The 55548-nt window shown below is 69.3% G+C and carries 61 protein-coding genes (2 of these 61 only partly in view); 29 read left to right on the top strand and 32 right to left on the bottom strand.

From position 1 onward, the window contains the following. The 7 genes from gyrA to dnaA all read right to left on the bottom strand — a co-directional run. Positions 1–2322, bottom strand: the 5' portion of a protein-coding gene (gene gyrA, locus ACIPKM_RS07210) for a DNA gyrase subunit A (protein WP_070417463.1). Its footprint begins 327 nt before the window's first position; only the first 2322 of its 2649 coding nucleotides appear in the window; its start codon is at positions 2320–2322; the stop codon falls past the left edge of the window. A 117-nt stretch (positions 2323–2439) separates the two neighbouring features. Next, on the bottom strand, positions 2440–4443 hold the full coding sequence (gene gyrB, locus ACIPKM_RS07205; protein WP_070417464.1) for a DNA topoisomerase (ATP-hydrolyzing) subunit B: 2004 nt from the start codon (positions 4441–4443) through the stop codon (positions 2440–2442). A 132-nt stretch (positions 4444–4575) separates the two neighbouring features. After that, complete coding sequence (locus tag ACIPKM_RS07200; protein ID WP_402736462.1) at positions 4576–5076, bottom strand: DUF721 domain-containing protein; 501 nt, start codon at positions 5074–5076, stop codon at positions 4576–4578. Further along, positions 5076–6311, bottom strand: coding sequence for a DNA replication/repair protein RecF (recF, locus tag ACIPKM_RS07195; protein WP_402736461.1), 1236 nt, complete (start codon positions 6309–6311; stop codon positions 5076–5078). Before recF ends, ACIPKM_RS07200 begins: the two co-directional genes overlap by 1 nt. A gap of 30 nt (positions 6312–6341) precedes the next feature. Beyond that, a complete protein-coding gene (gene gnd / locus ACIPKM_RS07190; protein WP_092385584.1) occupies positions 6342–7229 on the bottom strand; it encodes a phosphogluconate dehydrogenase (NAD(+)-dependent, decarboxylating) in 888 nt (295 codons plus the stop codon). Between the two features lie 70 nt (positions 7230–7299). Further along, positions 7300–8445: a DNA polymerase III subunit beta gene (gene dnaN, locus ACIPKM_RS07185; protein ID WP_402736460.1), complete on the bottom strand. Its 1146-nt coding sequence runs from the start codon at positions 8443–8445 to the stop codon at positions 7300–7302. A gap of 473 nt (positions 8446–8918) precedes the next feature. After that, on the bottom strand, positions 8919–10385 hold the full coding sequence (gene dnaA, locus ACIPKM_RS07180) for a chromosomal replication initiator protein DnaA (RefSeq protein WP_070419317.1): 1467 nt from the start codon (positions 10383–10385) through the stop codon (positions 8919–8921). Between the two features lie 504 nt (positions 10386–10889). On the opposite strand from dnaA, the gene rpmH reads away from it, so the two are divergent. From rpmH to ACIPKM_RS07140, 8 genes are all read left to right on the top strand, one after another. Next, complete coding sequence (rpmH, locus tag ACIPKM_RS07175) at positions 10890–11027, top strand: 50S ribosomal protein L34 (RefSeq protein WP_058724833.1); 138 nt, start codon at positions 10890–10892, stop codon at positions 11025–11027. Between the two features lie 39 nt (positions 11028–11066). Then, entirely contained in the window at positions 11067–11429 is a 363-nt protein-coding gene (gene rnpA, locus ACIPKM_RS07170; RefSeq protein ID WP_070417469.1) for a ribonuclease P protein component, read from the top strand. Further along, positions 11426–11806, top strand: a complete 381-nt coding sequence (gene yidD / locus ACIPKM_RS07165; RefSeq protein ID WP_071294227.1) for a membrane protein insertion efficiency factor YidD — start codon at positions 11426–11428, stop codon at positions 11804–11806. The genes rnpA and yidD overlap by 4 nt, the downstream gene beginning before the upstream one ends. A gap of 8 nt (positions 11807–11814) precedes the next feature. Then, a complete protein-coding gene (gene yidC / locus ACIPKM_RS07160) occupies positions 11815–12789 on the top strand; it encodes a membrane protein insertase YidC (protein ID WP_070417471.1) in 975 nt (324 codons plus the stop codon). Further along, positions 12790–13305, top strand: a complete 516-nt coding sequence (locus tag ACIPKM_RS07155; RefSeq protein WP_175473651.1) for a R3H domain-containing nucleic acid-binding protein — start codon at positions 12790–12792, stop codon at positions 13303–13305. After that, on the top strand, positions 13302–13946 hold the full coding sequence (gene rsmG, locus ACIPKM_RS07150; protein ID WP_402736459.1) for a 16S rRNA (guanine(527)-N(7))-methyltransferase RsmG: 645 nt from the start codon (positions 13302–13304) through the stop codon (positions 13944–13946). The genes ACIPKM_RS07155 and rsmG overlap by 4 nt, the downstream gene beginning before the upstream one ends. Positions 13947–14027: 81 nt before the next feature. Further along, positions 14028–14921 carry a ParA family protein gene (locus ACIPKM_RS07145; protein ID WP_402736458.1) on the top strand — a complete coding sequence of 298 codons (894 nt, stop codon included), beginning with the start codon at positions 14028–14030 and terminating at the stop codon, positions 14919–14921. After that, a complete protein-coding gene (locus ACIPKM_RS07140; protein ID WP_402736457.1) occupies positions 14921–15901 on the top strand; it encodes a ParB/RepB/Spo0J family partition protein in 981 nt (326 codons plus the stop codon). The genes ACIPKM_RS07145 and ACIPKM_RS07140 overlap by 1 nt, the downstream gene beginning before the upstream one ends. An 890-nt stretch (positions 15902–16791) precedes the next feature. Here ACIPKM_RS07140 and ACIPKM_RS07135 read toward each other — a convergent pair. The 6 genes from ACIPKM_RS07135 to ACIPKM_RS07110 all read right to left on the bottom strand — a co-directional run bounded on the left by ACIPKM_RS07135 (position 16792) and on the right by ACIPKM_RS07110 (position 25391). Beyond that, complete coding sequence (locus ACIPKM_RS07135) at positions 16792–17340, bottom strand: YdcF family protein (protein ID WP_402736535.1); 549 nt, start codon at positions 17338–17340, stop codon at positions 16792–16794. Between the two features lie 97 nt (positions 17341–17437). Continuing rightward, positions 17438–18400: a D-alanine--D-alanine ligase gene (locus ACIPKM_RS07130; protein ID WP_092385576.1), complete on the bottom strand. Its 963-nt coding sequence runs from the start codon at positions 18398–18400 to the stop codon at positions 17438–17440. Positions 18401–18446: 46 nt separating this feature from the next. Then, positions 18447–19751: a PLP-dependent aminotransferase family protein gene (locus ACIPKM_RS07125; RefSeq protein ID WP_402736456.1), complete on the bottom strand. Its 1305-nt coding sequence runs from the start codon at positions 19749–19751 to the stop codon at positions 18447–18449. A 169-nt stretch (positions 19752–19920) separates the two neighbouring features. Continuing rightward, a complete protein-coding gene (gene trxA, locus ACIPKM_RS07120; protein ID WP_017887828.1) occupies positions 19921–20247 on the bottom strand; it encodes a thioredoxin in 327 nt (108 codons plus the stop codon). A gap of 63 nt (positions 20248–20310) precedes the next feature. Beyond that, on the bottom strand, positions 20311–21309 hold the full coding sequence (gene trxB / locus ACIPKM_RS07115; RefSeq protein WP_070417477.1) for a thioredoxin-disulfide reductase: 999 nt from the start codon (positions 21307–21309) through the stop codon (positions 20311–20313). Between the two features lie 77 nt (positions 21310–21386). Next, on the bottom strand, positions 21387–25391 hold the full coding sequence (locus tag ACIPKM_RS07110; RefSeq protein ID WP_402736455.1) for a DUF6049 family protein: 4005 nt from the start codon (positions 25389–25391) through the stop codon (positions 21387–21389). 124 nt (positions 25392–25515) lie between these two features. On the opposite strand from ACIPKM_RS07110, the gene ACIPKM_RS07105 reads away from it, so the two are divergent. The 7 genes from ACIPKM_RS07105 to ACIPKM_RS07075 all read left to right on the top strand — a co-directional run bounded on the left by ACIPKM_RS07105 (position 25516) and on the right by ACIPKM_RS07075 (position 32170). Then, entirely contained in the window at positions 25516–26952 is a 1437-nt protein-coding gene (locus ACIPKM_RS07105) for a CCA tRNA nucleotidyltransferase (RefSeq protein WP_261645873.1), read from the top strand. A gap of 159 nt (positions 26953–27111) precedes the next feature. Next, positions 27112–27489: a 30S ribosomal protein S6 gene (gene rpsF, locus ACIPKM_RS07100; protein WP_070417479.1), complete on the top strand. Its 378-nt coding sequence runs from the start codon at positions 27112–27114 to the stop codon at positions 27487–27489. Positions 27490–27492: 3 nt separating this feature from the next. After that, on the top strand, positions 27493–28062 hold the full coding sequence (locus tag ACIPKM_RS07095; protein ID WP_070417480.1) for a single-stranded DNA-binding protein: 570 nt from the start codon (positions 27493–27495) through the stop codon (positions 28060–28062). 47 nt (positions 28063–28109) lie between these two features. Next, the gene (rpsR, locus tag ACIPKM_RS07090) at positions 28110–28367 is read left to right on the top strand and encodes a 30S ribosomal protein S18 (RefSeq protein WP_017887834.1); all 258 of its coding nucleotides are present in this window, start codon (positions 28110–28112) and stop codon (positions 28365–28367) included. Positions 28368–28381: 14 nt separating this feature from the next. Then, on the top strand, positions 28382–28834 hold the full coding sequence (rplI, locus tag ACIPKM_RS07085) for a 50S ribosomal protein L9 (RefSeq protein WP_069712629.1): 453 nt from the start codon (positions 28382–28384) through the stop codon (positions 28832–28834). A 558-nt stretch (positions 28835–29392) separates the two neighbouring features. Then, positions 29393–30760: a replicative DNA helicase gene (gene dnaB, locus ACIPKM_RS07080; RefSeq protein ID WP_070417481.1), complete on the top strand. Its 1368-nt coding sequence runs from the start codon at positions 29393–29395 to the stop codon at positions 30758–30760. Positions 30761–31726: 966 nt separating this feature from the next. Further along, positions 31727–32170: a barstar family protein gene (locus ACIPKM_RS07075; RefSeq protein WP_261645874.1), complete on the top strand. Its 444-nt coding sequence runs from the start codon at positions 31727–31729 to the stop codon at positions 32168–32170. Between the two features lie 57 nt (positions 32171–32227). On the opposite strand, the gene ACIPKM_RS07070 is transcribed toward ACIPKM_RS07075, so the two are convergent. From ACIPKM_RS07070 to ACIPKM_RS07055, 4 genes are all read right to left on the bottom strand, one after another. Further along, positions 32228–32623, bottom strand: a complete 396-nt coding sequence (locus tag ACIPKM_RS07070; protein WP_261645875.1) for a hypothetical protein — start codon at positions 32621–32623, stop codon at positions 32228–32230. Between the two features lie 85 nt (positions 32624–32708). Beyond that, entirely contained in the window at positions 32709–33344 is a 636-nt protein-coding gene (locus ACIPKM_RS07065) for a hypothetical protein (RefSeq protein ID WP_261645876.1), read from the bottom strand. Between the two features lie 95 nt (positions 33345–33439). After that, positions 33440–34051, bottom strand: a complete 612-nt coding sequence (locus ACIPKM_RS07060) for a hypothetical protein (protein ID WP_261645877.1) — start codon at positions 34049–34051, stop codon at positions 33440–33442. 475 nt (positions 34052–34526) lie between these two features. Further along, entirely contained in the window at positions 34527–34871 is a 345-nt protein-coding gene (locus tag ACIPKM_RS07055) for a DUF2750 domain-containing protein (protein ID WP_261645878.1), read from the bottom strand. Between the two features lie 274 nt (positions 34872–35145). Here ACIPKM_RS07055 and ACIPKM_RS07050 point away from each other — a divergent pair, with 274 nt between their 5' ends. The 3 genes from ACIPKM_RS07050 to ACIPKM_RS07040 all read left to right on the top strand — a co-directional run bounded on the left by ACIPKM_RS07050 (position 35146) and on the right by ACIPKM_RS07040 (position 36912). Further along, positions 35146–35451: a hypothetical protein gene (locus tag ACIPKM_RS07050; RefSeq protein WP_261645879.1), complete on the top strand. Its 306-nt coding sequence runs from the start codon at positions 35146–35148 to the stop codon at positions 35449–35451. Between the two features lie 33 nt (positions 35452–35484). Then, positions 35485–35769 (top strand): hypothetical protein, encoded by a 285-nt coding sequence (locus tag ACIPKM_RS07045; RefSeq protein WP_402736454.1) that lies wholly within the window; start codon positions 35485–35487, stop codon positions 35767–35769. 858 nt (positions 35770–36627) lie between these two features. Then, complete coding sequence (locus tag ACIPKM_RS07040) at positions 36628–36912, top strand: hypothetical protein (protein ID WP_261645881.1); 285 nt, start codon at positions 36628–36630, stop codon at positions 36910–36912. 335 nt (positions 36913–37247) lie between these two features. Here ACIPKM_RS07040 and ACIPKM_RS07035 read toward each other — a convergent pair whose 3' ends face one another. Continuing rightward, a complete protein-coding gene (locus ACIPKM_RS07035; protein ID WP_402736534.1) occupies positions 37248–37586 on the bottom strand; it encodes an NUDIX domain-containing protein in 339 nt (112 codons plus the stop codon). Between the two features lie 162 nt (positions 37587–37748). Between ACIPKM_RS07035 and ACIPKM_RS07030 the strand changes: the two genes are divergently transcribed. Further along, the gene (locus ACIPKM_RS07030; RefSeq protein ID WP_402736453.1) at positions 37749–38651 is read left to right on the top strand and encodes an alpha/beta hydrolase family protein; all 903 of its coding nucleotides are present in this window, start codon (positions 37749–37751) and stop codon (positions 38649–38651) included. A gap of 40 nt (positions 38652–38691) precedes the next feature. Here the strand turns inward: ACIPKM_RS07030 and ACIPKM_RS07025 are convergent, their stop codons facing one another. Both ACIPKM_RS07025 and ACIPKM_RS07020 read right to left on the bottom strand, forming a co-directional pair. After that, positions 38692–39147 carry an anthrone oxygenase family protein gene (locus ACIPKM_RS07025; protein WP_402736452.1) on the bottom strand — a complete coding sequence of 152 codons (456 nt, stop codon included), beginning with the start codon at positions 39145–39147 and terminating at the stop codon, positions 38692–38694. Positions 39148–39313: 166 nt separating this feature from the next. Next, complete coding sequence (locus ACIPKM_RS07020) at positions 39314–39610, bottom strand: hypothetical protein (protein WP_402736451.1); 297 nt, start codon at positions 39608–39610, stop codon at positions 39314–39316. Positions 39611–39969: 359 nt separating this feature from the next. Between ACIPKM_RS07020 and ACIPKM_RS07015 the strand changes: the two genes are divergently transcribed. Next, on the top strand, positions 39970–40092 hold the full coding sequence (locus tag ACIPKM_RS07015; RefSeq protein ID WP_402736450.1) for a hypothetical protein: 123 nt from the start codon (positions 39970–39972) through the stop codon (positions 40090–40092). A gap of 15 nt (positions 40093–40107) precedes the next feature. On the opposite strand, the gene ACIPKM_RS07010 is transcribed toward ACIPKM_RS07015, so the two are convergent. The 4 genes from ACIPKM_RS07010 to ACIPKM_RS06995 form a co-directional block, all read right to left on the bottom strand. Further along, a complete protein-coding gene (locus ACIPKM_RS07010) occupies positions 40108–41067 on the bottom strand; it encodes an NAD-dependent epimerase/dehydratase family protein (RefSeq protein ID WP_402736449.1) in 960 nt (319 codons plus the stop codon). A gap of 8 nt (positions 41068–41075) precedes the next feature. Continuing rightward, positions 41076–42053 carry an alpha/beta hydrolase fold domain-containing protein gene (locus ACIPKM_RS07005; protein ID WP_402736448.1) on the bottom strand — a complete coding sequence of 326 codons (978 nt, stop codon included), beginning with the start codon at positions 42051–42053 and terminating at the stop codon, positions 41076–41078. Between the two features lie 133 nt (positions 42054–42186). Continuing rightward, the gene (locus tag ACIPKM_RS07000; protein ID WP_402736447.1) at positions 42187–43155 is read right to left on the bottom strand and encodes a hypothetical protein; all 969 of its coding nucleotides are present in this window, start codon (positions 43153–43155) and stop codon (positions 42187–42189) included. Beyond that, on the bottom strand, positions 43152–44702 hold the full coding sequence (locus tag ACIPKM_RS06995) for an MFS transporter (protein ID WP_402736446.1): 1551 nt from the start codon (positions 44700–44702) through the stop codon (positions 43152–43154). Before ACIPKM_RS06995 ends, ACIPKM_RS07000 begins: the two co-directional genes overlap by 4 nt. A gap of 112 nt (positions 44703–44814) precedes the next feature. On the opposite strand from ACIPKM_RS06995, the gene ACIPKM_RS06990 reads away from it, so the two are divergent. Continuing rightward, complete coding sequence (locus ACIPKM_RS06990; RefSeq protein WP_309887319.1) at positions 44815–45246, top strand: VOC family protein; 432 nt, start codon at positions 44815–44817, stop codon at positions 45244–45246. Between the two features lie 6 nt (positions 45247–45252). Here ACIPKM_RS06990 and ACIPKM_RS06985 read toward each other — a convergent pair whose 3' ends face one another. Then, positions 45253–45702, bottom strand: a complete 450-nt coding sequence (locus tag ACIPKM_RS06985) for a MarR family winged helix-turn-helix transcriptional regulator (protein WP_070417516.1) — start codon at positions 45700–45702, stop codon at positions 45253–45255. Between the two features lie 60 nt (positions 45703–45762). On the opposite strand from ACIPKM_RS06985, the gene ACIPKM_RS06980 reads away from it, so the two are divergent. Further along, positions 45763–46131 (top strand): VOC family protein, encoded by a 369-nt coding sequence (locus tag ACIPKM_RS06980; protein WP_402736445.1) that lies wholly within the window; start codon positions 45763–45765, stop codon positions 46129–46131. A 40-nt stretch (positions 46132–46171) separates the two neighbouring features. Continuing rightward, entirely contained in the window at positions 46172–46411 is a 240-nt protein-coding gene (locus tag ACIPKM_RS06975) for a hypothetical protein (RefSeq protein ID WP_071302321.1), read from the top strand. Positions 46412–46430: 19 nt separating this feature from the next. Here the strand turns inward: ACIPKM_RS06975 and ACIPKM_RS06970 are convergent, their stop codons facing one another. Beyond that, entirely contained in the window at positions 46431–47045 is a 615-nt protein-coding gene (locus ACIPKM_RS06970) for a copper resistance protein CopC (RefSeq protein ID WP_402736444.1), read from the bottom strand. A 67-nt stretch (positions 47046–47112) separates the two neighbouring features. Then, positions 47113–47634: a MarR family winged helix-turn-helix transcriptional regulator gene (locus ACIPKM_RS06965; protein ID WP_229084766.1), complete on the bottom strand. Its 522-nt coding sequence runs from the start codon at positions 47632–47634 to the stop codon at positions 47113–47115. Between the two features lie 60 nt (positions 47635–47694). Here ACIPKM_RS06965 and ACIPKM_RS06960 point away from each other — a divergent pair, with 60 nt between their 5' ends. From ACIPKM_RS06960 to ACIPKM_RS06950, 3 genes are all read left to right on the top strand, one after another. After that, a complete protein-coding gene (locus ACIPKM_RS06960) occupies positions 47695–48912 on the top strand; it encodes an FAD-dependent monooxygenase (RefSeq protein ID WP_402736443.1) in 1218 nt (405 codons plus the stop codon). Between the two features lie 95 nt (positions 48913–49007). Beyond that, on the top strand, positions 49008–49538 hold the full coding sequence (locus ACIPKM_RS06955; protein ID WP_402736442.1) for an AAA family ATPase: 531 nt from the start codon (positions 49008–49010) through the stop codon (positions 49536–49538). Continuing rightward, positions 49535–50482, top strand: coding sequence for a helix-turn-helix domain-containing protein (locus ACIPKM_RS06950; protein ID WP_402736441.1), 948 nt, complete (start codon positions 49535–49537; stop codon positions 50480–50482). Before ACIPKM_RS06955 ends, ACIPKM_RS06950 begins: the two co-directional genes overlap by 4 nt. 35 nt (positions 50483–50517) lie before the next feature. On the opposite strand, the gene ACIPKM_RS06945 is transcribed toward ACIPKM_RS06950, so the two are convergent. Then, positions 50518–50904: a MerR family transcriptional regulator gene (locus ACIPKM_RS06945; protein ID WP_070417522.1), complete on the bottom strand. Its 387-nt coding sequence runs from the start codon at positions 50902–50904 to the stop codon at positions 50518–50520. Positions 50905–50990: 86 nt separating this feature from the next. Between ACIPKM_RS06945 and ACIPKM_RS06940 the strand changes: the two genes are divergently transcribed. The 3 genes from ACIPKM_RS06940 to ACIPKM_RS06930 all read left to right on the top strand — a co-directional run bounded on the left by ACIPKM_RS06940 (position 50991) and on the right by ACIPKM_RS06930 (position 53127). Beyond that, the gene (locus ACIPKM_RS06940; RefSeq protein WP_071302325.1) at positions 50991–51692 is read left to right on the top strand and encodes an SDR family oxidoreductase; all 702 of its coding nucleotides are present in this window, start codon (positions 50991–50993) and stop codon (positions 51690–51692) included. Positions 51693–52036: 344 nt separating this feature from the next. Further along, positions 52037–52567 (top strand): hypothetical protein, encoded by a 531-nt coding sequence (locus ACIPKM_RS06935; protein ID WP_402736440.1) that lies wholly within the window; start codon positions 52037–52039, stop codon positions 52565–52567. Further along, the gene (locus ACIPKM_RS06930; protein WP_229084773.1) at positions 52564–53127 is read left to right on the top strand and encodes a DUF6611 family protein; all 564 of its coding nucleotides are present in this window, start codon (positions 52564–52566) and stop codon (positions 53125–53127) included. Before ACIPKM_RS06935 ends, ACIPKM_RS06930 begins: the two co-directional genes overlap by 4 nt. Here ACIPKM_RS06930 and ACIPKM_RS06925 read toward each other — a convergent pair. The 4 genes from ACIPKM_RS06925 to ACIPKM_RS06910 form a co-directional block, all read right to left on the bottom strand. Continuing rightward, entirely contained in the window at positions 53075–53779 is a 705-nt protein-coding gene (locus tag ACIPKM_RS06925; protein WP_402736439.1) for an alpha/beta hydrolase, read from the bottom strand. The two genes, ACIPKM_RS06930 and ACIPKM_RS06925, sit on opposite strands and share 53 nt — an antisense overlap. Continuing rightward, entirely contained in the window at positions 53776–54519 is a 744-nt protein-coding gene (locus ACIPKM_RS06920; RefSeq protein ID WP_402736438.1) for an SDR family NAD(P)-dependent oxidoreductase, read from the bottom strand. The genes ACIPKM_RS06925 and ACIPKM_RS06920 overlap by 4 nt, the downstream gene beginning before the upstream one ends. Before the next feature lie 45 nt (positions 54520–54564). Continuing rightward, positions 54565–55212 carry an SDR family oxidoreductase gene (locus ACIPKM_RS06915; protein WP_070417526.1) on the bottom strand — a complete coding sequence of 216 codons (648 nt, stop codon included), beginning with the start codon at positions 55210–55212 and terminating at the stop codon, positions 54565–54567. A gap of 122 nt (positions 55213–55334) precedes the next feature. After that, positions 55335–55548, bottom strand: the 3' portion of a protein-coding gene (locus ACIPKM_RS06910; RefSeq protein ID WP_402736437.1) for an ABC transporter permease. The gene runs 548 nt beyond the window's last position; 214 of the gene's 762 nt are visible here — the last part of the coding sequence; its start codon lies beyond the right edge, outside the window; its stop codon occupies positions 55335–55337.

Genomic DNA, 55548 nt, shown 5'->3' with positions numbered 1-55548 from the left:
CCGGTCAGCGGCCAGCTTGGCCACCTTGATGCCGAGACCGCCACGGCCCTGCACGCGGTACTGGTCGACCGACGTGCGCTTGGCGTAGCCGCCCTCGGTCATGACCCACACGTAGCCGTCGTCCGAGACGACCCGGGCTGCGAGCAGCGAGTCGTCGTCGCGGAAGGACATGCCCTTCACGCCGGAGGTCGATCGACCCATCGGGCGCAGGGTGTCGTTCGTCGCGGTGAAGCGCAGCGACATGCCGTGCTTCGACACGAGCAGGAGGTCGTCGTGCTCGTCGACGAGGAGTGCCTGCACCAGGGTGTCGCCGTCGCGCAGGTTGATCGCGATGATGCCACCGGTGCGGTTCGTGTCGTACTCGGTGAGCGGGGTCTTCTTCACGAGACCGTGCGCCGTGGCGAGCACGAGGTACTGCGCCGCCTCGTAGTCGCGGATGTCGAGCACCTGCTGGATCTGCTCGTCCGGCTGCATGGCGAGCAGGTTCGCGACGTGCTGACCCTTGGCGTCGCGGCTGGCCTCCTGCAGCTCGTAGGCCTTGGCGCGGTAGACCCGCCCCTTGTCTGTGAGGAAGAGGAGCCAGTGGTGCGTCGTCGTCACGAAGAAGTGCTCGACGATGTCGTCGGCGCGCAGCTGCGCACCCTTGACCCCACGGCCGCCGCGGTGCTGCGACCGGTAGTTGTCGCTGCGCGTCCGCTTGACGTACCCGCCGCGGGTGATGGTGACGACCATCTCCTCTTCGGGGATGAGGTCCTCGATGGACATGTCGCCGTCGAAGCCGAGCAGGATCTCGCTGCGGCGGTCGTCGCCGAACCGCTCGACGATCTCCTCGAGCTCGTCGCCGATGATCGTGCGCTGACGGGTCTCCGACGCCAGGATGTCCTGGAAGTCGGCGATCTTGCGCTCGAGCTCCTCGGCCTCGTCGTGGATCTTCTGCCGCTCGAGGGCGGCGAGACGACGGAGCTGGAGCTCGAGGATCGCGCGCGCCTGGATCTCGTCGACGGACAGCAGGTCCATCAGGCCGGTGCGGGCCTCTTCGACGTCGGGCGACCGGCGGATGAGCGCGATGACCTCGTCGAGGGCGTCGAGCGCGGCCAAGTAACCACGGAGGATGTGGGCGCGCTTCTCGGCCTCGCGCAGCCGGAACTGGGTGCGGCGGACGATGACGTCGATCTGGTGGTCGACCCACGCCGAGATGAACCCGTCGAGCGCGAGGGTGCGGGGCACGCCGTCGACGATCGCGAGCATGTTCGCGCCGAAGTTCTCCTGCAGCTGCGTGTGCTTGTACAGGTTGTTGAGGACGACCTTGGCGACGGCGTCGCGCTTGAGCACGATGACGAGACGCTGACCGGTACGACCCGAGGTCTCGTCGCGGATGTCCGCGATGCCGGCGAGCTTGCCGTCCTTCACACCCTCGGCGATGCGGATCGCGAGGTTGTCGGGGTTCACCTGGTACGGGAGCTCGGTGACGACGAGGCAGGTGCGACCCTGGATCTCCTCGACGTTGACGACCGCACGCATCGTGATCGAGCCACGACCGGTGCGGTAGGCGTCCTGGATGCCCTTCGTGCCGAGGATCTGCGCCCCGGTCGGGAAGTCCGGGCCCTTGATCCGCTGCATGAGCGCGCCGAGGAGCTCTTCACGCGTGGCGTCGGGGTGCTCGAGCGCCCACTTGGCGCCCGCAGCGACCTCGCGCAGGTTGTGCGGCGGGATGTTCGTCGCCATGCCGACCGCGATGCCGACGGACCCGTTGACCAGCAGGTTCGGGAAGCGTGCCGGCAGGATCGCGGGCTCCTGCGTGCGACCGTCGTAGTTGTCCTGGAAGTCGACGGTGTCCTCGTCGATGTCCCGGACCATCTCCATGGCGAGCGGTGCCATCTTGGTCTCGGTGTACCGCGGGGCAGCGGCACCGTCGTTGCCCGGGGACCCGAAGTTGCCCTGGCCGAGCGCGAGCGGGTACCGGAGCGACCACGGCTGCACCAGGCGGACGAGGGCGTCGTAGATCGCGCTGTCGCCGTGCGGGTGGAACTGCCCCATGACGTCGCCGACGACGCGCGAGCACTTCGAGAAGGCCCGGTCGGGACGGTAGCCGCCGTCGAACATCGCGTAGATCACGCGGCGGTGCACCGGCTTCAGTCCGTCACGGACCTCGGGCAGGGCACGACCGACGATGACGCTCATCGCGTAGTCGAGGTACGAGCGCTGCATCTCGAGCTGCAGGTCGACCTGCGAGATGCGGTCACCGGAGACGACGATGTCCCCGCTGTCGCCGTGGACGATCTCGGGCTGCTCGTCGGCGCCGTTCTCGTTGTCGTCAGCCATGTGGCTTCGTTCCCTTTCTGGACAGCCTGGAGGCTGTGGTTCCGTCAGTCGCGCCGGGCGCGACCACAGGTGGTCAGGACTGGTCCGCGCGACTCACGCCGCGCCTCCGGGCCAGGATCAGATGTCCAAGAACCGGACGTCCTTCGCGTTCTGCTGGATGAACTGGCGACGGGACTCGACGTCCTCACCCATCAGCGTCGCGAAGACGCTGTCCACCGCGGCGGCGTCCTCGAGCGTGACCTGCAGGAGCGTCCGGGTGTCCGGGTTCATCGTGGTGTCCCACAGCTCCTTGTAGTCCATCTCGCCGAGACCCTTGTAGCGCTGGATCCCGTTGTCCTTCGGGATGCGCTTGCCGGCGGCGAGGCCGGCCTGCATCAGGGCGTCGCGCTCCCGGTCGCTGAACACGTACTCGTGCGCCGAGTTCGACCACTTCAGGCGGTAGAGCGGCGGCTGCGCGAGGTACACGTAGCCGCGCTCGATGAGCGGCCGCATGTAGCGGAACAGCAGGGTGAGGAGCAGGGTCGTGATGTGCTGGCCGTCGACGTCGGCATCGGCCATCAGCACGATCTTGTGGTACCGGGCCTTGTCCGGGTCGAAGTCCTCGCCGATGCCGGCGCCGAACGCCGTGATCATCGACTGGATCTCCTGGTTGGCCAGGGCACGGTCGAGGCGGGCCTTCTCGACGTTGAGGATCTTGCCGCGGAGCGGCAGGATCGCCTGCGTCATCGGGTTGCGACCCTGCACGGCGGAACCACCGGCCGAGTCACCCTCGACCATGAAGATCTCGGAGACCGTCGGGTCCTTCGACTGGCAGTCCTTGAGCTTGCCGGGCATGCCGCCCGACTCGAGGAGGCCCTTGCGTCGGGTGGTCTCGCGTGCCTTGCGTGCGGCGAGACGGGCCTGCGAGGCCTGGATCGCCTTGCGCACGACGTCGCGGGCCTGCGTCGGGTTGCTCTCGAACCAGTGGGTGAGCTCGGTGCCGACGACGCGCTGGACGAAGCCCTTCGCCTCGGTGTTGCCGAGCTTGGTCTTCGTCTGCCCCTCGAACTGCGGTTCGCCGAGCTTCACGGAGATGACGGCCGTCAGTCCTTCGCGGATGTCGTCACCCGTGAGGTTGTCGTCCTTCTCCTTGATGATCTTCGCCTCGCGCGCGTACTTGTTGACCAGGTACGTCAGCGCCGCGCGGAAGCCCTCTTCGTGGGTGCCGCCCTCGTGCGTGTTGATCGTGTTCGCGAAGGTGTGGACGCTCTCCTGGTAGGAGGTGTTCCACTGCATCGCGACCTCGAGCGCGATCTTGCGCTCCGGGTCCTCGGCCTCGAAGCCGATGACGTCCGGGTGCACCAGGTCGGCCTTCTTCTGGGCGTTGAGGTACTCGACGTAGTCGGCGAGCCCGCGCTCGTAGAGGAAGGAGTCGTGCCGTGCCTCTTCACCCTCGGCCGGGGTGCGCTCGTCGGTCAGGGTGATCCGCAGGCCCTTGTTGAGGAAGGCCATCTGCTGGAAGCGCGTGCGCAGGGTCTCGTAGTCGAAGACGACGGTCTCGAAGATGTCGGCGTTCGGCCAGAAGGTGATCGTGGTGCCGTGGCCGTCGTCTTCCTCGTCCTTCGACAGGGGCGCGACCGGGACGCCGTCGGTGTAGCTCTGGCGCCAGACGTGGCCCTGCTGGCGGACCTCGACGTCCAGCTCTGAGCTCAGCGCGTTGACGACCGACGAACCGACGCCGTGCAGACCACCGGACACCGCGTACGCGCCGCCGCCGAACTTGCCGCCGGCGTGCAGGACGGTGAGCACGACCTGGACGGTCGAGACGCCCTCGGCAGCGTGGATCCCGACGGGGATGCCACGGCCGTTGTCGACCACACGGACGCCGCCGTCTTCGCGGATGGTGACGTTGATCGTGTCGCAGTAGCCCGCGAGTGCTTCGTCGACGGAGTTGTCGACGATCTCCTGCACGAGGTGGTGCAGACCGCGGGGACCCGTCGACCCGATGTACATGCCCGGACGCTTCCGGACGGCTTCGAGTCCCTCGAGCACCTGGATCTGGTCTGCGCCGTACGCTGGATCGCTCTGCGGGGTCGCCTCGCCGGACGAGTTCTGTCGGTCGTCGTCAGATCCGGATGTCATTCGAAGGTGCTCCTGCCTGCGCGCGGAACACCCGCGCACTGCACCTCTCAGTCTACCGCAGGACCCCCTCCTCCGAGGGCGGATTCCGGCCGTGGACGGCCTTTTTTCGTCCTCCCGGACGATTTCGTCGCCCTACCCGTAAGTGTCGCGGGGACCGCGCCCCTGAACCGTCCTGGGACCGCGTTTCCAGGTGGGGGCGTCGGGGCCCGAAACCCGGATCGACTGCACCCCCGCCTCGGGGTGCCGCTCGGCGATGGTCGTCGTGACGGTGCTGCGCATCAGTCGGAGCTGGGTCGCCCAGGCCGTCGAGTCGCAGCGGATGACGAGTGCACCGTCGTCGATCGTCATGGGTCGGGAGTGCTTCGCGAGTTCCTCGCCCACCACGGCGGGCCAGTCCACGAAGAGCTCGGACCGGGCGAGGGGCTCGGTCCAGCCCAGTTCCTGCGCGAGCGAGCCGACGACGTCGCCGAGTCCGGCGGGCTCGCGACCGCGACCGTAGGGCACGGAGTCGGGGTCGAGTCCCTTCATGCGGCGCCGGCGCGCGTCGACGCCGCGCTTCGAGGGGTCGCCGAAGACGGCGCGGAGGTGCCGGTAGACCCGCGAGGGCTCGGTGGGTCTCGACGGTTTCGGCATCAGACGTCGGCCTCCGCCGGGTGGGCTCCCGGGTTCTCGGTCGGACTGGAGGCGCGGCTCGGCTCCGCCTCGTCGGTCACGATCGTGCCCGCTTCGATCCGGACCGTGTGCGCGGCAAGCTGCTCGGGCACGTCACCGAACACCGCCGCGGTGATGAGCACCTGCTCGTAGTCGGCGACCGCCCCGGCCAGGCGTTCCCGGCGGGACTCGTCGAGCTCGGCGAACACGTCGTCGAGGATGATGATCGGATCGCCCAGGCTCGACTCCGCGCGGAGGATCGACGCACTGGCCAGCTGCACGGCGAGCGCGAACGACCACGACTCTCCGTGACTGGCGTAGCCGCGGGCCGGTAACCCGTTCAGCTGGAAGAGGACGTCGTCGCGGTGCGGACCGACGAGCGTCAGGCCGCGGTCGAGCTCGTCGCGTCGACGCCGTTCGAGTGCTGCTCGGAACGCATCGGCAGCCGCGGTGACGGTGACCGGCTCGTCGGGTGTCCCGAGGACGGGATCCGTTGCGGCCGCGTCCTCCGGGTCGCCGCCGCGGACGCTCAGGACTCCGGTGATCGACGCCTCGTGCCGTTCGCCGGCGACGGTCGCGTAGGCCTCGGCCACGAACGGGGCGAGCCGCCGGGTGAGGTGGTCACGGGCGGCGATGATCTCGGCGCCGAACGCCACGAGACGCTCGTCCCAGACGTCGAGCGTCGCGAGCGAACCCGCCTTCGCACCGGTCGCCCGGGCCGACTTCAACAAGGTGTTGCGCTGCCGGAGCGTCCGGTCGTAGTCGGCGAGGACGCCCTGCATGCGCGGGGCGATCTGCCCGAGGAGCTCGTCGAGCATCCGGCGTCGGCCGGCCGGTTCGCCCCGGACCAGCGCGAGGTCCTCGGGAGCGAAGAGGACGCTCGTGCAGTAGCGCGGGAGCTCGCGGGGCTTGATGGCCGAGCGGTTCACCTGCGCCCGGTTCGAGCCGGTGCGGTTGATCTGGACCTCGGCGAGGATGCTGCGGTCCTCGTGCGCGAGCCGAGCGCGGACGATCGCCGCGTCGCAGCCCTGCCGCACGAGTGCCGCGTCCGTCGGGACCCGGTGCGATCCGAGGGTGGAGAGGTAGCCGATCGCCTCGACGAGGTTGGTCTTGCCCTGTCCGTTCCGGCCGACGAACAGGTTCGGCCCGCGTGCGAGGTCGACCTCGGCCTCCCGGTAGTTCCGGAAGTCCGTGAGTTGCAGGTGGTCGACGTGCACGCGGGCCGTGGCCGGGTTGCCCCGGTTGGACTACGCCTTCTTGACGGCGTGGCCGCCGAACTGGTTGCGGAGCGCCGCGACGGCCTTCATCGTCGGGGACTCGCTGCCCTGACGCGAGACGAAGCGGGCGAACATCGCCGCGGAGAGCGCGGGCATCGGCACCGCGAGCTCGATCGCCTCTTCGAGGGTCCAACGACCCTCGCCCGAGTCGTCGACGTAGCCCTCGAGCTCGTCGAGCTTCGGGTCCTCGTTGATCGCGAGGACGAGGAGGTCGAGCAGCCAGGAGCGGACGACCGTGCCGCGCTGCCATCCGGCGAAGACCGCCGGGACGTCGTGGACGATGTCCTTCGCCTCGAGGAGCTCGTAGCCCTCGCCGTAGGCCTGCATGATCGCGTACTCGATGCCGTTGTGGACCATCTTCGCGTAGTGACCAGCGCCGACGCCGCCGGCGTGCGAGAAGCCCTCTTCGCGCGGGCCCTCGGGACGGAGCGCGTCGAAGACCGGCATGGCGAACTCGACGTCCTCGGGGGCGCCGCCCACCATGAGGCCGTAGCCGTTCTCCTTGCCCCAGACACCGCCGGAGACGCCGGCGTCCATGTAGCGGATGCCCTTCGCGTCGAGCTGCTTGGCGTGCACCTCGTCGTCGAGCCACTTCGAGTTGCCGCCGTCGATCACGAGGTCGCCCTCGCTCAGGACGTTCGACAGGTCGGTGATCACGTCGTCGGTGATCTTGCCGTGCGGGACCATGACCCACACGAGCTTCTTGCCCTCGGGGAGCGCCGCGGCGAGTGCGCCGAGGTCGGCGACGTCCGAGACGGCGGGGTTCGCGTCGTAGCCGGTGACCTCGATGCCTGCGTTGCGGAGACGGGCACGCATGTTGTTGCCCATGCGACCGAGGCCGACAAGACCGATGTGCATGATTTCCTCTTCTGTTCGTCGTCGCGCTGATGCAGGGGTGGCGCGTCAGCGCAGTGTTCGGCTGTTGCGCTTACCGCAGCAGGAGATTGGGCTGCAGCAGGTACCGGTATCCGTCCGCGGCCGGGGCCTCTTGCGAGGTCTGGCCGGTGATGAGCACCGGGCCCGGCTTGTTGGGGTTCTCCGTCTTGGTGAAGGAGATCCGGACGAACTCGGAGTGCACCGCGTTCAACCCGTCCAGGAGGAAGGCGGGCTTCAGCGAGACCACCGTTTCCTCACCGGTCAGCAACGCACTGATCGACTCTGACGCCTGCGCTTGTTCGGAACCGATCGCTTCGAGCGTGAGCCCGTCGACCGTGAAGGAGAACCGGAGAGCGGCTTCGCGCTCCAGGACGAGGGAGACCCGTCGGACCGCCTCGACCAGTTCCGCGGTGTTGATCACCGCGTGGTCCTGGACGGTCTCGGGGAAGAGCCGGCGCACCGGCGGGTAGTTGCCCTTGATGAGCAGCGAGGTGACGGTCTTGTCGTCCGCGTGGAACGCGATGAGCTCGCGGTCGGACGAGCCGCTGATCGACACCGAGACGGTGGACGCCGAGCCGAACGTGCGGCCCACCTCTTGCAGGGTGCGGGCCGGGACGAGCGCGTGTAGCGGCTCGGACCCGACGCGGCCGGAGTCCCACGCGATGGTGCGGACGGCGACGCGGTAGCGGTCCGTCGCGATCAGCGAGAGGTCGTTGTCGCCGACCTCGAGCTGGACACCGGTGATCACCGGGGTGACGTCGTCGCGGCTGGCGGCGACGGCGACCTGGGACACGGCTTCGGAGAAGGCGTCCCCGGGGATCACGCCGGTCTGCTCGCCGATCTCGGGGAGCGTCGGGTACTCCTCGACCGGCATGGACAGCAGCGTGAAGTGCGCCGAACCGCAGGTGACCGAGATCTTCGAGTCCTCGGTGGTGAAGGTGACCGGGGCGTTCGGCAGGCGGCTCGCGATGTCGTTGAGGAGCCGGCCGGAGACGAGCACCGTGCCGGGGTCGTCTATCTGCGCGGCGATGGACGTCTGCGCCGAGACCTCGTAGTCGAACGACGAGAGCGTGAGTCGATCGCCGTCGGCGTGGATGAGGACGCCCGAGAGGATCGGGAGGGTCGTGCGCTGTGGGAGGAGCTTCACCGCGAAGGAGACGGCTTCGGAGAAGACGTCCCGGTTGACCTCGAACTTCACAGCTGGAACCCCTGTCGATCGGTTGGACTGTCCGGCCGCCCCATTGTGGCACAGCCCGGCGAGGCCCGGATTTCTTGTCATCCCGCCGTCCACAAGGTTGGCCCGCTGAGATCAATCGTTAACCAGGAGTAATGGTGTTAACGCCTGTGCACACTGTGGATAACCCTGTTAACACCGCTTGTCCACAGGGAACTACACACGTGTGAGTTGTGAGTGGTGTGTGGGCGGCGTCTGGATGAATGAATCTCATCTATCCACTTCCATCCCCAGTCTCCACAGGTGGCCCCTCCGCTGTGAACAACCGACCGGCGTGTCCTCCACAGTTATCCACAGGCTTTCCACACTGTGTGAAGTCCGGCGCATGGAACCGTCTCAGATGGTGGATGCGCGCGGAAGCAGGCCGATCTGACGGTCGTCAGCCGCGCCTCCAGGGCCGTACCAGATGTGCGCAGCGCGACGCAACGCGACGTGCGTCAGCGGTAGCGGCGGTCCTGCTTGATGCGGCTGGTCAGCTCCGTGACCTGGTTGTAGATCGAGCGACGCTCCTTCATGAGCTCCGCGATCTTCTTGTTGGCGTACATCACCGTGGTGTGGTCCCGGTTGCCGAAGAGCTGTCCGATCTTCGGCAGCGACAGGCTCGTCATCTCACGGCAGAGGTACATCGCGATCTGCCGTGCCGTGGCGATCGCCTGCGAGCGGGAGGACCCGTAGAGGTCGTCGACGGAGAGCTTGAAGTACTCCGCGGTGTGGTTGATGATGTCCGTCGGCGCGATCACGTTGTCGTCGTCGAGCGTGATGAGGTCCTTGAGGACCGTCTGCACCAGGGCCATGTCGACGGCCGTCCGGTTGAGGCTCGCGAACGCCGTGACGCGGATCAGGGTGCCCTCGAGTTCGCGGATGTTGCTCGACACCTTCGACGCGATGAACTCGAGGATGTCGTCGGGCACCTGCAGGTGGTCGGACTGCGCCTTCTTGCGGAGGATCGCGATGCGGGTCTCGAGGTCCGGCGCCTGGACGTCGGTGATGAGGCCCCACTCGAAGCGGGAGCGCATCCGGTCCTCGAACCCGGTCAGGTGCTTCGGCGCGACGTCCGACGTGATGACGACCTGCTTGTTGTGGTCGTGCAGCGTGTTGAAGGTGTGGAAGAACGCCTCTTGCGTGGAGTCCTTGCCCTGCAGGAACTGGATGTCGTCGATCAGCAGGATGTCGATGTCGCGGTACCGCTGCTGGAACTGGTTCGACCGGTTGTTCGCGATCGAGTTGATGAAGTCGTTCGTGAACTCCTCGCTGGACACGTACCGCACCCGGATCCCCGGGTAGAGGCTCTCGGCGTAGTGGCCGATCGCGTGCAGGAGGTGGGTCTTGCCGAGGCCCGAGTCGCCGTAGATGAAGAGCGGGTTGTAGGCCTTCGCCGGCGCCTCGGCCACCGCGACCGCCGCCGCGTGGGCGAAGCGGTTCGACGAGCCGATGACGAAGTTGTCGAAGTTGTACTTGGGGTTGAGCCGAGACTCGGGGCGACCGCTGGTCCCCGGGGAGTCGATCTGGCTCGGGACGAACGGCGCCTCGATGTACTGGCGGGGGGCCGCACTCTGCTCGACGGCTTCCTGCACCGGCTCGGCGTACTCGGGGACGTTGCTCGTGACCTGCGTGTCGACCCGCGGCTCGGACGCCATGTCCGGGTTCACCGTGATGGCGAAGTTCGCGACCGTGTCGTCACCGATGCGGGAGACGGCCTCGGTGATCGGGATGCGGATCCGCTGCTCGAGCATGCCGCGGGTGAGGTCGTTCGGCACCTCGAGGTAGAGGGTGCCGGCGAGCACGCCCTTCGGCTCGACCAGGTTGAGGAAGCCGTGCAGCTGCGGGGTGATGCGGTCGTCCTCCGAGAGGAGTCCGAGGACGGATGACCAGAGGTCCTCGACGGGGTCGGCCGGCATCGTCATGTCGCGCTCGTCTCCTGATGTCGTGTCGTGCTCGTCGCTGGTGCTCGTCTGCACTGGGTGTCCACCGCCGCCGGACGGACCGGCGCAGCGTCGACCGCCGGATCGTTCCTGGCGAGTCGTCGTGAGTCCGGGTGGCATCGTCGACGTCCCGGACACGTGTCGTCCCGCATGGTGGTCCACAGGGTTGTCCACAGTCTTGTCCACGATCGGCGCGAGCCGCACGACGAGGGGAATCCCCCGTCGTACCGGGCCGCTGGCCGGTCGATCACCCCACTGTAAAGGACTCGAGCGCGTCGTACCGAACGCACGTTTTCCCCAATGTGGATAATGAACGTGCGCACCGCTCCCGCGGTCGGGTCGACGACGGCGTTTGACCTGCTCGCCCCTGTCACGTACCGTTAACCAGTTGACTGCGGCCGTTCGGTCGCGCCCATCTGCGTCGTTCGGCACCGAGCGACTACACATACGTGACGGCTCGCCGCGAGCAGCCGTGTGGAGAACATCATGAGCAAGCGCACCTTCCAGCCGAACAACCGCCGCCGCGCCAAGAAGCACGGCTTCCGCGCCCGCATGCGCACCCGTGCCGGCCGCGCCATCCTGGCCGCACGTCGCGCCAAGGGCCGCACCGAGCTCAGCGCCTGATCAGGCTCCCCGCCTGATCTCGTCCTCCGGTACCGACTCGTGTTGGCCCGCGCCAACCGGATCGTCCGAGGTGACGACTACCGGTCCGTCGTGCGTCGTGGTCGCAGAAGCGCCACGGCGCACGCCGTCGTATCGGTGGTCCGTCGCACCTCGGACGACCCGTCGAGCGGTACCGGTCCGACCCGGTTCGGGTTCATCGTCGCGAAGACGGTGGGCAACGCCGTGACCCGGAACCTGGTCAGGCGTCGCCTCAAGGCGATCGCGCACGGACTGCTCGCCGACATCCCCGTCGGCTACGACGTGGTGGTCCGCGCACTGCCAGCCGCTGCGCAGGCCGGATGGCCTACCCTGCTCGAAGACGTCTCGCGCTCCTGTGCGCGTGGTGTGGAGAAGGCAGCATGAACCGCAACCTGTGGACCCGGCTCGCCTGGGCCGTCGCGTTGCTCCCGCGCAACGTGTGCGTCATCGTGCTGCGCGCCTACCGTGCCGTGATCTCACCGCTCTACGGCAACGTCTGTCGGTACCACCCCTCGTGCTCCCGGTACGCGCTCGAGGCGATCCAGCAGTACGGCGTCGTCCGCGGATCCGCCATGGGTGCATGGCGCATCGCACGGTGCAACCCCTGGGCAGCCGGGGGCATCGACGACGTCCGTGCACGGCGTCGCCCCTACGACGTCAACCGGTTCGGGTTCGTGCTCGCACCGACCCAGCCGCAGCCGCAGCCCACGGGTGGTTCCACCCTGCCGGTCCTGCTCCCCCAGCGCACTCGAAAGGCGTGACAGTCCCCATGGACCTCGGATTCATCGGAACGATCCTCTGGCCGCTCAAGTGGGTGGTCTCGGCCATCCTCGTGGGCTTCCACTGGATCTTCGAGAGCATCGGCATGGACCCCGGAGCCGGCATCACCTGGGTGCTCTCCATCATCTTCCTGACCTTCGTGGTGCGCGCCGCGCTCATCCCGATCTTCGTGCGCCAGATCAAGTCGCAGCGCCGCATGCTCGAGGTGGCGCCGCAGCTCAAGAAGATCCAAGAGAAGTACAAGGGCAAGAAGGACCAGTTCTCGCGTGAGGCCATGAGCCGCGAGACCATGGCGCTGTACAAGGAGACCGGGACGAACCCGCTGAGCTCCTGCCTGCCGCTGCTGATCCAGATGCCGATCTTCTTCTCGCTGTACTCGGTGCTGCACGAGGCGCAGATCAACAAGACGGGCATCGGCCTGCTCACGAACGACCTCGCCGCGTCGTTCGGCAACGCATCGCTCTTCGGCGCTCCCCTGCACGAGACGTTCACGAACGCCTCCGGCTGGGAGGTCCGGGTCATCGCCGGCGTCATGATCGTCGTGATGACCGCCTCGCAGTTCATCACCCAGCTGCAGCTCGTCGCGAAGAACATGTCGCCGGAGACCAAGGAGTCTCCGATGTACCGCCAGCAGAAGATGATGCTGTACATCCTCCCGCTGGTCTTCGTCATCTCCGGTCTGTCGTTCCCCCTCGGCGTCATGTTCTACTGGCTCGCCTCGAACGTCTGGACGATGGCGCAGCAGTACTTCGTCATCCGCAGCATGCCGACCCCCGGCTCCGAGGCCGCACTCGCTCGTGAGGCACGTCTCGCGAAGAAGGCGCAGCGTCGCGGTGCGGCCACCCCGGTCCTCGCCGAGGCCGGCGCCGGGGCCGGTGCCGCCGAGATCGAGGCCGTCCGTGTGACGACCCAGCGGCAGCAGCCGGTCGGCAAGAACCGTGCCAAGAAGAACGGGAAGAAGTAAGTGACCGAGCAGGACACCGCGGACGCCGTGGACACCACCGTCGACACCTCGACCGCGACCGTCGACGACGACGCCCGCGACGAAGCCGACATCGCGGCGGACTACATCGAGGAACTCCTCGACATCTGCGACCTCGACGGTGACATCGAGATCGAGGAGCGTGCGGGCCGCGTGTACCTGTCCGTCACGGACGAGGGCGACGCGCTCCGCGTGCTGTCGAAGCCGGACACCGTCTCGGCCCTGCAGGAGCTCACGCGCATCGCCGTCCAGGCCGAGACCGGCGAGTTCAGCAGGCTGATCCTCGACGTCGGCGGCTCGCGCGATGCCCGTGCGTCCGAACTGCAGCGGCTCGTCGACACCGCCATCGAGCGCATCGAGGCGGGCTCGACCACGGCTGCACTCCCCGCGATGTCGTCGTACGAGCGCAAGCTGGTCCACGACCTGGTTGCCGAGAAGGGCTTCCACTCGGAGTCCGAGGGTGAGGGTCGGGACCGCCACACGGTCGTCACCCGATGACCGAGACCGCGCCTCCCGTCCTCGAGACGGAGCCGGCGGCCGCTGCGACGCTCTTCGGCGATAGCCTCGACCTGGCGCGCTCCTTCACGAACGAGCTTGCTCGACGCGGTGAGGAGCTCGGCCTGATCGGCCCGCTCGAACTGCCGCGCTTGTGGACGCGACATATCCTCAATTCTGCGGTGCTCGCTCCACTCCTGGAGGAACGGGGCCGGGTCGCCGACGTCGGTTCCGGTGCTGGACTCCCCGGCCTGGTGCTCGCGATCGCCCGGCCGGACGTGCACCTCACGCTCATCGAACCGATGGAACGGCGAGTGGATTGGTTGACGTCAGAGGCCTCGCGCCTCGGCCTCGACAACGTCGAGGTCGTCCGTGCCCGTGCTGAGGACGTCGCCGACGACATCGTTGTCGACCAGGTGACTGCGCGGGCCGTCAGCGCATTGACGAAGCTGATCCCCCTGACCGTGCCCCTGGTTCGATCCGGTGGCCAGCTCATCCTCATGAAGGGCGCCCGCGTCGAGGACGAGATGGAGAAGGCCCGAAAGGTCATCCTCCGGAAGCGTCTGGCCGATGTCGAGGTGCTCGAGCTCGGAGTCGGTGTGGTCGAGGAGACCACGCGCGTCTTCCGGGCTACAGTTGACTGACGCTGCGGCTCGGGCCGGTTCGACCGGCCACCAGTGGCTCCGCGTTCCACGTGAAACACCGAACCGGGGAAGAGGCACTCGTTGAGTTCATCGACCGATTACGACGCGTCGACACCGCTCGCCCGTGAGATCGCTGATCTGAACCGTCGTCGCCGTGCGATCGCGACGCAGCAGTTCCCGCTGCCGCCGAAGACGCGTGTCTTCACGGTGTCGAACCAGAAGGGTGGCGTCGGCAAGACCACCACCACGGTCAACCTCGCCGCTGCGTTGGCGCACGGTGGAGCGCGCGTGCTGGTGATCGACCTCGACCCACAGGGCAACGCGTCCACGGCCCTCGGTGTCAACCACCAGGCCGAGGTCCCGAGCATCTACGACGTCATCGTCGACGAGGCACCGATTGCCGACACGGTCCAGCGCTCCCCCGAGTCGGACACACTCTGGTGCGTACCGGCGACGATCCACCTCGCCGGCGCCGAGATCGAACTGGTGTCGCTCGTTGCCCGCGAACAGCGCCTGCGGACTGCGCTGGACCAGTACCTCGAGTCGCTGGACGAGCCGTACCACTACGTCTTCATCGACTGCCCGCCGTCGCTCGGACTGCTCACGATCAACGCGTTCGTCGCAGCGCGCGAGGTCCTCATCCCGATCCAGTGCGAGTACTACGCGCTCGAAGGGTTGACTCAGCTGCTCCGGAACATCGAGCTCATCGAGCGGCACCTGAACCCGAACCTCGCCGTGTCGACCATCCTCTTGACGATGTACGACAGCCGGACGAACCTCTCCAACCAGGTCGCAGCAGACGTGCGGGAGCACTTCGGCGAACAGGTACTCGAGGCCGTGATCCCCCGATCCGTCCGCGTCAGCGAAGCCCCGAGCTACGGGCAGAGCGTCGTTGCGTACGACGTCAACTCAACCGGCTCGCTCTCCTACCTGGAGGCGGCAGCCGAGATCGCAGCACGAGGAGCGCAGCACTGATGGCACCGAAGCGAACTGGACTCGGACGGGGCATCGGCGCCCTCATCCCGACGGCGTCGGAGCAGCAGGACCGTCCCGTCGACGTGTTCTTCCCGACCGGCGGATCGCCGGCGTCCGCGCCGCTCGTTGACGGTGCGACCGCGGAGGAGCTCGTCGCGGTTCCCGGCGCGCGCCTGGCGAACCTGAACCCCCTCGACGTCGTGCCGAACGCGCAGCAGCCGCGCAAGGAGTTCCGCGAAGAGGAACTGCAGGAACTCGTCCACTCGATCCGCGAGATCGGTGTCCTGCAGCCGATCGTCGTGCGCCCGATCGCCGGCGCCGCTGGGACCGAGCCGCAGTACGAGCTGATCATGGGTGAGCGCCGACTCCGGGCCACCAAGGAGCTCGGGCTGAGCACCATCCCGGCCATCGTCAAGGACACTCCCGACGATGCGATGCTCCGCGATGCCCTGCTCGAGAACCTCCACCGTTCGAACCTCAACCCGCTCGAAGAGGCTTCGGCGTACCAGCAGCTCCTGGCGGACTTCGGGATCACGCAGGAGCAGCTCGCCCAGCGGATCGGCCGTTCGCGTCCGCAGATCACCAACACGATCCGACTGCTGCGCCTCCCCTCCCCCGTTCAGCGGCGTGTGGCAGCGGGCGTGCTTTCGGCTGGACACGCACGTGCGATCCTCGCTGCGCCTGATGCCGAGGCCATGGAGTACCTCGCCGAGAAGATCGTCAACGAGGACCTGTCCGTCCGGGCCGCCGAGTCGATCGCGCAGCAGCTCGCGGCGAAGACTCCGGTGAAGCCCAAGGCGGAGCCGTCCAAGCGGCAGGTGCACTTCAACGACCTCGCGGAGCGGCTCGGGGATCGCTTGAACACGCGGGTCAAGATCGCTGTCGGGGCGCGGAAGAGCTCGGTGACGATCGACTTCGCGAACGGGGATGACCTCAAGCGGATCCTCGGGGAGCTCGGTATCGAGGACATCGCGGGCTGACGTTCGGCCGTCTCCTGCCGCGGAGGTCTCTGTACGGCGCTGTGCGGCCGGCTGCCGGCTCGACGGCGTCGCCGGGTCCGCGGTCCTGACGGCGGGTCTACTGGGCCCTGAGTGAGCCTGCTGTGGCCTCTCGTGTACCCCGTTGTTCGTGACCTGATCGTGCAGGCAGCGTTTCACGTGGAACATCGAGTCGAAGCGCCGAGGGTGGTTCGTGTGGGCCAGCAGACGCCGTTCTGTCCGATCGTGGCGCCGTGTTCGCGCCCACCGGAGCCGTCAGATCGAGCGCTCTCACCCCTGCACGGCGCAGGCAGAAGCGGCCAGCCGTCGAAACCAGCGGCTCGCGTCTCCCCGCCGTGCGGTCATCCGGTTCATGTACTCGCGGTGGGGCAGTTGAGCGGCTGCGGCGCCTGTCGAATCCGGCCGTGAGCCGATCTGCACGTTCGCACGCGTATGGGTGGCGGAACATGAGGCGGGATGTCGGATGACCCGCACGTCATGAGGCGAAGTTGATCCCCGGGGTTCCTTCGCGGCAACGGTGCGAGCCGCGACGGGCGGGCGCTGGGGCCGGGCCGCTCCCCCGTTGGACGATGAGCTGCGAATGATCTCCTCGGCGCTTGGCATGGATCCCTCGGTCTGCGAGCCGCTGCGAAGAGCTCCTGCTCGAGTGCGATGAGATGGGCGCGGGCCAACTGATGGCTCCGTCGAGATCCTGCGTCACGGCCCCACGCAGGGATCCCGCACCCGTCCCGGGATGCATGGAAGTGAGGGCTGCGGCTCCGAACCGGCTCGCTCTGTGTGCGGCCCTCCGGCGGCGAGTGTGGACCGCGGACAGGTCGAGACCGGCGTCTTGCGCGCGGGCTTGGGCGAATGTTCCACGTGGAACGGGTGGATCAGGCCGGAGGTTTCACGTGGAACACGGCACGAAGCTTCCACAGCCCGACGGCAGCGAACACCGGCTTCAGCAGGATCATCTCTCCGAACCGGTAGTCGTCGGCAGCCGCGAGCCGCCCAACGAGCTCCGGTCGCTGACGCCCGAGGTAGACACGCGACTTCTCAGCGTGGAGCCCGTTCGACGCGAAGGCGACCCATTCCGCCGACTCAATCCACGGGAATGCGTTCCGGACGTTCTCCCACGTCGAACGACTGTCCAGCTCGATCGATACCGGGCCATCCCACCCGAGGAACCTCTCGATGTAGTCCCGCAGAAGCACTGCCTCCGCGACCGTCCCGCGCACGGCTCCCCCACTGCAGAGGATCCGAGCGGGAGCGCCGGCTGCGCGAGCCGAGCGTGCTGTGCGGACAGCGATCCGAGCCCGCCACCGATTCACGACGTTGATGCGACGACCCCGATTGCCGAACCCCAGGACGACGACGAGCCCCGCGGAACCCTCCGTCGGCCGTGGAAGCTGTCCAGCCCGACGTGCGGCCCGGCAGTGCACGGCTTCGCCTGCGGCCAGCGTCACGAGGCCCACGGCCGCCAGGACGGCGGCGAGGGATGTTCCACGTGGAACGTGTCGGCATCCCACGACCGCGGCGTCAGGCCCGGTGGTCGCGGATCGCCTGCTCCGCGAGCTCGGCGTAGGTCCACCCCAGGTCGAAGCCCGACGCGGAGAGGGCCTGCGGCACGAGAGAGGTCTCGGTGAGCCCGGGAAGGACGTTCGCCTCGAGGAACCAGGGCGTCCCAGCGGCGTCGACGATGAGGTCGACGCGCGAGATGTGTCGCAGACCGAGGGCCTCGTGGGCTGCCACGGCGGCGGCGGACGCAGCCGCCGCGAACTCCTCGGACAGGCGGGCCGGCGTGTAGAAGGTGGTCTCGCCGGCGTTGTACCGAGCCTCGAACCCGTAGATGCCGCTGCGCGGGACGATCTCGACGGCGGAGAGCGCCACCGGACCGTCGCCGGTGTCGATGATGCCGACCGCGACCTCGGTCCCACGGATGAGCTGCTCGACCACGACGTCGTCGCAGTACGTGTACGCGGTGACCATCGCGCGCGGCAGGTCGTTCACGTCGTCGACGAGTGTGACGCCCTGGGCGCTCCCACCTCGGGCAGGTTTGACGGCGAGTGGGACCGGGTGCTCGACAGCGATGCTCTCGAGGACGCCGACCGCGCCGAGCTCCCGGAAGACGTCGTGCGAGAGCGTGACCGAGCGCGGGGTCCGGACGCCCGCCCGCGCGACCAGCGCCGAAGCGGTGGGCTTGTCCCATGCCAGCCGGGCTGACGTCGAACGTGAGCCGACGAACGGGATGTCCAGCGCCTCCAGGATGCCCCGCAGGGCGCCGTCCTCACCGGACGCGCCGTGCAGAGCCGGCCACACGACGTCCGGGCGGCTCTCCCGCAGGGTCGGCAGCAACGAAGCGTCTGCGTCGCGGAGGTCCACCTGCCAGCCGTACCCGGTCAGCGAGTCGGCCACACGGCGACCGGACCGCAGGGAGACGTCACGCTCGTGCGAGATCCCTCCCGCGACGACGACGACGTGACGGCGGGTGAGCTCGGCCATGCGGATGGACCTCCGGTACTGCGGGTGGAACGGTGAAAAGTGCTGATCAGGAGATGTTCGGCGGCGGAGCGCTCACCGACGATGCCGGTCGGACGACCGCGTTGGGCCGCGTCGCGGACCCGAAGGTCTCGACCAGCTCGAGCTCGTCGTTGACGACGTTCGCGAGCCGCTTCACGCCGACGCGGATCTGCTCCGGCGTCGGGTAGCAGAACGACAGGCGGATGTGACCGCCGCCGCGACCGTCGGCGTAGAAGGCCGTCCCCGGGGTGTAGGCGACGAGCTCCTTGACCGCCCGCGGCAGCATCCCCTTGGAGTCGAGCGACTCGGGCAGGGTCAGCCAGACGAAGAACCCACCGTTCGGCTTCGTCCAGGACAGGTCCGGCAGGAACTCCCCCAGCGCGGACAGCATGGCGTCACGACGCTCGGCGTAGAGGCCCCGGAAGGTGTCGACCTGACCCTTCCAGTCCGCGGCGTCGAGGTAGGCGTTCACGACGTACTGGCCGAAGGAGTTCGGCGAGAGGACGGCCGACTCGTTGGCGAGGACGAGCTTCTCGCGGATGGCGTGGGGTGCGAGCGCCCAGCCGACGCGGAAGCCTGGCGCGAGCGTCTTGGAGAACGAGCCGAGGTATACCACGCCCTCTTCGTCGATCGACCGGATCGCCTGCGGCGACGGCTCGTCGAACCAGAGGAGGCCGTAGGGGTTGTCCTCGAGCACGAGGATGTTGTTCGACCGGCAGATGTCGAGGATCTCGATGCGACGCTCACGGCTGAGGGTCACACCGGCGGGGTTGTGGAAGTTCGGGATCGTGTAGAGGAACTTGATCCGCTTGCCCTGGGTCCGCAGGTTCGCGATCGCTTCGCGCAGCGCTTCGGGGACGAGACCGTTCTCGTCGGTGGTGACGTGCACGGTCTCGGCCTGGTACGACCGGAAGACCCCGATCGCGCCGACGTAGGACGGCGACTCGGCGAGCACGACGTCACCCGGGTCGATGAAGAGTCGGGTGACGAGGTCCAGCGCGTGCTGCGAACCGGTGGTGACGACGACGTCCTCGGCGCTGGCCCGGATGCCCTCGAGGCTCATCACGTCGACGATGTGCTCGCGCAGGGACCGCAGGCCCTGTCCCCCGCCGTACTGGAGCGCCATGGCGGCGTCCTCGGCCATCACACGGTCGAGGGAGCCCGTGACGAGCTCACGCGGCAGCGCGGAGACGTACGGCATGCCGCCGGCGAGCGAGACCACCTCGGGCCGCGACGCGACGGCGAACAGGGCTCGGACCTCGGAGGCGCTCAGCCCGGCGGTGCGCTGGGCGTAGGAGTCGTACCAGGGGTCGAGGCTGTTGCCGTTCGTCATCTTGGCTCCGTTCCAGCGGGACCTGCCCGCCACTCACATTCCCGCCACACTACGACATCGACCCCGGAAACCCGGGCCCCGCGACGGGGCCGATCCTGAACCAGTGGCCCGGGGGACGCGAGCGGCCCCGCACCCGGTGGGGTGCGGGGCCGCTCGGTGGCGCAGGTGCCTACGCGAGGAACTCTGCGAGGTCGGCCTCGAGCGCCGGCTTCGGCTTCGCGCCGATGACGGTCTTGACGACCTCGCCGCCCTTGAAGACCTTCATCGCCGGGATCGAGGTGATCTGGTAGTTCATGGCCGACTGGGGGTTGTCGTCCACGTTGAGCTTCACGATCTCGATCTTGCCGGCGTGCTCTTCGGCGATCTGGTCGAGGATCGGCGAGACCGCGCGACACGGGCCGCACCACTCGGCCCAGAAGTCGACGAGGATCGTCTTGTCGGACTTGAGGACCTCGTCCGAGAAGGTGGCGTCGGTGACTGCCTTGGCGTTGGACATGTGTGCTCCTTCGAGAAGTCGATCAGTGGGTGCAACGCCCGGGGCGCTGCGGTATTCCGTGGATCAGGCGTGGGCGGCTTCGACGTCGACCGTGACGGGCGACTCCGGGGTGACGCCCTCGGCGGGGCCGGTCAGCGCGTCGTCGAGCTCGGCGAGGTACTTCTCCGCGTCGAGCGCCGCGACGGTGCCGGAGCCGGCAGCCGTGATCGCCTGGCGGTAGGTCGGGTCGATGACGTCACCGGCGGCGAACACGCCGGGCAGGTTCGTCTTCGAGGAGCGACCCTGGACCGCGATCGTGCCCTCGGGAGCGATGTCGATCTGGCCGTGGATCAGGTGCGTGCGCGGGTCGTTGCCGATCGCGATGAAGAGGCCGTCGAGGGCCAGCTCGCTCTCGGTGCCGTCCACCGTGTCGCGCAGCGTGACGCCGGTCACCGCGGAGTCACCCGTGATGCCGGTGACCTCCTTGTTCCACGCGAACTCGATCTTCGGGTCGTTCATCGCCCGGTCCTGCATGATCTTCGACGCGCGCAGGGTGTCCTTGCGGTGGATGACCGTCACCTTGTCGGCGAAGCGGGTGAGGAACGTCGCCTCTTCCATCGCGGAGTCGCCACCGCCGACGACGGCGATGTTCTTCTGGCGGAAGAAGAAGCCGTCGCAGGTCGCGCACCAGCTGACGCCGTGGCCGGACAGCCGCTCTTCGTCGGCGAGGCCGAGGTGGCGGTACGCCGAACCGGTCGCGTAGATGACCGCGAGGGCCTCGTACGTCTCCCCGGAGCCGACCGTGACCTTCTTGACGTCACCGGTGAGGTCGACCGACACGGCGTCGTCGTACAGGACCTCGGCGCCGAACTTCTCGGCCTGTTCCTGCATCTTGATCATGAGGTCCGGGCCCTGGATCCCCTCGGGGAAGCCCGGGAAGTTCTCGACCTCGGTCGTCTTCGTGAGCTCGCCGCCGGTCTCGACGCTGGAGGCGACGATCAGGGGCTTGAGCTCCGCGCGTGCCGCGTAGATGCCGGCGGTGAACCCGGCCGGGCCGGAACCGATGATGATGAGCTGGCGCATGCCTCGCTGCCCTTCCGTAGATAGCTGACCGGGTCAACACATGCTACCGGCGTGGCATTCCGCATCACCCGGGAGCGTCAGCGACCGAGCCGCTTCCGCAGGATGTCGACGGCGCCCCTGATCTCGCCGTTCTTCGCGACGACGAGCGCTCCGAAGTAGACGAGCACCATCACGGCGCCGGTGAGGGCGATGGTGATCAGTGCGCCGGAGACGTCGGACATCGCGAACCCGTCGGCCGAGAAGCCGCCGAAGAAGTTGACGACGACGAGCCCCACGACGCCGGAGATGAGCGCGGCGATGACGAACTGCACGTGCGACCGGGTGACGATCGGCCCCTCGATGCCGTTCAGACGCTTGCGGACGAGGACGAGCGCGATGATCGTCTGCACGGTCCCCGCGACGGTCGTGCACACCGCGATCGAGACGCCGATCACGTTGCCGGGGAAGGTCGCGACGGCGAGGGCGCCGATGACGAAGAGCACCGACTGGACGCACTGCATCAGGAACGGCGTCCGGTGGTCGTGCAGGGCCCAGAACACCCGCTGGATGATGAAGAGCATGCTGAACAGCACGAGACCCGGCATGTAGGCCCACAGGACCTCGGCCATCGCCTGGGTGTGGTCGAACCGGTTCTCCCAGATCCGAGCGAACGGCATCGCGAGCACGATGAGCGCGACGCTCGCGAACACGGTGAACAGGCCGACGATCCGCAGCGAGAGCGAGAGGTTCCGGCGCACTGCTCCGAGGTCGCCGCGTTCGGCGTCGTGGCTCATCCGCGTGAAGTACGCCGTCGCGATGGAGACCGCGATGATCGAGTGCGGGAGCATGAACAGCAGCCACGTCGTGCCGAGGGTGGCGATGCCGGCGCCCCCGGCGAGCGATGCGACGCGCGACTGCACGATGCCGGCGAGCTGCGTCACGAGGATCATCGCGAAGAGCCATCCGGCGGCCGTCCCGGTGGAGCGCAGCCCCACCCCGCGCCAGCGGAAGTCCGGTCGGAAGGTCAGTCCGGCACGCCGCCAGAAGAACGGCAGGAAAGCGGCCTGCGCGAACACGCCCAGCGACGCGCTGCCGGCGAGGACGGCGATCTTGATCGCCGTCCACCCCTCTGTGGAGGAGTTGACGTCGCGACCGCCGAACAGCGCGATGAAGACGATCAGTCCAGCGATGGCGATGACGTTGTTGAGCAGCGGCGCCCAGGTGAAGGGCCCGAACACCTGCTTCGCGTTGAGGACCTCGCCGAGGAGCGAGTACATCGCGTAGAAGAGGATCTGCGGCAGGCACCAGAACGCGAAGGCGACGGCCAGGTCCGTCTGCGCGTCGGTGAAGCCCTTGCTGTCGCCGGACGCCTGCTGGCTGTACACGGAGACGAGGAACGGTGCGAGGAGCGTCGCGACGATCGCGATGACGATGAACACCGACGCGCCGAGCGTCACGATCTTGTTGACGTAGGCCACGCCGCCGTCGGTGTGCTGCTTCATCGAGCGGACGATCTGCGGGATGAGCACGGCGGACAGCAGGCCGCCGGCGATGAGCGCGTAGATGTTGTTCGGCAGCTGGTTCGAGATGCCGAAGGCGTTCGCGGCGTCGGAGCCGGTGTTGCCGATCGCGAAGGCGAGGACGAAGGTCTTCGCGAAGCCGAGGATGCGCGACAGCATGGTGCCGGCAGCGAGCATCGCACTGGCACGGCCGAGACTGCGCTCGGAGGCCGGCTCCGCGTCGACGGACGGCTCGGGCTGGGTGGCGCTGATGGTCGGCTCCTCGGGGTCGGCTGTCGGTGCGTCGCGCACCGCGGTGTCGGACTGGAGGAACGGTGCCCGCCCGTCGTGCGGCGATGCGGCGGGCACGGGGTCCCCACCGACCACCGGCTGGACCTCGAGCAGCCGGTTCGGGTCCTCGTCTTCGTCCTCGTCGACGTCGCCGTTCCGGCGACGGCGACGCTTCCGGATGCTCCGGAAGATGCCGAACCCGAAGATCGCGACGAGCGCCACCGCCGCGGCCGCGGTGATCACGGTCTCCCACTGCGCCTGGACGTTCAGCTCCACGGTGGCCGGGGTCGCGATCTTCACCCCGGTCGGACTCGTGAGGGAGAGGGTCAGGTTGACCTTGCCGTTCGCGACCGACTGGACCGGCACCGTCGTGCGGGTGGAGGAGTCCGGCTGGATCTTCACCTCGATGTCGTTCCGCACCACCCGCAGCGCGGAGTTGGACGGCTGCACGGACAACAGCACCGTGACCGGGAAGTCGGAGCGGTTCCGGATGGAGATCGGCAGCGAGGACCGGTCGCCGAGCAGGGTGAGGCTGCTCGAGTCGGGGATGCTGATCTGCGAGGTCTTGCCCGCCCAGTTCGCGACCTGGGCGTCGACGGCGGTCGCGAGGCCGTCCGTGTCGGTCCGCCAGGCGTTCGACGCCAGGGCGAGCAGCCGGAGTCGGGCGGGCGCGGTCAGGTCGGTCGGGGTGTCCAGCGCGGACGCGAACCCGGCGAGGTCCTGTTCGCCGTCCACCAGTCGCTGCAGCTGGTCGATGCGGGCGTCGCCGTTCGTCCCGGCGGACAGCGTGAGGGAGCCGGCCGTGGCGGACGCCGCGGTGGAGAGGTCCGCCGGGGCGACCCAGGCGGTGTCCTCGAGCGCGTCGAGGGCCTGGCTCAGCCGTGCGGAGTTCGTCGGCCAGTCGCGACCGAGGGTCAGCAGGATCGGCGCCTCGGCCGTGCCCGCCCGGGCGGAGGTGGCGAGCGTCGCGGTGAGCTCGGACATGGCCGTCGACCACTCCTGCTGGCTCGACGCGGTCGCGGCGGTGCGGAGCAGGGCGGACATCGACTGGTCGGACACGAGGACGTGTTGCCCGGCGATCTGCTCGGACGCGGCGATCGTCGTGTCCGCGCCGGCCGACGTGTTGCCGCTCGACACGATCGTCGTCTTCGAGCCGGCCTTCGCGAGCGCCGGCAGGTCCGCCGCGGTGACGGTGCCGTCCGACGGCCAGGCGATCCCGTCCATCGAGTAGGGGAAGTCGAGCAGGGAATCGGTGGTGGGCAGCGTAGCGGGTGCCTCGTCGTCCGTCCCGGGGTCGGCGGTGGCGTCGTCGGTCGGTGACGTCGAGGCGGAGGGGTCGGCCGTCGGGCTCTGCGGATCCGACGTCGGGGTCGGGGTCGGGGTGGACGCGCCGGGGAAGTTCTGCTGCTTGATCTCCTGGTCGAGGGAGATCGGCGAGAGGACCCCGTCGGCCCCCGCTTGTCGGAGGCCGGTGACGTCGGCGTCGGCGTACGGGAGCGCGAAGGTCTCGTTGCGGAGTGACTCGAGCCGGTCCAGCCACGCGGTCGCCGACGACGGTGCGTTCTCACCGAGGATCCGGATGGACGCGATGATCCGCGGGTCGATCGCGACGGCGACGTTGTGGTCCTCGGCCGCGTCGAGCTGCTGGGTGAGCGTGCCGTCGACGGCGGTCGCGGACGCCAGGACCCCGGCCGTCAGGACGCCCTGGTTCGTCGCCGGGACGGTGATGGGCATCGCGACCGAGACGCTCACCGGGGTCTGGTCCGTCTCGGGGTACCAGGTGATCGCCGACCGCGCCACGGCGTAGGTGTCACCCGCCGTGTACTCGGCGGCGATGCGTCGCGCGCCGAACGACGAGTACCCGCCGAGGGCGACGTTGCCCGAGACGATCTTCACCGAGCCGAGCGTGACGGATCGGTGTGCCGGGACCGCCGGGACGTCCACGGAGTCCATCGGGGCGCCGAGGTAACCGGTCGTGCTGGTGTCGGCGAGCCAGTCGGAGAGGACGTCGCGTGTGCTCACGGAGCGGAAGATGTCGAGCTCCGCGGTGCCGGCGGGGACGTCCGCGTCGGTGTCGTTCGTGACCGTGACGGAGAGCTCGAGGTCCTCGTCGCGCTGGACGATCCCGCGGTTCGCCGGAGCGATCGTGATCGTCGTCCGGCCCTGCTCGGCAGCCGCGGGGTGTGCAGTGTGCGTCGTGGTTGTGGAGGCCGTCGTGGCGAGAGCACCGTCGGCCGCAGCGGGCGCGACGACGAGGCCGAGCGCGACGAGGGCCGACGCGGCGGCGGCGAGCGTGGTGCGGAAGATCTGCATGCGGGAGGGGCCACGGGGTCGGTTCGGGCCGTCCACGAGTGTATGAGGCCCGACCATGAACGCTCCCGTGCGCGCGCACGTTGTGGAGAACTCAGGCCTGCGATCTGGGAGGATGAGGACCGTCATGCAGTCCGTTGCCCAGGCCGTCGAGCGACTCGACGCACTCGCCGCCACCGAGCCCGTCGCCATCCTCGCTCGGGCCTTCGCCGACGCCGGACACGAACTGGCCCTCGTCGGCGGGCCCGTCCGCGACGCCTTCCTCGGGCGAGCGGTCACCGACCTCGACTTCACCACCGACGCCCGTCCGGACGACATCCTGCGGATCGTCGGACCGATCGCGAGCAACACCTGGGACGTCGGTCGGCAGTTCGGCACCATCGCCGCGCGGGTGGCCGGCGAGCAGGTCGAGATCACCACCTACCGCAGCGACGTCTACGACGGCGAGACCCGCAAGCCCGAGGTCGCGTTCGGCGACACCATCGAGGACGACCTGCTCCGCCGCGACTTCACCGTCAACGCGATGGCGCTCCGGTTGCCCGCACGAGAGCTCGTCGACGTGCACGGCGGCGTCGAGGACCTCCTCGCCGAGCGCCTGCACACGCCCCAGGCCGCCCGGGTCTCCTTCCGCGACGACCCCCTGCGGATGATGCGCGCCGCCCGGTTCACCGCGCAGCTCGGCTTCACGGTCTCGGACGAGGTGCGCGAGGCCATGACGGACCTGGTCGACTCGATCGACATCGTCTCCGCCGAGCGGGTCCGCGACGAACTGGTCAAGCTCCTGAACACGGACGAACCGGTGGACGGCGTGCGTCTGCTCGTCGACACCGGGCTGGCCGAGCGGTTCCTCCCCGAACTGCCGGCGATGCGGCTCGAGATCGACGAGCACCACCACCACAAGGACGTCTACGAGCACTCCCTCACGGTCCTGACGCAGGCGATCGGCTACGAGGCCGAGCGGCACCCCGGCGACGCCCCCGACACCGTGCTCCGACTCGCCGCGCTCCTGCACGACATCGGGAAGCCGGCGACCCGCAAGCTCGAGCCCGGCGGCGCCGTGAGCTTCCACCACCACGACCTCGTCGGCTCGAAGCTCGCGAAGAAGCGGCTCCGTGCCCTGCGCTTCGACAACGACACCATCGCCGCCGTCAGCCGCCTGATCGAGCTGCACCTCCGCTTCTTCGGCTACACGGACGGCGCGTGGACCGACTCCGCCGTCCGTCGCTACGTCCGGGACGCCGGCGACCAGCTCGAACGCCTGCACGAGCTCACCCGCTCCGACGTCACCACCCGGAACCGCCGCAAGGCCGACCGGCTCGCCTTCGCGTACGACGACCTCGAGGACCGGATCCGGGAACTCTCCGAGCAGGAGAAGCTCGACTCGATCCGGCCGGACCTCTCCGGTGACGACATCATGCGCATCCTCGACATCCCGCCGGGGCGTGCCGTGGGCGAGGCCTACCGCTTCCTCCTCGAGGTGCGGATGGACGAGGGCCCCCTCGGGTCCGACGATGCCGAAGCGCGCCTGCGCGACTGGTGGGCCGCCCGCGACGCGACCGCCTGACGGACGCGATCGGTTCTGCACAGCCGGTGGCGCGCCTCCAGGCCGTCCGCTAAGCTTGCCGGGTTGTCCGCACGCACTCTGCGTGGCAGGACACATGCATCAACCCTCCTGCCCCGAGAACTGCTCGGGGCCGCTGAGACCAGAGGAGGTGGGTTCCGCATGCACCAGTACGAACTGATGGCGATCCTCGACCCCGAGATCGACGAGCGCACCGTCGCTCCCAGCCTGGACAAGTTCCTCGCTGTGATCCGCAACGACGGTGGCACCGTCGACAACGTGGACGTCTGGGGCCGTCGTCGTCTCGCCTACGAGATCGCGAAGAAGTCCGAGGGCATCTACGCCGTCGTGGACTTCACGTCCACCCCCGAGGCCGCCAAGGAGCTGGACCGTCAGCTCGGCCTCTCCGAGGCCGTGCTCCGCACGAAGGTCCTCCGCGCCGAAGAGGGCATCGCGCAGGTCGCCGCCCAGAAGCAGCGCGACGAGGCCCGCGCGGCCCGCAAGGCCGCCAACGCAACCGCGACCGCGAGCGCCGAGTAACCCGTGGCCGGCGAAACCGTCATCACGGTGGTGGGCAACCTCACCGCGGACCCGGAGCTGCGGTACACGCAGAACGGGCTCGCCGTGGCGAACTTCACCATCGCGTCGACTCCTCGCACGTTCGACCGTCAGGCGAACGAGTGGAAGGACGGCGACGCGCTGTTCCTCCGTGCGAGCGTCTGGCGCGAGTTCGCCGAGCACGTGGCGGGCTCGCTGACGAAGGGCTCGCGCGTCATCGCGCAGGGTCGTCTCCGTCAGCGCTCGTACCAGGACCGTGAGGGCCAGCAGCGCACGAGCATCGAGCTCGAGGTCGACGAGATCGGCCCGTCGCTCCGCTACGCGACCGCGCAGATCACCCGTGCTGCGGGTGGCTCCGGCGGCGGTCGTGGCCAGGTCGGTGGCGGCAACGCCCCGGCGGGCAACGGCGGCAACGGCGGCGGCTGGAACAACAACGGCGGCGGTCAGTCGGACGCGCCCTGGTCCCCCCAGGGTGGCCAGCAGGGCGGCAACGCACAGTCGAACGACGTGTGGAGCACCCCGGGCGGCACGTACGACGACGAGACCCCGTTCTGATCCTCCGCGGTTCAACGGACACAACTTCCACTTCTTAAGGACAAACAATGGCTGGAAAGAGCACCGGCGATCGCCGGAAGCCTCGCGGTAAGGGCGGCAAGAACGCCGCTCCCGCGAAGTCGATCAAGGTCGGCGTCATCGACTACAAGGACGTCGCGACCCTTCGCAAGTTCATCTCGGAGCGTGGCAAGATCCGCGCCCGTCGCATCACCGGCGTCTCCGTCCAGGAGCAGCGCCTCATCGCCCGTGCCGTGAAGAACGCCCGTGAGATGGCGCTCCTCCCCTACGCCGGCTCCGGCCGCTGATCGGAGGTCGACACATGTCGAAGCTCATCCTCACCCACGAGGTCTCCGGCCTCGGTTCCGCCGGTGACGTCGTCGACGTCAAGAACGGCTACGCCCGCAACTACCTGATCCCGCAGGGCTTCGCTGTCGCGTGGTCCAAGGGCGGCGAGAAGCAGGTCGAGTCGATCCGTGCGGCACGTGCCGCTCGCGAGCTCGCCACCATCGAAGAGGCACAGGACCTCAAGATGAAGCTCGAGAACGCGACCATCAAGCTGACCGTCAAGGCCGGCAAGGACGGTCGTCTGTTCGGCTCCGTCCGTCCGGGCGACGTCGCTGACGCCGTCCAGGCGCAGGGCGTCGGCTCGCTCGACAAGCGCAAGGTCGAGGTCCCCGCGACCATCAAGACCGTCGGTGACCACGAGGCCACCGTGCGTCTGCGCGAGGACATCACTGCCGTGATCTCGCTCCAGGTCGTCGCCGCCAAGTAACACTGGCTGCGGTCTTCCGCTCACGACGGGCGGGTCTCCTCCGGGAGGCCCGCCCGTCGTCGCGTTCCGGGATCGTCGGTGGCGGTTCCGACCCAGGAGGCGCGGCTCGTCCCGCGCTGACCGGTTACTTCTCAGACAGGGTCGCGCTTGCTGGGAACGGCTTGGGAAAGTTGTCCTCAGGTTTCTGTTTGTCAACTGTTTTTACACAGGCGAAACGGTCGGATCGGCAACCTTCAATGCGTACTTGAACCCCACTTCTCCACACATGGTGTGGAACACGAAAACCCAGGTCAGGCGGTCGAAAGTGTGTTCCCCAGACCACTTGTCCACACCCCTGTCCACAGTTGTCCACACAGCATCCCGGCGTGTTCCGCAGGCTCTCCACAGAGTTATCCACAGGGCCGTTTGCTGGGGATAACTCTGTCCCCGTAGCTTGGCCCAGCGACTCGGCGATGTCGGTCGCCCGGGGTAGAACAGGGACGGTCGGTTCGTCACGGCCGCCGTCGGCGGACCCGTCGCGGCCACTGGACGAGCCGTCACTGAACAAGAGGAGCAAGTGTGTCGATCGCGCATCTCGAACCCGCGCCGCAGGACTACGCGGATCGTGGTGGCGCGGAACGCACTCCCCCGCACGACATGCTCGCCGAGCAGTCGACGATCGGCGGCATGCTCCTGTCGAAGGACGCCGTGGCCGACGTCATCGAGACCGCCCGTGGCGTGGACTTCTACATCCCCAAGCACGAGGTCATCTTCGACGCGATCCTGTCGCTCTACTCGCACGGTGAGCCGACCGACGTCATCGCCGTCACCGACGAGCTGACGAAGACGGGTCTGCTGTCCCGCGCCGGCGGCGCCGAGTACCTGCACAGCGTCACGAGCATGGTGCCCACCGCGGCGAACGCCGGGTACTACGCGGCGATCGTGGCGGAGAAGGCCGTCCTGCGCCGCCTGGTCGACGCGGGCACCCGCATCGTGCAGATGGGCTACGCGTCCGAGGGTGAGGTCACCGACCTCGTGAACAGCGCCCAGGCCGAGGTCTACAACGTCGCCGGTGGTGTCCAGACCGAGGACTACGTCCCCCTCACCGACGCCATCTCCGCCGCCCTCGACGAGATCGAGGCCGCGAAGGGGCGCGACGGGCAGATGACCGGTGTCCCGACCGGCTTCGCCCAGCTCGACGGCCTCACCAACGGCTTCCACCCCGGCCAGCTCATCATCATCGCCGCCCGCCCGGCGCTCGGGAAGTCGACGCTCGCGCTCGACCTCTGCCGCGCGGCCGCCATCAAGCACAACGAGACCGCCGCCTTCTTCTCGCTCGAGATGGGTCGCGCCGAGATCGCGATGCGTCTCCTCTCCGCCGAGTCCAGCGTGCCGCTGCAGAACATGCGCAAGGGCACCGTCGACTCCCGCGACTGGACGACGATCGCGCAGACCCGTGGGCGGATCAACGACGCGCCGTTCTTCATCGACGACTCCCCCAACATGACGCTCGTGGAGATCCGGGCGAAGTGCCGGCGTCTCAAGCAGCAGCACAACCTCCGCATGGTCGTCATCGACTACCTGCAGCTCATGACCTCCGGCAAGAAGGTCGAGTCCCGCCAGCAAGAGGTCTCCGAGTTCTCGCGTGCGCTGAAGCTCATGGCGAAGGAGCTCCAGGTCCCCGTCGTCGCGCTGTCGCAGCTGAACCGTGGTCCCGAGCAGCGTGCCGACAAGAAGCCCCAGATCTCCGACCTGCGTGAGTCCGGGTCGATCGAGCAGGACGCCGACATGGTCATCCTGCTGCACCGTGAGTCGGCGTACGAGAAGGACAACCCGCGGCAGGGTGAGGCGGACCTCATCGTGGCGAAGCACCGCAACGGGCCGACTGACACGATCACGGTGGCGTTCCACGGGATGTTCTCGAGGTTCGTGGACATGCCGCAGTAGGGCCTTCTTGTCGCTGCGCTTACAACTTGTGTCCTCCGCACACAACTTGTCGCCATGCGCGCGGGCGGGGGCGACGGTCCGTCGCTCACCCCGGGACCCGGGAGCGCGCGCGAAGCGTCCGCATGACGCACCTCCGCCGAGAAGGATCGCGGACCACCTATCTGAGACAAGAGCTCCCGACAGGTCGCGCTAGCAGGCACCTCAGCAACGAACCGCCCTCGCCTACGGCAAGTACCTCCGCATCCTCGGCGTCGCCGAGTCCGGTCGACGACCGGCTAGCGGACAGGATGATTGTGCGATCTCGCTTCCTGGCGCTGGCTAAGTTCGTCTCATGAAGAGGTCGAATTTCTGGCGACGGGCGAGCGTTGCAACGGCCTCCCTTGTGCTGGGTTTGATTTGCGTACTGACGCCGGTACGGACTGTGACTACGACGCACGGGTTCCCGACCTGGATCATCGGCATCGTCCTTCTAATCGGCGGCGTGGGCCTGTGGGCCGACGCGCTGATCGGCCGATCACGAGATCGCGATTGAGTCGCTCGATTGCCTACGTCACGGCTCGCTGCTCAGGGTCTGTCAGCTTCCGAGCTTGGCGTCGCTTTCGTGGGTCGGATGTCTCTGTCTATCACCGCCAGCGCCGCCCGCACCGTCTCGGTAGCCGATCGGACGCATGCACATCCGGCCTAGGACGCTCACGCTTCTGATCGTTCTCGCGGCTTGCGGAGTTGGCCTCTTCGTAGTGCCCCCGGGGGTGCCAACAAAGAATTCTCGGGGCAGTACTCATCGTCGTGGCGTGCGCGGTGCTGATCGTCTCCGGGCGAGCTGGCCGGTCGGACCGCTGACCGCGGACCGCTGATTCATCGACTGTCCGCTGGCCGATCCCTATCAGAGACGCTGATGGGTAGCGACGGCTCTTGCGAGATCGGTCGCGGCCGTACTCTGACCTCCTCGCGTACTACGGTTTGAACGTGCCCGCGTTCTCCACCGACGACATCCTCGGCAACAGGCTGGACTTTGAGATTGCCCGCGACGGATTCGTCCGCAGGCTGCGAGACGATGCTGCGTTGCGCAATGCCGAGACGTGGCTTCGGCGCGAGGGCTATCGGGTCATCGAGCTGGACGCCGGGGCTTGGCAAGAAGGCAAGCAGATGCACATCGCCTTCGCGACGGCCCTTCAGTTCCCCAGCCACTTCGGGAAGAACCTGGACGCGCTCAACGACTGCATGTCAGACGTAGCCGAGGCGGACTACGGGTGGGATGCGACCGAGACAGGCCTCGTCCTGATCCTCTCCGGCTTCGAGCGTTTCACTCAGCGACTCCCACGGATAGCCGACGATGTGCAGCACATTCTGAGGAGGCAGGGACGCTACGCAGCACTCTTCGGGAACCGGCTCCTCACGATCTTGTCCTGAAGAGGATCCGCTGCCGGGCTGGTCGGGCGATGCAATTCGATCCGAGTGACTGTTGTTCTAGTCGGTGGCTTTGCTGGCGGCGATGGCGGTGAAGACGCTGACGATCAAGAAGGCGATCGCGACCAGGATCGCAACGATGCCTTGTGCGTTGCCGTTGAGCAGGACTGCTCCGCCCAACCAACCGAGCCCTACAGCGACCACGGCGACGGCGGCTGCCCAGACAGCAACGGCGATGTTGCCGTGTGCCTGGTGACGGAGACGGGTCGCGTTTCGAATGTTCGCGATGGTCGAGATGACGGCGCTGATGGTGAGGATGAGGAACGCCACGATGACCACGTCGGAGGCGCGCGTGGCGAGCTCGAAGTACGCCAGGAACACGGCAATAACCGCCGCACCGATCAGCGGGCGGATCGGATGCGTCGGTGTTGTGGTCTGAGCGTCGGTGACGGCCATCGGGGTTCCTTTGTCGGCGATAGGTGTGTGGAAATGCTACTGGCGGATCAGGGGGCGACAGCGACTCATCGCCCCCTGATCAGTCTCAGTAGTTCGTCGTGAACGCCTTCGAGGAGTTCACGTGGAGCGACATGTAGAGATCCTCCGACTGATGCCCGGTGTTCCCGACATAGTGCGCGTGGGCGGTCGCCACCGCATCCTTTGAGCCGTCCTGCTTCTTACGCTTGATGGCGAGGGACTTGCTGTCGACGGACCCCCAGAACGCGTTGACGTAGAGCGAGCTGCTCGGTGCCGAGTCGATCTGCGCGCCGCCGGTATAGCGCTCGTACGTGGCCTTGAAGGATAGCTCGTAGCTTGCGGTCTGGAGGTAAACGGTGCAACCAGACATCACCACGTAGCCGCCGCCGTTCGACTCCTTGCAACCCTTGATGGCGCGCGGCGCGATCGATCCCGATGCCGCCGGCGCCGCTTGCTCGGTCCCGGAAACGCTGATCGAGCCATCAGCGAAGGTCGAAACGACCTCATCTGCGGTAGCAGTCGTGATGGTGCGCGACGACACCGGGATCGCTCCGGACTTCGCAGAGTCGAGAGTCTGACCGTGCGAGAGCTTGTCGACGAGGGCGTCCTGGGTCGTGGTGGGGACGCCGTACTCGGTCAGGAAGCTCCGTGTGTACGCCTCATCGTCGCTGGTGGCCGCGTGAGCAGGAACGGCGAGGGTCACACTGAGGCATGCTGCGGCTGCGACAGCAGTTGCGAATGTTGCGACTCGGCGGGTTCGGGTGCTGTTCATGATTGTGGTCTCCTTCGTCATCGAGCTCACCAGCCCGTCGTCCATGCCTTGTCGCCGCCGACCTTGACGTACATCGTCCCCGTGTAACTGCCCGCGGATCCGCTGAACTGAGTCGAGCCGCGCGCGTACGCAGGCCCAGCAGAAGTCTCGGTCTTGCGCTGGATGGAAATCTTCGGCGTCGCCGCCTGACCACCACGAGCGAACTGATACGGCGTCGTGATCTCGTTGATGGTGTCGCCGGTCCCGGAGACCAGCGTGTAGGTGAGGTGCATCCCGACCGTCAGAACACCGTCGGAGGCCTCCGCGGCGCAGTCGTGGTAGGTCGTGCTGTAGTGCGACGTGGTCTTCTTCGCGCAGTTCCCGACCGCCTTGGTCGAGAACCCACCGGAGGTCGAAGTCGTCGGCCGCTCGACCGTGGTGACGGAGATTGAGCCGTCTGGGAACGTTGTGATCGTCTTCAGCTCGTTCGCCGTGCCCACCTCCCGCGAACCGACCGGGCTTGCTCCACGCATGGAGTCCAAGAGCGTTCCGCCGTCGTACTTCTGCTGAAGGGCCTCGGCGGTGGCGGTGCTGACGCCGTTGTCGGTGAAGAACTCCTCGAGCGTCGCGGGTTCCCCTGCAGACGCGGTCGCGCTCATCGTGGTTCCGAAGATAAGTGGCGCGGCGACAGCGACCGCCGCAACGACACCCAGCCCGACCCGATGCCTGATTGGTACTAGCAAACTGCCCCCTTGTTCGATCGACCGAAGTTGTCGATGGAACGACCTTGGCTTCCGCTCAGGCTGTCGCGGGAGTCGGCCAAAAAGAGGACTGGTGCACTACGCAACATTCAGGAATCGTGGCGAGATTGCATCTGGTCGTGCCACCGAATCCGGCTCACACCGCCTCCAGTTCGATGACCACCTTGAAATCCCAGGTCAGCGGCCCGCTCCGACCGTGGCGTAAGCGCGTCGCTGACGGGCGAGCGGATACTCCGGGCGATCGTTACGCGGCTGTAATTGTGCGCGCGCACAGCAAAGCCCCCCAAATCTGTGGAGATGAATAGGGTGCTGCACTGGCCAGACAGTGGCAGCCGCATGGGCTACGAGCAATCGGGACTGCTGCAGAGGATCGTCAGGCGGACAGTCGGACAGCGACCTCATCGGGGGTCAGGTCATAACCGGTCGCACCCGCTCCAGACCAGTTGACGCCGGCAAGGAGGCCGTCCCGTTGCAGCCCCGGAAGCCAACGAGACGCAAAGTGCTCGCGCGAGATCTCCAACGGCCGGAATCCCTCGTACGCGCGAACAGTACGGATGATGCGCTCGGCACGCGATCGTCGCGACCAGAAGGGCATCACTCGTCGGCCGCTCGATCCCATCGGAGCGGCGACACCGCCATCGTCCTCGATCACCCAGACCGGGCCTTCGCTTCCGAGTTCGTCAAAGAACGCTTGTGCCTGTGCTGCGCTCGTGCTCACACGGAGAACCTAGCTCGACAACCGTCGCACACGCGGATCGGTCGGTGACGTAGTTCGACTACGTGCCGAACAGACCAAGAGAGGCTGCGACTGCCAGACCACACCCGGCGAGTACCGCCACCGCGCCCCCGACGACCGCGGCCAACCGTTCACCCTTATTCATCCCCATGTCCCGAGCCTAGAAGTGTCCGATAGCCGATCGGTTCGCGGGGCAAGCAGTCTGGCGATTTTGGACGTCGCCTACGTGGGACTGAGGGCGAGCTAGCATCTCGTCGTGGCTGAAGCGATCCTCCTCGCGGCGAGCGTCGTGATCCTGGTGGGGACCGTCGCGCTCTTCCTATGGCGTGTGCGGAATCCAACGTGGGTGCGTGACGCACGGCTCACTCAGAACGCCAGTCCCGTGATCAGCCTGGTGATGCTCGTTCTCGGTGCACTCCTAGTCGCGCTCGTCTTCGCGTTCGGGATCGGCTTCATCGCCACGGGACGCAGCCTCATCGGATGGGCAATGATCTGTGCTGCTGGGAGCGGGCTCGCTCATGTGAGCGTCACCGTCTGGATCCGACGGCAGCCGCTTCCGTAGATGTGTCCAGCGCCGTGGGTCCGGAAGGATCGGTTGACGGACACGTTGGTTCTGCTCCTCACGGCGCTCCCGTTTCTGCTGACGGGCGACGCGCGGCCCCAGCGTGATCAGAATCGTTCGGGCAACGGCAACGGCAACGGCAACGGCAACGGCAACGGCAACGGCGACGGCGACGGCGACGGCGGTCGCAGCGAGCAGCGGTGGCCAAGGCATGAGCGCGTGGATGCCGCCAGGACCGCCAGCACGATCAGGGCCGCCGTACGCGAGCCGATGGTTCACGCCATCCAGATCCCGTACCGACGCATCATTGCCCCATAGCTGACTCGGCACTCACTACTGGGTTGGGGGATTCTGGTTTCGAGGGAGTTCCTCGACCCTGGCTCGGAGCGTCTCGATGGTGCTGACGTGGTTGACGAGCCGGGTGATGAGGGGTTTGAACTCGCCCGTCACGGACCGGGTCCAGGCGGCGGGGTTCTCCCGTTGTTTAGGGGGGGAGTGGTTTCCACCCCACACCGCCATCGACGAGGGGGAGAGGCCAGACGGCGTGGAGGAGTTCGTTGCGGGTGTGAGCGTCCGTACGGGCGGCTGCGACCTCTGATCGGAGAGCGTGAATGAGCTTCGGAGGTGCTGACCGTCGAGCGGGTATGCCCGCTCGTGCGATCTGGTCGAGCTCGTCGAGGACAGCGCCAGCGGGACGTCCGGCCCACGTACTCTGCGGGTCGGTTCCGACGGTCGAGAGCAGCCCGTGAAGTTTGCTCTCCACGAGTGCGGACAGGAGCGCGACGCGGGCGATCGCTGCGGCGAACTCGTCGGGGATGGGGCCGCCGAACATCGTGTCTGGGACACCCCACCGATCGGCTCCTGTGTTCATGGGGTCACCTTGCCACGCCTCGTAGGAGCTCGGTGGCTCACGCGTCATGGTGGACAGTTGTAAGACAGGGCAGACGCGGCACCCGAGTGCGAAGCGGACGGCGTCCTCGGCAACTACAGCAGCGCTGGTGCCGGTGTCCGGTAGTCGATCGGTTTCCGGAACGCGATCACGACACGAGCGAAGCTGCTCACACCGGGGCTTGTCGACGTCGCTGCGCCGCGACGAAGTGCTGGGCGATCGGCACGAGATGCAAACATCCTCTGCCGGCCGCTTGGTTCGTCGCGGTCTCCGACTAGATTCAGATGGTGTCCGACTCCTCCTCGCCGTACGGAGACCGCCGTCCAGCGCCGCCCAACAAGGGTCAGGCTGCGCCATGGCGTGGCGTCGCACTGAGTCTGCTCGTCATCGCACTCGTCTTGTTCCTCGGCGCGGCCGTCGCGGTCGTGGTCGCAGTTGCCCGAATATGGATAACGCTCTCGCAAGATACGGGCCTGGACATTGCCGTAGGGCTGATCATCATCGTGTTCGTGGCGTTGGTCCTCTCTGGTTACGCCACAGCGACCGCAGCCAATAGAAGGCGTCACAACTGACGCTTAGCGGATCGCGCTGGTCGGACTGATTACGCCGAGCACGCCGCCGTAGCCGGTGACTCAACGAACCACCGGGCCCGAGTGGCTCAGCCCGGTAGGACGTCACCACTCGAACGCTACCGGCGCAGCATGACGTTCGGTAGCCGATCGCTCAGCGAGCGACTAGAGGCTGATGAACTCCGTCGCCCACGCGACGATCACGCCCACGCCGGCGAACACTGCCACAAGGGCTCCGACGATGACCGTGAGCTGCTGGTCCTTGTTCATCCCCATGCTCGGAGCATATGAGATCCGCCCGCTGCAGCGGTCCTTGGCCGTCTCGACGGCCGATCGGCTCACGAGACGGATCGGGGCGGCTTTTGCGCGCTCAAGACGAGGTGTACTGCCTGTCGCGCTTCGTCAGGAACAAGCCGTTCCTCGTCGAGTGACGTTGCGGCGATCCAGCTCGGGTCGTACTCGTTACCTGCCGACGCACGGCGCAGCTCAGGTCCTCCGAGCGACACCTCCGTGGAGGTCACTCGCACCGCAAAGTAGGCGGCGGGCACGTCGCCGTCCACGGGAACGTCGAGCAGATCGCCCACGTCGCCTTCGAGCCCGGTCTCTTCGCGGAGTTCACGGAAGCAGGCCTCGCGCAGGTTCTCGCCCTCTTCGACGCCGCCTCCGGGAGCACGCAGTAGCTCCGACCGTCCTTGCGTCTCTTGATCACCAGCACCTGCTCATCGAGCACGACGACTGCGGCTGATCGAATACGCATGATCTCAGTTCAGCATCCACCACCTCGGTCCGGCAGGCGTCACGACGTCCGATCGGCCTCTGAGCGCTGGTAGCGTCCAGAGATGGCGCAAGCGATCGGCGGTCCGGCTCGATCGAAGATCCGCGAGCTGCTCGCGATCCCGGCGCCGGAGTCGATCCACCCGACGGCGGTCCGCCGTTCGCCGCTCTGCCACGAGGGCTCGGTGTGGAGCGAGCGCATCGAGCTCGACACCCTCGACGGCGACACGATCCCGTGCCTCCTCCTCACGCCGGATGATCCCGCCGGCGTGGACGTCATCGCCGTTCACCAACACGCGGGGGCGTTCACTGTCGGCAAGAGCGAGCCGGCGGGGCTGACGGGCGACCCGGCACTCGCCTACGGTGCAGCGCTCGCGACTGCCGGAGCGCGGGTGATCCTGCCGGACCTCGTCGGGTTCGAGGAGCGACGACGCGACTGGACCGACGACCCCGCCGCGGACGAACGGCTCGACGCGTTGTTCCGGGTGTCGAACGGCAGCGGCCTGCAGGCGAAGCACACGCGCGACATCGCCACGGTGACGAGCTGGATGCAGGACACGGGTGCGGTCGGCACCGACCTCGGGATCATCGGGCACTCACTCGGCGGTCAGGTCGCGCTGTTCTCCCTCGCAGTCGACCCCCGCCTGACGGGGGGCGTCGTGAGCTGCGGCATCGGGACGCTGGCCTCGTTCGAGTCGGAACGCATTCGCCACAATCCCGCGTGGTTCGTTCCGGAGCTCACCGCGGCCGGCGACGTTCCGCTGGTCGCCTCCGCCGTCGATCAGCCGGTCTTCGTCGCCGCCGGACGTGACGACGGCCTCTTCCCGCTCCACGGCGTGCAGCAGGTCCTCGAAGCGTTCCGTCCAGGCATCCTGACCGCCGAGGTGTTCGACGGCGGACACGCGATGCCGGCACACGTCTTGGACGCGGCCGTCCGGCATCTCCTCCGAGAGCGGGCCGCTGGCTGACCCCCTCGCCCCGTCCGGCCGCTGATCGACCGGCCCTCCGTCACGCCCCCATCTGCACGACTCCGATCGCGGACAGCACGAACGCCACGATCGCCGCGCTCGACCGGAGGACGTCGATCCGCTCCCACCGCACCACGACCCGCTTCCAGTCCGCCGGCGGGTCGAGCGGATCCCAGTCGTTGACCCCGATGTTGATCGGGACCGTACCGAGGAACGACGCGAGGACGAACACCCCGAGCGCCGCTGCGGCTGCCACTCGGCACCTGAGACCGTCGCCCGCGCCGGCGACGACCAGGACCGAGAGGGTGGCGAGCACCGCCGGCACCATCAGCATCGGCACGACGACCTTGAGCGACTTGACGAGCGCGATCCGCGTGCGGAGGTGGGCATCGTCGGGCAGGGAGGCCATCGCCGGATGGACGCCCCATCGCACGATGAACTCCTCGGCGGCGAGGAGACCGACGAGGACGAGCTGCACGACCAGGATCACGTTCACGGACCGCAGCCTCGTCCGTGCCGCTCACACCACGCTGACGTGGCGCTCACACAGGTTCGACAGAACCGTCACCGGTGCCTGGGAGCCGCGATGGCGCGCATTCGACCACGAAACGGAACAGGAGCGACCCCGCTGCCAGCGGGGTCGCTCCTGTTGACCGTGGCTCTTACGACTGTGCGACGCAGACCTGCTTGACGCTCGTGACGTGGCCCGTCGAAGCACCGATCTGGAACGTGTACGTGTGGTACCCGGAGTTGTAGCTGTACGAACCGCTCTTCGTGACCACGCGGATCAGGTTCGTTCCGGCCGAATTGCGGTCTGGTGAACCGAAGATGTGGACTTCACCCGTGCTCGTCCAGTTCAACTGGGCGGTCTTGCTCCCGCACCCGATGGTCAGGAGTGACCCGATCTTCTCGGCGTGTGCCGGACCCCCGGTGAACAGGGTGGCGGTGACGAAGGCCACGGCGACCAGCAGGAGAGCGCCGAATCGCTTTCGACCGGTAAAGGTTGACGTCGTTTCTCGGGAGATTTGGCTGGTGATGTTCATGTTGCCTCATTCACTTCCGCTCGGGGATTCCCCGAAATGCCTTCGGGATCCCGTTCGGACGCTAACACCGGCGAGATGCGGTCGACAGTCCGCTGTTCTGTGGACTGCAATCCCCGGAGCATTGCGTATAGGGTCTCCGCCACAGCCGCAGCAGTGTTCCTCGGGCACGCTGGAGCGGCACCGCTGACGATCGGGGGACCGTGCAACAACGCTGTGACCAGTGCCGACTGCCCATCCAAGGCGAACCGGTCCGGACGGCCACCCGGACGCTGTGCGTGGCGTGCGGGACGACCTTCCTCGGGCTGGCTGCCGGAACGATGGCCGGCAACGGCGACGTCGGGCAGTCGATCGCGACGGCGGGCTGGTTCGAGCGACTGCGCCGACGCAAGCTGGACTGAGCACCGCGATCGAGGTCAGCGCACCGCTGCGAGCACCGCCGCCTCCTCGTCCACCCCGAGCCCGGCCCGCCGCGGCCGCTCCACCCCACGCGCCCGCTCGTCGTCGAGCACCCCGGCGAGGGTCTCCGTCAGCGGACGACTCCGACCCCCGGCATCGCGGAACGCCCGCGCAGACCGGTGCATCAGCGCCGCATCGGAGTGCGGGAGCCAGAGCGGCAGCGACCTCGGCCCCGCCCAGTACTGCACGTCGTGGGTGAGCAGCACGTCGTCCTCGACCTCGACGAGCTCGCCGTCGAACCCCGTGGCCCCGACGACCAGGCGGAAGAAGTCCCGCATCGGCACGACCTCGCCGACGGCGTTCACGATGCCGGTGTGACCCGTCCGCCAAGCACGTCCGACCCACGCGGCCAGGTCCGCGACGTCGATGACCTGCACGGAGCGCCCTTCCGACGTGGGGACCAGCACAGCTCCGGGTCGACTGAGTCGGGCGGGCCAGTACCCGAACCGGTCGCTCGGGTCGCCCGGGCCGACGATGAGGCCGGGTCGGGCGACCAGGAGCCGCGACCCGAGTCGGTCGGCGCTGCTCCGCTCGGCGGCGACCTTGGCGTCCGCGTACTGCGTCAGGTCGACGGGTTCGACGACCTCGGCGGTCTCGTCCGCGCCCGGTTCGTCGTTCCGGGCGTAGACCGAGGTGGTCGAGACGAGCGTCCAGTGCGCGGCGGAGTCCGCGAGCGCGTCGAGCGCGGGACGGACGAGGTCCGGATCGGACGAGAGTTCGACCACCTCGTCCCACGCGCCACGCACGGGTTCGTAGGCACCGTCCGCACGACGATCGGTGCGGACGAGTCGGGCGCCGTGCGGGACGTCACCCGTCGCACCGCGTGCGAGGCAGGTGACCTCGACGCCGTCCTCGAGGAGGTCCCGGACGATCGCACGTCCGAGCCATCCGGTCCCACCCAGCACCAGTGCCCGCATGGACCCATTCAACCGTGGTCGACACCGAGCGTCCGGCTCGTCCACCCCGCCAGCGCGGCGGTCGCCGTCCTCGAGATCGTGGCGTCGGGGAGCATGCTCGTGAAGCCGTGGAAGGCTCCCGGCCACACGTGCAGCTCGGCGTCGACGCCCGCCGCCCAGAGTCCGCTCGCGAAGGCCACGGTCTCGTCGCGGAAGACCTCGGCGCTGCCGCAGTCGACGTAGGTGCGCGGGAGTCCGGCGAGGTCCGTCGCCCGCGCGGGAGCGGCGTACACGGACACGTCGTCGGTGGCGCGTCGGCTGCCGAGGTAGGCGTCCCAGCCGAACCGGGTCAGCTGGCGGTCGGCGACGCCGACACCGTCGATCTGCACGGTGGAGACGGTCTCGTCGCGGTCGTCGAGCATCGGCGACACGAGGATCTGGGCCAGCAGCGACGGCCCGCGTCGATCGCGGGCGAGCAGGGCCGTGCCCGCTGCGAGGCCACCCCCGGCGCTCTGCCCGGCGATGACGATGCGGTCCGGGTCGATGCCGAGCACCTCGGCGTGCTCGGACACCCACACGAGCCCGGCGTAACAGTCCTCGACCGGGAACGGGTCCGGGTACTCGGGCGCGAGGCGGTAGTCCACGCTGACGAGCACGACGTCGTGGACGAGCAGCCAGTCGTCGTAGGAGTCGAGGTTCCCGAGGTGGTGGCCGAACACCATGCCGCCCCCGTGGATCGTGTACACGCCCGTGGTCGCGCCGGTGCGACCGATGCGCTGGATCACCGCGAGGTCGATCGGGTCGCCGCGGTGACCGGGCACGGTGATGCGTCGCCGCTCGTACCCGCGGGCGTGCAGCCGTGCATCGAGTTCGGCCTCGGTGACGTCGAGCTGCCGCATGTGCGGCAACACCTCGGGCGTGATGGTGACGGGACCGCGCGCTGCGAGGGCGTCGAGGAACGGCACGAGTTCGGGGTCGAACGGCGGGCGGGTGGTGACTTCGGACACGGGTGCACTCCTTCGATGAAGAAGTGGCGACCCCCGTGAGCCGCGTGTGAGTACCCGGCAGCCGATGGGGCGCGGGCCTTTTCCCTCTGCGCCCGACGATAGCGCATCCTCGACGGGCGCCCACCCACGCCGATCAGGTCGGTCGGTGCTGCTCCGCGTACCGACGCGCACGACCGATCCGCCGGACCGAGAGCGGGATCGCCCAGGCGAGCACGACGACCATCGCGACCAGGAAGACCACGGGCAGCAGCCCCAGGTCGCCGCGGACCGCGGACGACACGAACTGGAACGCGATGGCGACGTACAGCAGGCCCGTGAACACCAGCTGGAACTGCAGGGCGAGCGGGACGATCCGGGCGTACCGGACCGCTCCCGCGCGGTCGGCCTCGTCGAGGGGGAGCTCCTTGCCCCGCAGCACCACCTTCGCGTACCGCTGCAGGCGGCCGAGGTCCCGCCCACCGCTGTCTCGGAGCGCGCGGTTCAGCGGGAGCGCCACGACGATCGCGGCCATCGCCGTCGCGGTGAAGGTCAACTGGCCCCCGAGCAGGACGACCTGGAGGAGCGCGCCGCCCCGGTCCGAGAAGGCCGCAAGGAGCGTCACCCCGATCGTGCAGACCACCGCAGCGATGACGAAGGTCGTCGCGATCGAGCGGATCGCGCGTCGGACCAGCCCGACGCCGGGGACGTCGTCGCTCAGGTCGCTGATGGGCGCCTCGGTGCGGCGGAACAGCGCACCGAGCGGGCGGGCGACGGCGAGGAGCACCCCGGCCCCGACGACGAGCAGCACCGGCACCCAGACGGGCGCCTGCGCCGACAGCGCCGCGAGCACGAAGACCACGGCGGCCACGACGTCGACGGCGGCGACGACCGCCGAGACCCGGAACTGGGAGCGCTGGCTCTCGGGGGACGAGCGGTGGTCGTAGTAGCCGGCGAAGGCCCCGACGAGGACCGGTCCCATGACGACGAGCGGCGTGCAGACGGCCGCGGCGACGAGCCACCCGTGCGCCGCGCTCCCGAGCTCGAGCGCCACGAGCAGCCCGCCACCGAGGGACAGCGCCGTCGCGACGACGATCGTCGCGACGTACAGCAGGACCCGGATCACACCGTCGCCTCGGTCCCCCGGATCCGCCCGACGACGACGTCGACGATCCCCGCGAGCAACGCCGCCGCGACGAACCCGAGCGCCACGCCCAGTCCGAGCGGCAACCCCTGCGCGTAGTCGCCCTTCGAGCTCGCGAGCGCCGAGTAGAAGACGCTGCCGACGGCGGCGATCCCGATCGCGGACCCGACGCGCGCACCGACCTGGATGAGCCCACCGGCCGAGCCACCCTGCTCCACCGGCACCTCGGACAGCGTGAGCGTCTGGTTCGGCGAGATCGTCAGTCCGGAGCCGACACCGGCGACGAGGAGCGGTACGACGAGCCACCACCCGAGGTCGGACCCGTAGTGGTTCGCGACGACCCAGATGACCCCACCGAGGCCGATCAGGACCAGTACGGTCCCGACGACGATGAGCTGTCGGCCGAACCGCGAGACGACGCGACCGCCGATGGTCGACGCGACCCCGGACCCGATCGCGAACGGCACGGACGACAGGCCGGCGAGCAGCGCGGAGTACCGGAGGCCCGACTGCAGGGCCAGCGTCAGGACGAAGAACAGCGGCGTGAACCCGGCGAAGTACAGCGTCGCGAGCCCGACACCGAGCGAGAACGACCGGCGGCGGAACAGCCCGAGGTCGATGACGGGCTCCTTCGACCGCGCGTACCGCCGCTCCCACAGCGCGAACAGCGCGCCGAGCACGACGGCGGCGACCACGAGCCACCACTTCGCCGTGCCCTTCCACTCCTGCGACTGCACGAACGGCAGCAGCAGGGCGACCACCGCGGCGCCGAGCAGGACGATCCCGACCGGGTCGAAGTCGTGCTTCCGGCCGCGTTCCACCCGGCTCGCCGCCGGCAGGTAGCGGAAGGCCAGGAGGATCGTGACGAGTCCCACGGGCAGGTTCACGAAGAAGACGAACCGCCAGCCGTTCTCGGTGCCGAAGGCCGTGATGAGCAGACCACCGACGAGGGGGCCGATCGCCGTGGCGATGCCGACCGTGGCGCCGAACAGCCCGAAGGCGGTGCCGCGCTCCTTCCCGCGGAACAGCTGCTGGATGAGCGCCGTCACCTGGGGTGTGAGCAGACCACCGGCGAGGCCCTGCACCAGCCGAGCGACGACCAGCACGATCCCGTTCGGGGCGAAGCCGCAGAGCGCGCTCGCGAGGGTGAACAGGCCGACCCCGATGACGAACATGCGCCGGCGGCCGGAGGCGTCGCCCAGTCGACCGCCGGGGACGAGCAGGAGCCCGAACGACAGTGCGTAGCCGGACAGGATCCACTGCACGGCCTCCGGGGTGGCCCCGGGGAGTCCGGACGAGATCGACTGCAGCGCGACGTTGACGATCGACACGTCGAGCAGGACGATGCCGCCGCCGAGCAGGCAGATGACGAGGGCCTTCCACCGGTTCGGGTCCGGCTGGTCGCCGGATCCGGCGTCGGAGTGCTCGGATCGCTCGGGGGTCGCGGCGGTGGCCGCGTGGTGCGCATCGTGGTGCGCGACGGTGGGAGCCGCGTCGGGCTCGGCGGGGAGTCGGTGTTCGGGTGCCATGACGCTCTCACGCTAGGCCGCAGCGGAGGCGCTGGTCCGGCGAGCACGGATCTTGTCCACACCTTCAGGAGGCGCGGTGCGGGTCCGGTACGCCGGCTGGCAGCATGGCCTGGTGACGACCGATCCGGACCCCGCCCTCGTCCCCGAGCTCCTCGTCACCGACGTGGACGCGAGCATCGCCTTCTGGTCCGGCCTGTGCGGGTTCACCGTGGCCTACGCGCGTCCCGAGGAACGGTTCGCCTACCTGACGCTCGGGTCGGCGCACGTCATGCTCGAGCAGGCCGGGGTCGGTCGGAACTGGCTCACCGGGCCGCTCGATCGACCACTCGGCCGCGGGATCAACCTGCAGATCGGTGTCCCGGACGCGGACGTCGTCGCGGCGTCGCTCCGTGCCGGCGGTGTCGAGCTCTTCATGCCGCCGGAGACGCGCTGGTACCGCGTGGGCGACGAGGAAGCCGGGGTGCGCCAGTTCCTGGTCACCGATCCCGACGGCTACCTGCTGCGCTTCCAGTCGTCCACCGGGCGTCGACCGGTCGCGCCGTAGCGCGACTCACGCGTCGTCGCGCAGTGACCGCACCATGCTCCGCAGTGCTCGGAGCGCCGCGCCCTGCTCGTCGGCCGACATCCCGCTGAGCATCCGGACCTCGACCCCGCGGACGGCTGCCGAGGCCTCGGCGAGACGCTCCCGCCCGAGCGGGGTGAGCTGGACCGGCAGCGCCTTGCCCACCGGTGCCTCCGACGCGCGCGACACCGAGCCGTCCCGTTCGAGCGCCTGCAGCAGGACGTTCATCGACTGCCGCGTCACGAACGCCCCGCGAGCGAGGTCGGAGTTCGACGACCCCGGACGCTGCGCGAGCAGCTCGAGACACGAGTAGTGCGTGACGGTCATGCCGAGTGGGCGCAGGACCGACTCCATCGCGGTGCGGAGCGCGCTCGCGGCCTCCTTGAGCAGGTACCCGAGGGACGTGTCCAGGTCGATGCCGTGTCCGTCTTGACGCATGTCAGTAGTCTGACATAGGTTCTTTCGTGTCAGATAACTGACACCAACGAAGGAGACCCCATGCCCGTCACCGGCCCCGACTTCATCTCGCTGCAGACCCGCGATCTCGATGCATCCCAGGCGTTCTACGAGCAGTACCTCGGCCTCGTCCGGTCGCAGGCGGGTCCGCCGCACGCGGTGGTCTTCGAGACCACGCCGATCGCGTTCGCCCTGCGCGACCTCGTGCCCGGCACCGACCTCGACGCCGTGGCACAGCCGGGCATCGGCGCGGCGATCTGGCTGCGCGCGACCGACGTCCAGGCGATCCACGACGCCTTGGTCGCCGACGGCCACCGGATCGTGTCCGCGCCGATCGACGGCCCGTTCGGTCGGACCTTCACCTTCGCCGACCCGGACGGGTACCAGGTGACGCTGCACGACCGCGCCTGACGCCCTGGCACGGGCGGACCGGACGGTCTACGGTGTCGCCATGAGCGATGACGCCGGGGACGAGCAGCTGTGGCGGTCGATCGTCGGGCGGCCAGCGCTCTGGATGGCCGTGGCGTGGACCGCTCTGGGCGTGGTGTGGCTCGTGTTCGCCGCGATCGAGGGCGGCGACGACGCGTGGCGGTGGATCATCGGTGCGGTCTGGATCGCGCTCGGCGTCGGCCGGATCGCCGTCGCGGTCTGGGACCGGCGGCACCACCGTGGGCGGTACGCCGGTCGCTGACCCGGCGGCGCGGCTCGTGTCACTCGTCGTCGGGGGTGGTCCGGCGACGGGCGACCAGCAGGACGGCGACGAGCGCGGCGGCGACCACGATCGCGATCCCGCCGAGGACCCACGGCGTCGCCCCGGGCCCGGTCGATCCGGCCGTGGCGCTGGTCGCACCGGCACCGGCACCGGCTGTGACGCTCGGCGTCGGGGTGCCCGCGCTCGGGGTCTGCGTCGGTCCCGTCGCCGTCGGGGTCGGGGTCGGGGTCGGCGCTCCGGTCGACGTGAACCGGTAGCTCCCCGAGATCGGGTGTCCGTCCACCGAGACGCTCCTCCAGGTCACCGTGTACGAGCCGGCCGCCGTGAGGTCGGCGGCCGTGCGCAGCGTGCTGCCGTCGACGTCGACACTCCCCGCGCCGACCTCGGCGCCGTCCGGGCCGGTCACGCTGACGACGATCCCGGACTCGAGCCCGGCCAGCGGCGGCTCGGAGAACGTGAGTGTGACCTGGTCGAGGTCACCCCCGACCGTCGTGTCCGCAGCGGGTGCGGTCGAGGCGAGGACGTCGTGGGCGGACGCGGGGGCCGCCGTGACGAGGACGAACGCCAGGGCGACGGCCGACGCGGCGGTGGCGAGGAGGGCACGGAAGGGCACGATCCATTGTCGCCGATCCTGACCGGACGCACAGGAGGTCGGCCCGGACGACGGACTCCGCGACGGCTCAGTCCATCGCGTCGTCGTAGACCCCGATCAGCCGGTCGAGGAAGGTCTGCACCGTCGCACGCTCCGCGGGGTCCAAGTCGTCGACGATGCCCTCGATGCCCTCGATGAGCGGAAGCACGAGGTCGTACGCACGGTCCGAAGACTGCTCTGCCGCCGTGACGACGAGCTTGCGTCCGTCGCTCGGGTGCCGTTCCCGTCGGACGTGCCCGGCGCCCTCGAGCCGGTTCAGGACGAGCGTCATCGCGGCGGTCGAGATCTCGAGCCGACGGGCGAGCTCGGTCGGGGTGGCCGGCCCGGTCGCGATGAGGTGGTCCATCGCCTCGAGTCCCGCCGCGTCGACCGACAGTGCCGCGGCGAGGTGCCGCTCGAAGCGCTGCTGCCGGACACTGACCTGCTGCACGCGGGACCGGATGTCGTCGTCGGGGAGCGATCGCCCGTCGCGTCGCGCCGTCGCCCGGTCGTGGCGGTCCTGCCGGTCGTCGGGGCGGTCGGTCGCTGGGTGCTGGTCGTCGTTCGGCACGTCCACCATGGTAGTCGTGTACATTGCCAATCTCATTGGTAATCAACGACGTGAGGGACCATGACCGATCACACCCGCGGACGCGTGCTCATCTCCGGCGCGAGCATCGCCGGCCCGGCGCTCGCCCACTGGCTCCACCGCTTCTCGTTCGAGACGGTCGTCGTCGAGCGGGCGCCGTCCCTCCGCACCGGCGGGCAGAACGTCGACGTGCGCGGAGCCGGGCGTGAGGTCGCGCGCCGGATGGGCATCGAGGACGACATCCGCGCTGCCACGACGGGCGAGGTCGGCACCCGGTTCATCGGTCCGAGCGGCCGGACGATCGCGGCGTTCCCGGCGGGGACCTCGGACTCCGGCGGGGCCACCGCCGAGCTCGAGGTCCTGCGCGGTGACCTCGCGCGCCTCCTCGTCGACGGGACGTCCGACGCCACCGAGTACCGCTACGGCGACCGGATCACCCGCATCGACCAGGACGACGACGGCGTGACCGTGGGGTTCGAGCACGGCCCGGACGACCGGTTCGACCTGGTGGTCGCGGCGGACGGCATCGGATCGAGCACCCGTCGCCTGGTGTTCGGCGACGAGCCGGAGATCCGGTCGCTCGGGCTCGAGACGACGTACGGCACGATCCCCCGGACCGCGGCGGACGACGACTGGTGGCGCTGGTACAACGCACCGGGTGGCCGGTCGATCACCCTCCGTCCCGACCAGCACGGGACCATCCGCGCGGCGATGTCGGTCGTGACGGACCGGAAGCGGGAGCGAGCCGGCTCCGAGCGCGGCGACCTCGATGCGGTGCGCCGCCGCCTGCACGCGGTGTTCGGCGACGCCGGGTGGGAGGCCGAGCGGGTCCTCGCGGGGTTCGACCGCTCCGAGGACCTCTACTCCGAGGCGATCGGACAGGTCCACGCCTCGCGCTGGTCGGACGGTCGGGTGGTGCTCCTCGGGGACGCCGCGTACTGCGCCTCGCCGGTGAGCGGCATGGGCACGAGCCTCTCGCTCACCGGTGCCTACGTCCTCGCCGGGGAGCTCGCCGCCCACGTCCACCACCGCGACGCCCTGCGCGCGTACGAGCGCATCATGCGCCCGTACGTCGCGAAGGCGCAGCAGCTGCCGCCGGGCACGCCGCGGATCGCGAACCCGAGGTCCCGGCTCGGGATCGCGGCCTTCGGCACCGCCGTCCGCGTGGCGGCGTTGCCCCTCGGCGGGCGCCTCGGCGCCCGCTTCGCCACCCCACCGGCCGAGGCGATCGACCTGCCGGAGTACGCGCACCTCGAGTGAGCCGGTGGCGGACGGGAGGCGCGGTGCGAGCCCGCCACGCGCCTCCCGTCCGTCCCGTCCTCCCGTCCCGCAGCGATGTGCGCTACGGTCCGATCATGATCGTCTGGATCAACGGGACGCACGGCGTCGGCAAGACGACCACCAGCAGGCTGGTGCAGCCGCTCCTGCCGGACGCTCGCGTGCTCGATCCGGAGAAGGTCGGCGAAACCCTCATGGACGTCCGGCCCCCGCTGCCCGACTCCGGCGACTTCCAGCACTGGGACCCCTGGCGACCGCTCGTCGTCGAGACCGCGCGGCAGGTCCTGGCCTTCGCGGGCGGCACGCTCGTCATGCCGCAGACGGTCCTCGTCGAGCGGTACTGGCGGGAGATCGCGGACGGGTTCGCGGCGCACGGGATCCCGGTCCGACACTTCGTGCTGCACGCGGAAGAGGAGACCCTGCGGGACCGGATCCAGAACGACGCCGTGGTGGGGCCGTCCACGTTCCGGTCCAGCCGCGTCGATCCCTACGCCGAGGCGGCACGCACCTGGCTGCACGCCGCGGCCGAGGTCGTCGACACGACGGACACCCCGCCCGAGCAGGTGGCACGGAACATCGCCGACGCGGTGCTGCAGGTCGCACGGTGAGCGCCTTCGTGCAGCGGTCGCAGTGGTCGGTCGTGACGTCAGAGCCGGCGGACGCGGCAGAGCTCGTCACGCGGATCCCCGACGTCCGACGGGCCACGGTCGAGGGCGCGCCCTCGGGGTTCTCGTTCGAGGAACGGCGACGTGGCTCCGAGCTGCTGTCGCTCGTGTCGATGGCGAGCACCGGCGTCGTCGAGGGAACGGTCGAGGCCGAGTCCGCGATGGTCCTGTTCTGGCTGAAGTCCGGCAGCGGTGCGGTCGACGGCGACGGGGTGCCCACCGGCCGTCCGGTCCTGTTCCGCCACGACCCCCAGCACGTCCGGTGGGACGGGTTCCAGCTCGATCTCATCCGCATCGACCGGACCACGGTGGAGCAGGTCGCTGCCGAACGCGGCGCCTGGCAGCCCGGGCCCATCGAGTTCCAGCCGCACCACATCCCCGAGGGCCCGACGCTCGCCGCCTGGTGGTTGATGGTGCGCGCGGTGGCTGCCGACGTGCTGCGCGGTCCGGAGGACGTCACCGAGGAGCACGAGCGCGAACTGACCCGCTTCGCGGCGGGCGGCCTGCTCACGGCGATCCCGCACTGGCCGGTCGGGCAGGACCAGCCCCGCACGGCAGCGGCGGCACGGTTCGCCCGGGCCGAGGCGTACCTGCTCGAGCACGCGACCGAGCAGATCACCGTCGAGGACGTCGCCGCGGCCGCGGGCCTGAGCATCCGCGGGCTGCAGGACGCGTTCCGGCGCCACCACGGCATCACGCCGACGACCTACCTCCGGCGCATCCGACTGCTGCTCGCCCGTGAGGGCCTGGAGTCCGGGGACGACCGGAGCGTCGGGGACGTGGCGCGGGACTCGGGCTTCGCGCACCTCGGACGGTTCGCCGGCAGCTACCGCGACGAGTTCGGGGTGCTCCCGCGGGAGACCTGGCAGGCCGCGCGCCGCCGCTGATCAGCGCGCCGCCGCTGAACAGCGCGCCGCGCCGGTCAGGCCGCCAGCGGCTGGTCCCGCAGCGCCGGGCAGTGCTCCGGCGTCGGGTGCTCGGTGATCGCGATGACCTCGTCGAGCCGGTCCCGAGCGGCCTCGAGCTCGGCGAGCTGCGCCGTGATCCGGTCCCGCTCGGCGACGAGGAGCGCGAACGACTCCGGCGTCGCCACCCCCGCGTCCACGCAGGGCAGCAGCTGCACGATGGTGCGGCTCGGCAGCCCGGCGGCGAAGAGCTGCTGGATGAGCTGGACCCGCTCGACGGCGGGCACGGCGTAGGAACGCTGGCCGCTCGCCGTCCGTCCGGCCGGCAGCAGGCCCTGCTCCTCGTAGTACCGGAGCGACCGCACGCTCACGCCGGTCGCCGCAGCGAGGTCTCCGATGCGCACGATCTCCTCCTTGCACCTGACATCGATGTGAGGTCTTAGCGTAGCCGAGCCGCTGCGGGAGGTGCCCGCTCGGCAGGAGGAACACCATGGACATCGCTGGATCGGTCGCACTCGTCACGGGCTCGAACCGGGGCATCGGACGACGGTTCGTGCAGCAGCTGCTCGAGCGCGGCGCCGCCAAGGTCTACGCCACGGCCCGGCGCCCCGAACTGGTCGACATCGAGGGGGTCGAGGTGCTCCCGCTCGACATCACCGACCAGGCGTCCGTCGCGGCGGCAGCGGCTGCGGCGTCCGACGTGACCCTGCTCGTGAACAACGCCGGGATCACCACGCAGGGCTCGCTGCTCACGGACGACCTGACCGACGTGCGGCGGGAGATGGACACGCACTTCTGGGGCAACCTCGGGATGGTCCGGTCGTTCGCGCCGGTGATCGAACGCAACGGCGGGGGCGCGATCGTGAACGTCCTGTCGGCGCTGTCCTGGTTCGCGTACCCGGGCTCGGGCGGGTACGCCGCCGCCAAGGCCGCGGAGTGGAACATGACGAACGCCGTCCGCCTCGAGCTGACCGGCCGGGGCGTCACCGTCCAGGGGCTGCACCTCGGAGCCGCCGACACCGACATGATGGCCGGGTACGAGGGGCCGAAGGTCGACCCGGCCGAGGTCGCGCGGCTCTCCCTCGACGGTGTGGAGCGGGGCGCGGCGGAGGTCGTCGTGGACGACTGGAGCGCCGGGGTCAAGGCGTCGCTCGCCGAGGCGCCCGAGCGGTTCTACGCGCAGTTCGCGTGATGCGGCCAGCGTGACCCGGGGGCGGGCGGGGGGGGCGGGGGGGGGCCCCCCCCCCCCCCCCCCCCCCCCCCCCCCCCCGCCCGCCCCCCCCGCGCCCCCCCCCCCCCCGCCCCGGGGGGGGCGCGCCGGGGGGGGGGGGGTGGGGGGGGCGGGGGGGGGGGGGGGGGGGGGGGGGGGCGGGGGGGGCCCCCCCCCGCGCCCCCCGCCCGCCGCTCCGCACGTTCCGCGCGCTCGTCGCGTCCTCCGCGCTCGCCGCGTCAGGACCGCGCACGGGATCGGACCGACGGCGTCAGCGATCCGTCAGGACGCTGTCCGCACGGCCGCCCCCGCCGGATCGTGGAGTGGTGACCCTGACCGCGATCCTCCCGACGCTCCGCGCGTCCCTCCCCGACCCCGTGGACCCGACCCTCTGGCCCGCCCACACCGAACCCACGACCGGCGACGTCCTGGTCGCCGCCGTGTCGATGGTCCGGCTGGCCGAACTCGCCGGCACCCCGTGCGTGCACACCGCCGAGCAGGCACCGCCCCGCTACCGACCCCCCACGTGGACGCCGGGCGAGGTGAGCGTCGCCGTGGCGTCGGTCCTGCGCGTGCGGCGCCCCCGGACCGGTGTCGTCCTGCTCGAGCTCGACGCGGTGCTCCCCCGGTTCGCCGTCCTCGACCAGGTGCGGCTCATCGGCCGGGTGAGCACGGCGGCCCCGACCGGGACGTACGTCCTCACCCCGTGCGCCGGCGCGGAGGACGGTCCCTTCCACCGGCTCCCGGCCCCGTTGCCCGCGGACGTCCGCGAGGGCGACCTGCTCTGCTTCCCCTGCGTGGCCGCGATCCGGCACCGCGACGTCGTGGTGCCGGTCCGCGCCGAGGTCGTCCGGTGAGCGCCGTCTCCGACTTGCGCGCACGCGTGGTCGACGGCCCGCACGTGTGGGGCCGGTACTCCGTGCGTCCCGTCGACCGGACGATGTGGAGCACGAGGACCCTCGTCGTCTACCCGCCTGGTACGACCCGACGCGAGCGTGCGGTGCTCCGCGCGTGGTCGGCGTGGCCGGCCGTGGGGGCACTGCTGGCGATCGCCGTGATGGCCGCGCTCGCTCCCCGCGCCGCCCTCGGGACCGTCGCCGCCGTCGGGGTGTACGCGGGCGGCTTCCTGGTGCTCGGGCGGGCCGCACGTCGACTCCGTCCCGGTGTCCGGACGCTGACGGTGACGACCTTCCACGGCACCGGGCGACCCGAGGTGCACGGGGACGTCCGGTTGCTCGGCGCCTCGCTCGACGCGTTGACCGTGCCGGAGCGGGCGCTCCGTGCCGGTGCGATCCGACCGGTGGACTTCGAGTCGATCTGGGCCGACGTCTGGGACGACCTGCCGAGCGGCCCGCGGTCCCGGGTCAGTCGCGCAGGAACGCCTCGAGCTGCCGGGCCACGAGGTCCGGTCGGGTGATGAACGGGTGGTGCCCCGTCGGGAGTTCGACCGACCGGGTGGCCCGCGCCGCGTGCTCCCGCTGGAGTGCGACGGTCGTCGAGCGGTCCTCGGCGCACACCACCGCGGTGGAGTCCACGCCGGCCCACCCCTCGGCGCTCGTCGGCGTGCCGAACGCGCGGACGTCCTGCGAGGTGACCCGGTCCCACGCCGCCCGCTGCGTCGCGGCGTCGGCGTCCTGCAGGAACCGGGCACCGAACGACCGCTCGTCGTACCCGTCGACGACGATCCGCCCGTCGGCGTCCGGACGCACCGCGACGGGGTCCGGCTCGCCGGACATGATCGACCCCTGCGACGCCCCGACGGGCGGCAGGTAGCTCGACACGAGCAGCAGGTGCCGGACCGCGGGGTGCGGGCCCGCCTCGGCGATCACGGTCCCGCCGTAGGAGTGTCCGACGACGATGGCGTCGGGGACCTCGTCGAGGGCGCGGCGCAGTGCGGCGGCGTCCTCCTGCAGGCCGCCGCCGGTGTCGGTCTCCCCGCACGACGGCAGGGCCACGGCGCGGCTGGCGATCCCGGTCCGTTCGCGCAGCAGGTCGCCGGTCGGAGCCCACCACCAGTCGCCGTCACGGACGAGGGCGCCGTGCACGAAGAGGACCGTCGGGCTCGTCACTCCATCACCAACGCGGACATGCGTGTCATCAGGCCGCGGGGGACGAAGCGGTGCGCACTCGCCAGCACGGCGTTGCGCGCGCCGGAGACGACCGTGGGTCCGCCGGCACGGGCGAACGCCCGCAGACCGACGCGTGCGACCTCCTCCGCCGACTGCCGACCGCCCTCGAGGAACGACCCGCCGCCGGCGGCGTCGAAGAAGCCCGTCGCGGTCGGTCCGGGGCACAGGGCGAGCACCCGGACGCCCTGCCCGCGCGTCTCCTGCCAGAGGGCCTCGGTGAAGGACAGGACGAACGCCTTCGTCGCGCCGTAGAGCGCCATGTGCGGGGTGGGCTGGAACGCGGCGGTCGAGGCCACGGTCATCACGCCGCCGACGCCGCGGGCGAGCATGCCGGGCAGGAATGCCCGCGTCAGCCGGACCAGCGCGGTCTCGTTGAGCGCGATCTGCTGCACGATGCCGTCCTCGGGCTGCTCGGCGAAGGTGCCGTGCCACCCGACCCCGGAGTTCGCGATCAGGACGTCGACGCGGGTGCCGTCGAGCGCCGTGATCACCTCGTCGACGCCGTCGGCCGTCGCCAGGTCGGCCGGGAGCACCCGCACGCGCACACCGTGGCGTGCGTGGATGCCCGAGGCGACGGCGTCGAGCTTGTCGGCGGACCGGGCGACCAGGACGAGGTCGGCGCCACCCGCGGCGAGGCCCTCCGCCAGCGACTCGCCGATGCCGCCGCTCGCACCGGTCACGAGGGCCAGTCGGCCCCGGAACGGTTCGGGGTTCCGCGCCACGGCTCAGCCCGCCGTGCGGAGGAAGTCGGCGATCGGGGTGGAACCGGTGTTGAACCGGATCGTCCGGCCGATCGTCTCGTCGCCCTCGACCGCGTCGGCCACCACGTGCGCGACGTCGCCGCGCGGGACCTGCGTCGAGGAGCCGTCCCAGTCGACCGAACCCGTGGGCTCGTCGTCGGTGAGGGTGCTCGGCGCCACGACCGTCCAGCGGAGCCCCGAGTCGCGGAGGACGGCGTCGGCGATCATCTTCGACTGCGCGTACGCGAAGAAGTCGTCGTCCTGCGGCACCCCGTGGTCGAGGAGCGAGCCGGACCAGGAGACCATGACGTAGCGGTCGACACCGGCCTTCGCGGCACCCTGCACGGACAGGATCGCCGCGTCGCGGTCGATCGCCCAGGTGCGGTCGGCCGATCCGCCGCCGGCACCGGCCGACCAGACCACGGCGTCGTGTCCGTGGATGAGCTCGGCGAAGTCGGTGAGGGTCTGCTGCTGGATGTCGGCGACGTGCGGCTGCCCGCCGTGGGCGCGGATCTCGTCGGCCTGGTCGGGGTCGCGGATGACCGAGGTGACGGTGTGGCCGCGGTCGGTGAGGATGCGGGTGGCGAGGAGTGCGACCTTGCCGTGGCCGCCGAGGACGATGACGTTGCTCATGCGTCGGACGCTACTCGCGGCGGCTCAGCGCGCGAGGTGCGCGAGGTGCGCGAGGTGCGCACCAGCGGACGGGAGGGACGGTGCGGGCCGGCACCGTCCCTCCCGTCCGTCAGCCGGTCGCGTCAGCCGACCCGCCGGCGCTGCACGAGGGTCGCGACGCCGAAGGCGGCCAGCAGGATGCCGACGCACCACGCGAGGGCCACCCACAGGTCCGCGTCGAGCGGCTGCCCGGCGAACAGCGCACGGATCGAGTCCACGATCGACGTCACCGGCTGGTGCTCTGCGAACCACCGGACCGGCCCGGGCATGGAGTCGGTCGGCACGAACGCCGAGCTG

This window comes from Curtobacterium sp. NPDC086286, assembly GCF_044746255.1.
Classification (GTDB): Bacteria; Actinomycetota; Actinomycetes; order Actinomycetales; family Microbacteriaceae; genus Curtobacterium.
Note: the sequence above shows the minus strand (reverse complement) of the source record. Positions and strands in the feature narration are given on the sequence as shown.

Excerpts from the sequence above, each read along its gene's own strand:
- rpsF (WP_070417479.1), top strand. The coding sequence starts at position 27,112 with ATGCACCAGTACGAACTGATGGCGATCCTCGACCCCGAGATCGACGAG.
- ACIPKM_RS06995 (WP_402736446.1), bottom strand. The coding sequence starts at position 44,702 with ATGGCACCCGAACACCGACTCCCCGCCGAGCCCGACGCGGCTCCCACC.
- ACIPKM_RS06975 (WP_071302321.1), top strand. The coding sequence starts at position 46,172 with ATGAGCGATGACGCCGGGGACGAGCAGCTGTGGCGGTCGATCGTCGGG.
- ACIPKM_RS06955 (WP_402736442.1), top strand. The coding sequence starts at position 49,008 with ATGATCGTCTGGATCAACGGGACGCACGGCGTCGGCAAGACGACCACC.
- ACIPKM_RS06915 (WP_070417526.1), bottom strand. The coding sequence starts at position 55,212 with ATGAGCAACGTCATCGTCCTCGGCGGCCACGGCAAGGTCGCACTCCTC.
- ACIPKM_RS06980 (WP_402736445.1), top strand. The coding sequence starts at position 45,763 with ATGCCCGTCACCGGCCCCGACTTCATCTCGCTGCAGACCCGCGATCTC.
- ACIPKM_RS06985 (WP_070417516.1), bottom strand. The coding sequence starts at position 45,702 with ATGCGTCAAGACGGACACGGCATCGACCTGGACACGTCCCTCGGGTAC.
- ACIPKM_RS07105 (WP_261645873.1), top strand. The coding sequence starts at position 25,516 with ATGCAGTCCGTTGCCCAGGCCGTCGAGCGACTCGACGCACTCGCCGCC.
- ACIPKM_RS07060 (WP_261645877.1), bottom strand. The coding sequence starts at position 34,051 with ATGAGCGCGACCGCGTCTGCAGGGGAACCCGCGACGCTCGAGGAGTTC.
- ACIPKM_RS07125 (WP_402736456.1), bottom strand. The coding sequence starts at position 19,751 with ATGACGAACGGCAACAGCCTCGACCCCTGGTACGACTCCTACGCCCAG.
- ACIPKM_RS07140 (WP_402736457.1), top strand. The coding sequence starts at position 14,921 with ATGGCACCGAAGCGAACTGGACTCGGACGGGGCATCGGCGCCCTCATC.
- gnd (WP_092385584.1), bottom strand. The coding sequence starts at position 7,229 with ATGCACATCGGTCTTGTCGGCCTCGGTCGCATGGGCAACAACATGCGT.
- ACIPKM_RS06940 (WP_071302325.1), top strand. The coding sequence starts at position 50,991 with ATGGACATCGCTGGATCGGTCGCACTCGTCACGGGCTCGAACCGGGGC.
- rplI (WP_069712629.1), top strand. The coding sequence starts at position 28,382 with ATGTCGAAGCTCATCCTCACCCACGAGGTCTCCGGCCTCGGTTCCGCC.
- yidC (WP_070417471.1), top strand. The coding sequence starts at position 11,815 with ATGGACCTCGGATTCATCGGAACGATCCTCTGGCCGCTCAAGTGGGTG.
- ACIPKM_RS07200 (WP_402736462.1), bottom strand. The coding sequence starts at position 5,076 with ATGCCGAAACCGTCGAGACCCACCGAGCCCTCGCGGGTCTACCGGCAC.
- ACIPKM_RS07010 (WP_402736449.1), bottom strand. The coding sequence starts at position 41,067 with ATGCGGGCACTGGTGCTGGGTGGGACCGGATGGCTCGGACGTGCGATC.
- ACIPKM_RS07130 (WP_092385576.1), bottom strand. The coding sequence starts at position 18,400 with ATGGCCGAGCTCACCCGCCGTCACGTCGTCGTCGTCGCGGGAGGGATC.
- rpmH (WP_058724833.1), top strand. The coding sequence starts at position 10,890 with ATGAGCAAGCGCACCTTCCAGCCGAACAACCGCCGCCGCGCCAAGAAG.
- rsmG (WP_402736459.1), top strand. The coding sequence starts at position 13,302 with ATGACCGAGACCGCGCCTCCCGTCCTCGAGACGGAGCCGGCGGCCGCT.
- yidD (WP_071294227.1), top strand. The coding sequence starts at position 11,426 with ATGAACCGCAACCTGTGGACCCGGCTCGCCTGGGCCGTCGCGTTGCTC.
- ACIPKM_RS07110 (WP_402736455.1), bottom strand. The coding sequence starts at position 25,391 with ATGCAGATCTTCCGCACCACGCTCGCCGCCGCCGCGTCGGCCCTCGTC.
- ACIPKM_RS06960 (WP_402736443.1), top strand. The coding sequence starts at position 47,695 with ATGACCGATCACACCCGCGGACGCGTGCTCATCTCCGGCGCGAGCATC.
- rpsR (WP_017887834.1), top strand. The coding sequence starts at position 28,110 with ATGGCTGGAAAGAGCACCGGCGATCGCCGGAAGCCTCGCGGTAAGGGC.
- dnaA (WP_070419317.1), bottom strand. The coding sequence starts at position 10,385 with ATGACGATGCCGGCCGACCCCGTCGAGGACCTCTGGTCATCCGTCCTC.
- gyrB (WP_070417464.1), bottom strand. The coding sequence starts at position 4,443 with ATGACATCCGGATCTGACGACGACCGACAGAACTCGTCCGGCGAGGCG.
- ACIPKM_RS07030 (WP_402736453.1), top strand. The coding sequence starts at position 37,749 with ATGGCGCAAGCGATCGGCGGTCCGGCTCGATCGAAGATCCGCGAGCTG.
- trxA (WP_017887828.1), bottom strand. The coding sequence starts at position 20,247 with ATGTCCAACGCCAAGGCAGTCACCGACGCCACCTTCTCGGACGAGGTC.
- ACIPKM_RS07070 (WP_261645875.1), bottom strand. The coding sequence starts at position 32,623 with ATGGCCGTCACCGACGCTCAGACCACAACACCGACGCATCCGATCCGC.
- trxB (WP_070417477.1), bottom strand. The coding sequence starts at position 21,309 with ATGCGCCAGCTCATCATCATCGGTTCCGGCCCGGCCGGGTTCACCGCC.